Source organism: uncultured Corynebacterium sp., assembly GCF_946998835.1.
GTDB lineage: Bacteria > Actinomycetota > Actinomycetes > Mycobacteriales > Mycobacteriaceae > Corynebacterium.
In genome coordinates this window covers 1-57,346 of the sequence record NZ_CAMQAZ010000014.1, presented here as the reverse complement: position 1 = coordinate 57,346, position 57,346 = coordinate 1, and the positions used below count along the sequence as shown (strand labels likewise).

Here is a 57,346-nt window from a genome sequence, read left to right as displayed (position 1 = left end):
GCTGCCCATGTGTCGGGGCTTAAGCTGCTTGCCGCGAGCGGCTGCGGTGGTGGTTTTCGTGGTGGCGCGAGTTGCTGCACCAGTCATAACAGAACTACTTTCCCACGTACCCGTTTTTAGGTACGAGTAGTAACCCCCAACGAATCAGGGCTTTTACTACAAAGCACCGCCTTTAGGTGCTAGGGACAGTAGAAACTCTGTCATCTGCCGTCTTAACCCCGCCTATGGCGGTAAACCACCTAGCTAAATGGTTACTTCACTACAGTGTCACGGCTCAAACAAATGTGAAGAATCAACCACACTCTAGCACGCCCCCATATGCTCACGCATGGACCTCTGGAGCTTCTACATTCCCAGCGCCTGCCGTATTGCCAAATACTGAATTTCACGCACACCAGCCATCTGCAACTTATTAACCACCGGCGCTAATTTCTCTTCACGAATACGAAAATCAGGGAACACTACATAGCGAACCCGCCTCACTAACTGCGCACCGCTCTCTACCTGCTCATTTCGCTCCTCTATCCAAATTTGCTTCGTTCGGTCATTTGGCCCCACTGCCCAACCCGGAAGGTAATCCTCTCCCCATCGGTTTGTTACGTAAACCCCATCTATTTCCATACCGCTATCGAGCCTCACGTATGCCGACAAATCCCCCATGATGTATTTCCCGTCACGCACGCGAACAATTAGACCAGCAGGACGGTCACGTTCAGACTTTTTCATTTAACGCATTCCCAACAGTTTCTGAAGGTCCCGATACTCAATAGTTTCTTTACCGTTACGCCATAGCTCCAACATCACGCGGCCCAACTTCTCACGAGACACAGAAAAATCAGGGAACTGATAATAGGACTGAACACAGCGTAGAACTTCACCAAGAGTAAGAGGGTGCCGCTCTGTACCGAACTCTGGCGGCCAATAACGCCCCTTGAAAAACGCCTCCGGGTCGTGAATTACAACTTTGCTGTAAATCGACCTTGCAGGAAGAGTGTCCCCATCTTCTAGGTATTGGACCCCCGACTTCCTGGGGTCCACGTAAATATCCCCAGCATCCGGGAATACGACAATCTCTCCCAGAACTTTGCCCCGGTCGATAACACGGACTACGCCCCACCTCTCAGGCTCCGGCGTTTTCCACCGCTCACTTTTCTTTTTGACCATGCCGCCTACTCCTGCCCCTGCTCTTTCGGCTGCGCCGCCGCAACCGACGCGTCCACAATGCCTATAAGCTCCGTAGTCCTCGACGTGCGAACCAACATGTAAACGCCCATAATCACACTCAAATCATCATCACCGAGAATCCGGCCAATCTCTTTTACATGCGCACCCTCTTCCGCAAGCCGGGTCACCAACCAGCGCCTACCCGAATGCGGTTTAATCCGCTCAGACACACCCGCCCGCTTCACAGCCCGCTCCAGCACCGCCCTATAAGACGTGTCAAAAACAATTTCACCCTTGCTTGTGGTGGTCAGCAATCGGGCCGGGCGTGTGCCGCCTCCGAGGTCTGCAGCCTGATTGAGTTCCACCGGTTCCGGGGCTACATGCTTAGCCAGGTGCTCCCACAACAACGGCACCATTGACGGCATAAAAGGGACCTCCCTGGTACCCGCCCGGCTCTTAGGCCGTTGTGCCAGCATGAATGTGCTACCGCCGTCCGGTGTAATCCGCTGCGCGTTCTGCCTAACCCGAATCGAGTACCGAGGGGCATACGGCACCGGCACATCGGCACTGATTACGTCCTGTACTTCCACCGCGATTGCTTCACCGATACGCAAACCATGAAACAAACACAGGACAGTCAGCAGCTTGTACGACGGCCGCATTCCATCGACGACGGCGTGTAACTCCTCCGTGGTGGGCAGATACGGTAATTCTCGTGTGCTGCGCCGCTTAGCCGCCGCAATCTCCACCGGATTACGGTCTATCAGCTCACGTCGAACCGCTTCGTCGCACGCTGCCTTAAGCCGCACATAGGCTTTTTGGTTTGTTTCCGGGGTGTCATAAGCACGGGTGATAGCGTCCCACCACGCGTAAACATCGGATTTAGTCAGTTCCACAAGGGGAATACCAGCAAGCCGGGTAATGTCCGGGTCCTTGTCACCAGGGGGCCGTGGGTCAGTAATGCGGTTGCGGACGGTACGCCGATAAGTCTGCAGCGTAGACGCGCGGACCGTAAGGCCGTCGTGATACTGCTCTAGCCATGCTTCCACGGTAAGGGCGTGGCGCTGCTGCGCTAGCTGCTCTTCCGCCGCCCGCTGCTCCGGGTGAGTCCACTCATTGAAACTAATCAGTTTCTCTTCTTCGTTCAGCCAGCCTTGCGCAAGGCTGCGGGTTTTGAAGGTATCCGGGGCTTTACAGTCTTGCCCCCGGTAGGTGTAGCGCGCCTGGAATCTTCCAGACTTGAGTTTTCGAATGCTACCGAATGCCATTGTTTCCGCCTGTGGTGGTCATGCTGCGCGTGCCAGATTTGTGCCAGATATGCCAGATTTGTGCCAGATTCCAGTCTATCCGAGTCCACCACAGGACATTAATCATGTAGACTAAAAACAGTCACTACCAGGCCGGATACAACAAACCCCCCGGTCATCAACAACCGGGGGGAATGCTGTTCGTGGAGCTGCCGAGAATTGAACTCGGGTCCACCGCCAACTCGCCAGGGCTTCTCCGTGCGCAGTTCGCACGATTGCCTCTACTTGACCCTTCGGCTCAGGCAAACATGTCCGAATGACGGGCCCAGCCGCAAGTAAGAAGATCCCCAATGAGCCTTACGGCACACCCATCGGGCGAGCCCTTTTAAGTCGATGCCAGGGTCCGGACCAAAGGGCAAGCCCGGTCTGACAGACACGCTAGTCGCTTAATTAGGCAGCGAGAGCGTAGTCGCGCTGAGTGTTCTCGGCGCTTAATCAGTTGCTACGACGCTTAAACGGTGGTCTCTAGCCTGCACCGGCACGCTTCCCCTGGCTCACTGTACGGTGTCGAAACCATATCAGCCCCATACAATGCCTTCGAACGCGGGAATGTGCGTAGCGCTCGAAGGATGTTCAAGAATAACGCTTTACGACGAGAAAAGTCAACAAACTTCGTCGCGGACCTACAGCCCCCGTCCGAACGTCAACCCCGGGTTGACAACTATGTCAACCAATGGTTGACTGCAGTCATGGATCCATTGACGACAATCCGTCACCGACTGCAAGCAAAGAACATTGCCGAACAAGAACTTGAGGATGCTGTGGCGCAGGCTCGCGCAGCGGGCCACTCATGGGCAGAGATTGGAAATGCACTCAATATCTCCCGGCAGGCGGCATTCAAGCGGTTCGGAAGTGTCCCAGACCCCGTTTCAGGAGAATTAATGACTGCGACAAAAACTACTCATATCGCCGAGCTCGGCGAAAAATTCCTTCGCCACATCATCAACGGTGAAGAAACAGAAACCGTCAACATGATCTCGCCAAAGCTCCGAAAGGACCTCCCCTGGTCCACCATCTACTCTGCATGGTCAGACGTTCTCACCGAGACTGGCGCGTTCGAATCTTTCGACGACACCCAAGTCACCAGCCTCGGGGGAACCAGGACTAAGGCACCGACCTCGCAAAAACTACTGTCGAAGATTCTCGGCACAAGCCTCGTCATAACCACCCTCAAGCATGAAGCCGGCGAGTGGATGGCTCGAGTTGCCTTTGACCGTCACGAAAATGTCATTGGCCTGCTCATCCTCCCAGTCGATGCGACTGAGTTCCCCTTCTAATAGAGGCCTTTTCTAATGAAGACCTCTTCTACCCCTGAATCCCCTTCACACGACGGCCCAGCGCACGAGTAGCTTCGCGCTCCTCCGTGCGGCGCTTGATGTCCTGGCGCTTGTCATAATCCTGCTTACCGCGGGCGAGTGCGAGCTCGACCTTCAAGCGACCGTTGGTGAAGTACAGCTTCAGGGGTACAAGCGTGTTGTTGCCATCGCGGACCTTGCCCCACAGGGTGTCAATCTCCTTGCGGTGCAACAACAGCTTGCGCGAGCGACGCGGTGAGTGATTAGTCCACGAACCGTAGGAGTACTCCGGGATATGCAGCCCGCGCAGCCACACTTCTCCGTCGTCGATGGTCGCAAAGGCGTCGTTAAGCGATGCTTTGCCCTCGCGCAGCGCCTTGACCTCAGTGCCCACGAGAACGACACCGCATTCGTAGGTGTCCAGAATGTTGTAGTCATGGCGGGCACGACGATTGGTGGCCACCACCGCGTTGTTGGCGCTGACCTTTTCTTTCTTCGACTTCTTCTTGCCCATAACCTGCTTAACTCTAGCCGAAGAGTGAGCGCTACAGCTATTCCCTTAACTTTCCCTTATGTGCCTGCATGCAGTTCGCATACGCATCCCTCTGGCCTTTTACGTTGTGACGCAACTTACTTTCCCCTAACCTTTTACCAACGTCTAACACAGAGGGATTTATATATGGGACAGTCAAAAACGTTGGAACCGGATAAAGCGCCACCGAAGCCAAAGGGGTTCCTAGCAACACTTGAACGCATCGGCAACGCACTGCCGAATCCATTTTGGTTATTCGTAATCCTCGCTGGTGTGGTCATCGTCTCGTCGTGGATTGGCGCGGCGGCAGGTATGCAGGCCAAGGACCCAGCGTCGGGCGACATCATCGAGGTGGAAAGCCTCGCTACCGCGGAGTACCTGCAGAAGATGGTCTCGGAAGCGGTAACGAACTTCACGGACTTCGCACCAGTTGGCCTGATTCTGGTGTGCATGCTCGGTGTCGCAATTGCGGAGTACTCCGGTTACATCGGCTCGGCAATCCGCGCGGCAATTTCCAAGGTGCACTCCCCTGTCCTGCTGACATTCATTGTTGCACTGGCCGGTGTGACTGGTTCGATTGCCTCCGACGCTGTCTACGTCATCCTCATTCCGCTGGGTGCCGCCTCATTCGCCGCGGTTGGTCGCAACCCGATTGTCGGTGCCATGGTCGCCTTTGCCGCCTCATCGGCCGGATTCAATTCCTCCCTGGTGCTGAACATCACCGATGTTCTGCTGGCGGGTATCTCCACGAACGCAGCACAGTTCGTGGATTCGGAGTACGTGGTTTCGCCGCTGGCCAACTACTTCTTCACCATGGCCTCGTCGATTGTGCTGGCGCTGATTATTACAGCTGTTACTGAGCTGTTCATCACCAAGCACGTAAAGAAGACCATCCACGAAGACCACATTGACCACGAAGCTGCTGAGTTCACCAAGCCGGGTGCCTCGGAGGAGGCCGCTGAAGAGAATGCTGCAAACAAAGCCCCGGACAGCTCCTCCGACAACTCCAGCAGCGGTCGCGACAAGCTCGTTCTGGACGACGCCGAGCGCCGTGGCCTGCGCTACGGCAACATCGCCGCCGTTATCTTCCTGGCTCTCTGGTTCGCCGCGCTGTTCATCCCGGGCTCGCCCCTGCGCGGCGAGGGCGACGGCATCTTGAATTCCGTGCTGCTTACCGACGTCGTGGTGTCCATTGCCCTCTTCTTCGCCGTTGTCGGTATTGCGTACGGCATCGGAGCCAAGACCATCACTTCCTCTGCGGATGTGCCAGCATTCATGGAACGCGGTCTGGGCACGCTGACCACAATGATGGTGCTCTTCTTCGCGGTCTCGCAGTTTACGGCCTACTTCAAGTGGTCCAATATCGGCCAGTGGACTGCTATTAAGGGCTCCGAGTTCCTGACTAAGGCAGATCTGCCACCGCTTTTGCTCTTTGCAGCCTTCGTCCTGATGGTGGGTGTCCTCAACCTGCTGATTACCTCGGGCTCCGCACAGTGGGCACTGATGGCACCCGTTGTGGTGCCGATGCTGATGTACGTCAACGTGTCTCCAGAAGTTTCGCAGCAGCTGTTCCGAATCGGTGACTCCCCGACGAACATCATTACGCCGATGTCGCCGTACTTCGCGCTGGCACTGACCTTCCTGCAGAAGTACTACAAGCCGGCCGGTGTTGGCACCCTAATGTCGCTGGCTATCCCGTACTCGCTGTGCATGCTGGTGGGCTGGTTCCTCTTCTTCGTCCTTTGGTACCTGGCGGGCATTCCGCTGGGGCCAGGCGTTCCGGTGCGTTAACTCACAGCTGGCAGGCAAGTGAGGGATTGGTCGAATTTTTCGGCCAATCCCTCACTTACTTGCGACGCTCGGGTTTACCATGGCGTACGGTCGCCACCACAACGGCCGTCGTAAAGCGAAAACGTACACACTGAGCACATACTGAGGCGCGGATATAACCTATGCCAACTAAGCACCTGAAATTTACGGGATCGACCGGCGAGACGCTGGCAGCATCGATTGACCTGCCTGACGGCACGCCACGCGCGTGGGCGCTGTTTGGCCATTGCTTCACATGTAATCGGATGGTGCCCGGCGCGTCGCGGACCTGTAAGGCGCTGGCAAAGAAGGGTATTGCGGCGTTCCGGTTCGATTTCACTGGGCTGGGGCAATCCACGGGTGATTTCGGCGAGACGACGTTCCAGACCAATATCGATGACCTCAAGGCTGCCTACGATTTCATGGAGGCTGAGTTCGAGGCGCCATCACTGCTGATTGGCCACTCGCTGGGTGGCGCAGCGGCACTGAATGCCGGCCACGATATGCCGAAGGTCAAGGCAGTGGCGACAATCGGAGCGCCTTTCGACCCGGCTCACTCCATTGTGCGCATCGCCGGTGATATTTCGACTGTCGATGAACACGGCACGCAGGTTCTGCAGATCGAGGGCCGAGGTATTCCCATCTCCCGCGAGTTCTTGGAAGTGCTGGCGGACTACAACCCAGAGGTCTATCTCGGTCAACTGCGCAAACCACTGCTGATTCTTCACTCCCCGACTGACCAGACTGTCGGCATCGACAGCGCGCAGAAGATTTTCCAGGTTTCCCGCTATCCAAAATCCCTGATGAGCCTGGATCGCGCGGACCACTTGCTCACCCGCGCAAAGTCCGCTGCGCGTGCCGCTGATCTGATTTATGCGTGGGCTGACAGCTATCTTCCGGAGCCTGCATAACCCCGCTATCATTAGGAGTTATGGACGCAACTGAACATTCTGGCCACTCACATTCGAAGGAGCATGCGCACGGTCACAGCCATGACCACGCTCATTTTGACCCCGCGAACACTCCTGCCCGTCGCCTGCTCGCAGCCGCGGGGCTAACCCTCGTTGTATTTCTAGCCGAGCTCATCGGTGGCCTAGTCTCCGGTTCGCTGGCACTCTTGGCAGATGCTGGCCACATGGTGACGGACTCTGCGGGTCTGCTCATGGCAGTTGCTGGTTTGGCGATTGCCCAGCGAGGCGCCAATCATCGCGCGACATACGGATATCGCCGCGTTGAGGTTCTGACCGCTCTCGTCAACGGCCTGACAGTCTTCATCATCGCCGCAGTGATCCTCTGGGGCGCGATTCGCCGCTTCGGCTCTGCGGAGCAGTCGGAAATTCAAACCACGTCGATGCTCATCATCGCAGTCATCGGCCTGCTCACCAATGTGATTGCAGCGTTTCTGCTCGCCGGTGCTGCCAAGGAAAGCGTCAACGTCCGCGGTGCGTATCTGCATGTGCTTGTCGACGCCGCCGGTTCGGTCGCCGTCATTATCTCCGCCATCGCTATCGCCTACACCGGCTGGACTGCCATTGACTCGGTGGTCTCCATCGTGATTGCGCTCTTCATCGTCCCACGAGCCGCCGTTCTGGTACGCGATTGTCTCCACGTGCTGCTGGAGTACACCCCGAAGGGCGTCGACACTGAGAAAATCACCGCTGACCTGTCCGAACTGGACGGAGTAGTCGATGTCCACGACCTCCATGTCTGGTCCCTCAACGGCAGCGACCTGCTGGCATCTGTCCACCTCGTACGCTGCGATACGCTCCCCAACGGCGATGAGCACGCACTGCTCGACCGCACCCAGGCGCTGCTTCACGACGTCCACGGGATTGAACACGCCACGGTGCAAATTGAAAGAACCGGGCACGCAGACCACGAATACCCGGCACATACCTAAGGTGTTCGGCTAGCACCTACCTTTAGTGCTAGCCCTCCGCCTGCTCCCCCAGCTCTAGCCATTCCATTTCCAACTCGTCGCGGGCATCGCGCAGTTCCGCTGCCTCGCGGTCGAGTTCGGCCAGACGCTCGGTGTCGAGGTTGTCGACATCCGCGCTGATTTTTGCCATTTCCTCGTTAATGGCCGCTTCTTTTTCAGCAAGCTTGCCCATTTTGCGCTCGAGTGCGTTCATCTGCTTGCGCAAGGCGTGCAGCTCGGCTGCCGAGAGGCTCGATTCTGTGTCGGGGTCGCTGGCAGAACTGCCAGCATTATTCGGCGCACCAGAGCCCGTACTCACCTCAGCCGCCAGCTGCGCGCGGCGCTCCAGGTACTGACCAATCCCCCCGGGCAGGTTCGTCAACTCCCCATCGCCAAAGAGAGCCCAGGTTGAATCGGCAATACGCTCAATCAGATAGCGATCGTGGGAGATGACCACCAACGTGCCCGGCCAGTTGTCCAGCAGGTCTTCCAGCTCCTGCAGCGTATCAATGTCCAGGTCATTCGTCGGCTCATCGAGCAGTAGAAAGTTCGGCTCACTCATCAACACACGTGTGAGCTGCAGGCGACGCCGCTCACCACCGGAGAGGTCAGCGATTGGAGTGCGCTGCCGCTTCGGGGAAAAGCCCAACCGCTCGGCCAACTGCGAGGCACTAATCTGCTTCTTGCCGAGGTCAATGTAGGTTGCCACATCCTCCACTGCATCGAGCACGCGCATGTCCAGCGGAAGATCATCAAGTTCCTGGCGCAGCCACCCCAGGCGCACAGTCTTGCCCTCGATTCGCTTGCCAGCGCTCAAGGGGTAGTCTCCCGCCAGAGCGCGCAACAAAGTTGTCTTACCCGAGCCGTTGACACCGACCAGACCAATGCGCTCGCCGGGGGCCAGGCGCCACGTGACGTCGTTAAGCAATTCCCTGCCATCGGGCGTTTCCAGGCAGGCGTGCTCCAGCTCCACGACCACCTTGCCCTGTCGGCGCTGGGAAAATGCCATCAGCTCCACGGAATCACGCGGTGCCGGGACATCGGCGATGAGCGCCTCGGCAGCTTCGATGCGGTAGCGCGGCTTCGACGTGCGGGCTGGCGCACCACGACGCAGCCATGCGAGTTCCTTACGAGCGAGATTCTGTCGACGCTGCTCGGCGGCATCGGCCTGACGCGCACGCTCGGCACGAGCAAAAGTCCAGTCATTATAACCACCGTCGTAGAAATCGACAGTGCCGTCGTGGACTTCCCACGTCTTCGTTGCAACGGTATCCAGGAACCAACGATCGTGCGTGACGACGACCAGGGCTGCCCGGCGAGACAGGACGTGATCGGCCAGCCACTGCACACCCTCAATATCCAGGTGGTTAGTCGGCTCATCGAGAATGAGTAGATCCAAGTCGCGGACAAGTGCTGCCGCCAGATTAACGCGGCGGCGCTCACCACCGGAAAGATTAGCGACCTTGGTGTCCATACCGAGATCGTTGATGCCGATGCCATCGAGGACTTCGCGGATGGAAGCGTTGCCCGCCCACTCGTGTTCGGCGAGGCCAAGCGGTTCGATGACGCACTCAAACACAGTGGAGTTCGGGTCAAGTTCCGCCCCCTGGGTGACATGCGCCATGGCCATGTCGTTGGCTCGCGAAATACGTCCGGAGTCCGCCGGTTCCACACCCGCCAGAATCTTCAGCAGCGTGGACTTTCCGCCACCGTTCAAACCGACGACACCGATGCGGTCGCCTTCCTGAACGCCGAGGCTAACGCCATCGAGCAGCGTCTTGAGCCCGAAGGACTTAGAAATATTCTCGCAATTAATTAGATTCGCCATGATGAGTATTTATTGTGCCCCATTCGACGTTGCCAAGCACACGCCGGACATACCAAACCACCGGCAGCTCATCGAACTGCTCCCGAGTCACCCAGGTAAAGTCCGGATGCTCCGCGCTGAGTTGGACAGCTTGAGTGTCATCAGCCTCACGCACCAGAAAGGTTACCGTGTGAAAGCGGAAGTTCTCCCCACCCAGGTCCGGATTGGAATAGTGCGCAAACTCGCTGACTTCAGCTGCACGTAGGCCGGCTTCTTCGTGCAGTTCGCGCACAGCGGCCTCTGATGGTTCTTCCCCGGTATCGAGCTTGCCACCCGGCAAGTCCCATTGTCCGCCGAGAAAGCCGTCGTGTTCACGCTGCAGAAGCAGCAGGCGATCACCGCGGAAAACTATGCAGTTGCACACCCAGCCGTCGTCGTCAGGCCAGAACTTAGTCCACGCCAAGCCGTGCGGTTCACGCCGACTGCGTGCGGTACTGCTGGAATCGTCATCACAGTGCATGGAAAAATCGCCTGTCCTTTATTACACGCGATGGTCTCGTGAGACCTCGGTGAGGCGGACAAAATCGGCGATGTCGAGCTTCTCGCCCCGTTGCTTGGGGTCGATCCCTGCGGCTACAAGAGCCTCCTCGGCGGTGGCACCGGACCCATAAATTCCCGACAGCGCCGCCCGCAATGTCTTGCGGCGTTGCGCAAACGCGGCATCGATAAGCGGAAATAGGCGTGCCCGGAACTGCGGCGAAATTTCCCACGGAGCCTCCGGTGCACCTGAGGTCTCAGGGGCATCGGAGCGGGCATAGCAGTCAATGCGCACGAGCCCAGAATCGACCTTTGGAACGGGCCAGAAGACGTGTGGACCGATAGCACCAGCGCGACGCACTGTGCCGTAGTAGGCGGCCTTCACACTGGGGACGCCGTAAACCTTGGAGCCAGGCTGGGCTGCCAAACGGTCGGCCACCTCGGACTGCACCATCACGAGCACGCGGCGAATGGTGGGCAGCTCTGCAAGCATGTGCAACAGCACCGGTACAGAAACGTTGTATGGCAGATTGGCCACCAGCGCATCCGGGGAGGTCTGAAAGTCCTCTCGGCGGACCTTCAACGCGTCTTTCTCAATGAGCTCCAGCTCGCAGCCTGCGGCGCGTTCCGCAACGGTTTGGGGCAGGCGCTCCGCCAACCGAGGATCGATTTCGACAGCCGCGGCGCGACCGCAGTGTTCGAGCAGCCCGAGGGTCAGCGAGCCCAAGCCGGGGCCGACCTCAACCGGGTAGGAGTCCTCCGGCAAGTCGGCCGCAGCGACAATTCGACGCACAGTATTGGCATCGTGGACGAAGTTTTGTCCCAATTTCTTTGTCGGGACAATATCCAACTGCGCCGCCAGGTCGCGGACTTCGACCGGCCCCAAAAAAGAAACTTCTGCTTTAGTCACAGTTAGATACTACGGGTTCGAACCCGAAAAGCAGTTTTAGCGGAGCCCCATGGAGGCGGTGCAGGCGGGCCATGCGCCCCAACCCTGACCGGCCTGGACCCGCTCAGCAACAGCAATCTGCTGTTCGCGGGAAGCCTGCGATGCACGCGGTGCGTACTGGGTACCACCGTAGGCAGCCCAGGTGGAGTCGGTAAACTGAAGCCCACCGGAGAAACCGTTACCGTTGTCGATAGCCCAGTTACCACCGGACTCGCACTGCGCCAGCTGGTCCCACACACCATAGCCGGCAGCCGGGGCGGCCGGAGCGACCACGCGGGACTTGGTGCCCTGGCGAACCGTGGAAGTACCCGGAGCCTTCAGCTCCTTCTCGTCGAGGACCTCGCGACCGAGCACAACACCGTCGCGGGAGGAAACCTTAACCTTGCGCTCAAGCTGACCCGGAGTGCCTTCCTGCTCAACGACGCGCTCATCCTCGTACATTGAGTCATCGGAGATGATGTTCTCGACTGCCGGAATTTCCTCGGTCTCGGTAACAGTCTTCTCAATCAGACGGGACACAGCGATGTGCATTCCCTCAGTCACCGGGGTATCCAGACCCGGATTCACCGCATCCTTTTCACCCAGCTTGATGCCGCGTTCATCCAGCACATCAGCGACGGTCATAGCTGGAACCGTCAGGTCGACATCCTTGGCGTCGTCGTAAAGCACGACCTTCTTGGCGGTGACGACGTTGACCTTGGTGCCCTTAGCGGAAAGCTTGCCCTTGGCGACCTCGACCTTGTCCTTATCGGAGATCAGACCTTGCTTCTTCAGCCCCTCAACCAGCTCGTCGGTGGTGATGGCGTTGGTCTTGAGCTCCTGCGACTCACCGTCGACAACCAGCGTGACCGGCTTAGCAGAGCGGTAGACCAGCTTGCCGCCGTCGGTAAGATCACCCTGGCGCTTAACCAAGTCGCCGCCCGCGGCCTCAATACCGGCCTTCTGCAAAATGGTCTTGTCGTCCTTGGACCAGGTTGCAACCTGTTCGATCTGGCCGTCAATTTCGACGGTGATGGTGTCGTAGTTGGCAGCTGCGACAGTGCCACCGAGTGCAATAGCAGCGGCAAGACCACCAGCGGCGATCTTGGACGAAGTGGAAACTCCGTCGTTAGCACGGTTCAGATGACGCTTCTTCGCAGCACTCACGGATTCCGTCACAGCCTTTCAAAAGTGGACAATCAAGCAGGTCGTAAAAAATACAATATGTAACAGTACGATAAAGATTCGGTGTTGTCTAAAATATGTCCATAAAAGTGACGGGGAATACAGCAAACCGCCCGACTGCATATCTACAGCTCAGGGGCGGTTATGCGTCAGTACGTGGTTAAATGCCGTATACCCGACGGGCATTATCCGTCAGAATCTGCGCCATCTCCTCTGCCCCGATTTCTCGGGCCGCAGCCATCACACGCACCTGATGGCCAATAAAAGTGGATTCGTTTCGTGCCCCGCGGAACGGCTCCGCAGTCATGTACGGCGCATCGGTTTCCACCAGCAGTTGCTCCGCCGGAGCCTCCGCGACGGCCTGCCGCAGAAAGTCATTGCGCTTGAAGGTGACATTGCCGGTAAAGCTCAGCAGATAACCGCGCGCAATGGCTTCGCGGGCTACCTCAATCGGCGAGGAAAAGCAGTGCAAGATGACGGTGTTCTCATAGCCCTCCAACGCTGCCATCAGGTCTTCATCGGCATCGCGGTTATGAATCATCAGCGGCTTGCCGACGGTCGCAGCGAGCTCCATATGCCACTGCAACGCAGCCAGCTGCTCGCTCTTAGACGCGCAGCCGTCGAGAGAATCCAGCCAGTACCAATCCAGTCCCGTCTCGCCCACGGCCACGACTCTGGGGTCGGCGGCCATTTCGGTTAAGCGGGCCTTGGCGTCGTCGTCAAGCTCACGGGCGCGCGTCGGATGGATAGCGGCGGCGGCCCAGACGTTGGGGTGCGCGTGCGCGGCGGCGAAGGCCAGCTCCGTTTCCGGCATACCGTCGCCCACGGTGCAGACCCCGACAACTCCGGCTGCGGCAGCGCGGTCCATGAGCGCCGCTATCTCCTCCGGAGTTTGCGCCCCGCAGGATGCTAGATGCGTGTGGGCATCAAACATCGGGGTGAGATACTCCGCGGCTTCAGCAATCTTACGTTTGCGCTTTCCCATGCCTGTCCTACTGCGCTCCTACTTCACCTGCGCCCACTCGGGGCCATGCTCTGCCAGCTCGGCATCGAGCTTGGTGAAAATCGGCTTTGGCTTGGCAAGCGGCGTGCCCGGCTCGATTTCGAAGCGGTGCCAGGCGGCCTTCTGATTGACGTAGTCACCCATAATGATCGGGTACGCGCGCCCCTCTGCCGGCACGTCAGCACCTACCGGTTCGACCGGCATGTCGTCCTGAACTTCCTTGATTTCCGGCATTGCGGCCCAAATGCCCTCGCCACCGAGGGTCTCGAAAACCTTTTGTGCGCTTTCCGGCAAGTACGGGGTCAGCAGCACATTGGCATCGCTGACCACCTGCAGAGCAGTCCACAACACGGTGGCCAGACGCTCGCGCTGCGACTCATCCTTGGCCAGCTTCCACGGCTCCTGCGCAGCGATGTAGGCATTAGCCTCACCGACCAGGTGCATTGCGGCTGTGATACCGGCACGGAAGCGGGACAGCGCAATTGCGTCGCCAACCTCGGCAAAAGAACGTTCAGCCAAGTCGAGCAGCTCGCGGTCAGCATCGGTGAACTCGCCCGGAGTCGGCACCTCACCGAAGTTCTTGAAAGCCATGGACACAGTGCGGTTGACCAGGTTGCCCCAGGAATTGGCCAGCTCGTTGTTCACGCGGCGGACGAACTCATCCCAGGTGAAGTCGGTGTCCTGGTTCTCCGGGCCGGCCATTGCGATGAAGTAGCGCAGCGAATCTGCACCGAACTCCGCCAGGAAGTCCTTGACATAGATGACAACGCCCTTGGAGGAGGAGAACTTCGATCCCGACATGGTCAGGTACTCCGAGGAGACGACCTCCGTCGGCAGGTTCAGCTCACCGAGCTCACCGACCTCGCCCCCGCGGGAACCTTCACCACGGTAGCCCAGTAGCTCAGCTGGCCAAATCTGGGAGTGGAAGGTGATGTTGTCCTTGCCCATGAAGTAGTAAGACAGCGCTTCCGGATCATTCCACCACGTGCGCCACGCCTCCGGATTACCGATACGCCAGGCCCATTCGATGGAGGCAGACAGGTAACCGACGACCGCGTCGAACCAGACGTAGAGCTTCTTGGTCCCGTTTTCCGACCAGCCCTCCAGTGGAATCGGCACACCCCAATCAATGTCGCGGCTCATTGCCCGCGGGCGGATGTCCTTCAGGATGTTCAGGGAGAACTTCAGCACATTCGGACGCCAGTCCTTGCGCTCTTGGAGCCACTCGGTCAGCGCCTCGGCTAGCGCCGGCAGGTCGAGGAGGAAGTGCTCGGTTTCAACGAACTTCGGGGTCTCGCCATTTATTTTCGACACCGGATCGATCAGATCGGCCGGGTCGAGCTGGTTACCGCAGTTGTCACACTGGTCACCGCGGGCACCGGATGCACCACAGATTGGGCAGGTACCTTCGATGTATCGGTCCGGCAGCGTACGACCGGTCGACGGGGAAATCGCACCCATCGTGGTCTGCTTGACCATGTAACCGTTTTCGTAGAGTCCGCGGAAGAGCTCCTGGACAACCGCATAGTGGTTGCGCGTGGTGGTGCGCGTAAAAAGGTCGTAGGAAAGTCCCAGACCCGCGAGGTCCTGCACAATCTGGCGGTTGTAACGGTCGGCCAATTCCTGGACCGGCACGCCTTCCTTCTCCGCCTGCACCAGCAGTGGCGTGCCGTGCTCGTCAGTACCGGAGACCATCAGCACATCATTGCCAATCATTCGCTGGTAGCGAGCGAAAACGTCCGAGGGGACTCCGAAACCTGCAACGTGGCCAATATGGCGCGGACCGTTAGCGTACGGCCAGGCAACTGCTGTGAAAATCCGAGACATATTTAACAGGGTAATAGATGACCTGCCATCGCGATGAACTGTGTCCTCCTGAACTGTCCCCTACTGCCATCTCATGCACCCACGGCCACTACGCTTATGTCCTATGTCCTCTTGGCCTACCTCCGTACTGACGCGTCTCATCGCCAACGGTCATCGTCCCGTCGCGCTCATCGGCTCCTGGTTCGGCTATCGCGCAGTTCTCGCCGCCAATGTCGAGCTCACCACCTGCGATCCAGCCAAACTTTTCACCAGCCCTGACCCGGATTCGTGGACCTTTGGGTTCCGCCCCTACTCCGGCACCAGCGCACACGGAGTCGCTGCCTGTGTCGCATTGCTTGCCGACGACGGCTCGTGGCACTTCGACGGCCCCGGCGCCAGTGACCCCTTAAATCCAGATCTTCAGGCCCTTCAGGATGCCATCAACCATTCGAATGAGAATGTGCGTGACGACGCGCTCCCCGCGGCCTCACCGCTGGAGTGGGATCGGGGCGACCGCGACCGTCACCAGCTCGCTGTGGAAAGCTGCAAAGAGGCAATTGCCGCTGGCGAGGTGTATCAAACCTGCATTTCCACACGCTTTCACGCGGAACTGAATGCGGAGCCGGAAGGGGACATTGACGCGTTTGAACCCGCACTATCCCACGCCGGCGCATGGTTTTCCTCCCGCGTGACGCGATATCAACCGGCGCGGGCAGCGTTCTTGCCCGGCAACCTCGATGCTGGAATTCCCATTCTGGCCTCGTTGAGTCCCGAGGAGTTCCTCATCCGCGCGGGCGCGACCGTGACGGAAACACCTATCAAAGGCACGATTCCCGCTGACCACTCCCCTGCTGAGTTATTGCGCAGCGACAAGGACATCGCCGAGAACATCATGATTGTCGACCTGGTGCGCCACGACCTCGGCCAGGTGGCTAAGACCGGCACCGTGAAAGTCACCGATTTGCTCAGCGTGCGCCCGGCACCGGGAGTGTGGCACCTCTTTTCCACAGTCTCCGCGGAACTTCCCGATCAGCTCAGCCACGCCGAGCTGATCGAAGCCTGCTTCCCACCGGCCTCTGTCACCGGCACACCGAAGCTGCGCGCAATTGAGCTGTTGCGTGAGTGGGAGCCCGAACCCCGTGGCGCCCACTGCGGTGCGATTGGTGCGTCCCACGGCGATGCGCTGGAGCTCAATGTCGCAATTCGGACCGCTGAGTACGCAAAAGACCCGAACTCGGGGAGAGTTCGGGTCGAAGCTGGCATCGGCGGTGGCATCACCATCGGGTCCACATCCGAGGGCGAATGGGCCGAGATTGAGGCCAAGGCCGCACCGCTGTTGTTGGAGAGCTAGTTGCGTAATTTACGAGCACGACGGCGCTCGCGCTGCTCGGCTGCTTCCGCCAAACGGCGCTCGCGAGCCATGCGCAGAGCAAACTGACGCTGTTCCTTGTCATCGAGGTACATCGGGTCGTCGGAAAGCCCCTTAACCAGCGCCACCATCAGCGCCAAGATAACAATGACGAACGGGCTCGCCGCCAAAATGGTGATGTTCTGCAGATTCGACAGCGCATCGCTGCCACCGGTGACCAGTAGAACGATGGCAATCAGAGCGGTGAAGATACCCCACATTGCGGTGACACCACGGGAAGCAGTGAGACGACCGAACTGGCTCATCGTACCCATCACGGTGGAGGCGGAATCCGCCGAAGTGATGAAGAAGGTGGCCAGCAGAATCATTGCAATAGCCGAGGTAATTGCGCCACCCGGCAGGGATTCCAACAGATTGAACAGCTGGCTCTCAGCCGAGCCGTCACCATAGATGGAGGCACCCTGCTGCTCGTGAGTGATGGCAGTACCGCCGAAGATGGAGAACCACACTGCAGAGACAATCGACGGAACTGCGACAACTGTGAAAACGAACTCACGGATGGTGCGACCGCGCGAAATGCGGGCGATAAACATACCGACGAACGGCGACCAGGAAATCCACCAAGCCCAGTAGAAGATTGTCCAGGCCGACAGCCATTCACCGGCGGTGCCGTCGGCAGAGGCGCTGGAGCGAGAGGCCATCTCGAAGAAGGAATCCAGGTAGCTGCCAATAGAGGTCGGAATCAGGTTCAGAATCACCACGGTAGGGCCGAGGACCAACACCAGCAGAGCCAGCAGACCTGCGGCAACCATGTTGAAGTTCGAGATGTACTGGATGCCCTTGCCCACGCCCGACAGTGCAGAGACCAAGAAGGCACAGCCCAGAACGAGAATAAGACCAATCCACAAAGGTGCGCCCGTGATGGCGTTGAACCCGTTGATTTCCAAACCGGCGGAAATCTGAAGTACGCCAACACCGAGAGAAGCTGCCGTACCGAAGACGGTGGCGAAAATCGCAAGCGCGTCGATAAGCTTGCCCAACCATCCCTCAGCGCGACGTGCGCCGATGAGCGGGATGAACGCCGCCGAAATCAGCTGCTTTCGGCCGAGGCGGTAGGTCGAGTACGCGATAGCGAGACCGACGATGGCGTAGAGAGACCACGGGTGCAGAGTCCAGTGGAACATCGTCGAAGCCATGGCGGTGCCGACTTCCTTCGGCTGGTGGCCCGGCACGCCATCGCGATAGAAGGTCAGCGGCTCAGCGACGCCGTAGAACATCAGACCGATACCCATACCGGCGGCGAACATCATCGCAATCCAGCTAGGTGTGGAAAACTCTGGTTTCTCGTTGTCCTTGCCCAGGCGGATGTGACCGAACTTGGAGATCGCGATGGACACAATGAAGAAGACAAAGACAGTACTGGCCAAGATAAACAGCCAGCCGATGTTCTCCACGACCCAGTTCAGAGAACTGGATGCAAACGCAGAGAAACTATCCGGCCGCGCCAGGCCCCAGACGATGATTGCCAGAATTGCGACAACGGCGGGGATGGTAACCCCGAGGTTGACGGGAGCGTGAGAATCGTCGGCCAAGCTCTTCTCTTTAACTTTTTCGGATGCCTGAGAATCTCGAATGTCGTCGCTGTTGGCTTCGCCGACGACGGACTCCCCTACTTCTTGTTGTATTTCATGTTCTGGTGGATTCGTCATTCCTCCACCATGTCCACCATTGACCTGGGATTTCAACTTAAGATTCAAGTTTTCTCAGGATTTCCTCATTTTTGCCCGGCGTCCAAAACGGCCAATAACAGCGTTTGCCCTGTTCACCGCCGTGCGCTGTAATATCTTCTGACAAGAAGTAACAATCAGCTAACGATTTTCCTCACGAGCTGCTAAAACCGCCTGGTAAAGATCACGGTGCTTCGTCATTCCCGCCTCTGCCGCAACCTGCTTCGCGGCATCCTTCAGCCGGATGCCATCGGCTACGAGCTCCTCTACACGCTCAACCAGATCCTCCGTGGACACCTCCGTTGCCTGCTGGGCGGCACCCTCAATTACCACCGTAATCTCGCCGCGAACTCCTTCCTCAGCCCACGCCGCCAACTCTCCCAGCGTCGCACGGCGGGTCTCTTCAAAGCGCTTAGTCAACTCACGGCTTACCGACGCACGCCGCTCCTGCCCCAAAATCTCCGCCGCATCCGCCAGCGTCACAGCCAGTCGATGCGGGGACTCAAAGAAACAGCAGGCCCGCTTCTCTGTCTTCAGCGATTCCAACCACGCCCGGCGCGCACCCTGCTTTCGCGGCGCAAAGCCGTCGAAGCAGAAGTGTCCAACACCCAACCCGCTGAGCGCCAACGCGGTGGTTACGGCACTTGGCCCCGGCACACAGGACACGGGCACGCCCGCATCATGTGCGGCCGCCACCACAGCCAGACCTGGGTCAGAGACCACCGGCATACCCGCGTCGGTCACCACGATGACCTTCTGCCCCGCCTTCGCTGCCTGAATCAGCGACGCAGTGCGGCCTTCTTCGTTGTGGTCGAAGTTCGAGATGAACTTCCCCTTGGGGGAAATGCCCAGCGCAGTGGCGAGGTTACGGGCCCGCCTGGTGTCTTCCGCTGCGATGATATCGGCGTCGATAAGCGCACCGCGCAGGCGGTCGGAGGCATCGGCGATGTTGCCCAGCGGCGTTGCCACCAAAGTGATGCCGGGAGCCAGCGTCGCCGCCTCACTGAGGGAGTCGTTGTCGTGCGGTTGGGAGTTCGATACCGAATGCGTCATGATTCCATAGCTTAAACTGACACTCGTGACCGATGCCGTTCTAACCCCACCACCGGAATCCGAGCGCCGCGCGAGAAAGCGTTTCCTGCGCCCGATTCTCCCGGTTCCCCCGCTGCCACCACTGCGCCGATGGGATAAATGGGATACCGCCACTTTTGTAGTTCTCGGAATCGCCGCAGTTCTAACACGTTTTATCGGACTTGCTTCCAGGACCGATAACGGCACCCCGCTCTTCGATGAAAAGCACTATGTGCCGCAGGCATGGCAGATTCTAGAGTCCACGCGCGATCCCATCTCATCCGGCATCGAGGACAATCCCGGCTACGGTCTCATCGTGCATCCGCCAGTGGCCAAACAGGTCATCGCCTTTGGCGAGTGGATCTTCGGGTACTCACCAATGGGCTGGCGGTTCATGTCGGCGGTGTGCGGCCCCCTGGTCATTCTGCTGCTGATGGATACCGTCCGGCGCATCTCCCGCGGCTCACGGTTGGCTGTGGGCATTGTTGGTCTCTACGCGCTTGCCGACGGAGTGCTATTTGTCTCCTCCCGGGTCGGCATGCTGGACATGATTCAGACCTTCTTCATCGTTGCGGCCGCGTGGGCACTTCTCATTGACCAGGCCGATGCCCGCAAGCGCCTGGAATCCGCTACGGAGCTTGGCAGTTTCGGGCCCTACCTCAGCTATCGCTGGTGGCGACTGCTCGCCGGCATCATGCTGGGTCTGGCCACCGGTGTGAAGTGGTCCGGCCTGTATTACATTGCGGCATTCGGTCTGTGGTCGGTCATCACGGATTTGGTGTCACGCATGAATGCCGGTGCGCGCAAACCCGTGCTCGGCGCGCTTGTCCGCGATACTATCCCGGCACTACGCGATCTCGTGGTGGTCCCGCTGGGCGTTTATTTCTTGAGCTGGCGCTCTTGGTTTGCCGAAGAAACGTCGGTCTACCGTCATATCTCTCCCGAGGAACGCGATACCGGTCTCCCCGGCACCGATTGGCTTCCCGAGGCCATCCAGAACTACCTGCACTATCAAAACAGCGTGCTGAAGTTCCACGCCGAGCTGACCACCTCCAACGGTCACGAACACCCCTGGGAATCCAAGCCCTGGGAGTGGCTGGTCAGCTGGCGCCCCATGCTCTACTACTCCACCGAAACCACCTGCAGCGGAGGGCAAGACTGCAAGGGGTGGATGATGCTCTTTGGCACCCCACCCATCTGGTGGTTGTTGGTACCCGTAGTCCTGTGGGCCACATGGCGCTGGCTCGGTCGCCACGACGGCCGCTACGCGCTACCAGTCATCGGCTTCCTCGCCTCATGGCTGCCGTGGGTCATCGGCTACGACCGTCAGATGTACTTCTTCTATGCCACCGCACTGATTCCGTTCGTGCTCATCGGCTTCGCACTGCTTGCCGACGACCTCTCGCTCTGGCGGCCTCGTAATAAACCGGTGGGGTTGGTAATCGTTGGCACTCACGCCGCAATAGTGATTGCCGCATTTGTGTTCTGGCTGCCGATTATGACCGGCTACCCACTACCTCTGGAACGCTTCAACTGGCGGTTCTGGTTGCCGTCCTGGAGCTAATCACGCTGCGGCGGCACGCCAGTGACCGGTAGGCCTGATGCCGCGCGCCAAGCCTGCGCAATCGCCGTCGGCGTGTATCCGCCGAGCCACACGACAGCCAATGCCAGAGCGGAGACAAACATCAGCGACAGGCCTGCAATCTCCGGTAACCCCTGAGCGCCGATGAGAATGTCGCGGATGCCAAAGCCAATGCTGAACGTGGCAGTGGCCCCGTAGACCGGGGCCATGCCCATGGCAGCGTGTGGCCGCCAAGCCGCCCAGAACAAGCCGACCGCCAAGGCAAGCCGAATGGCCGCAAGTTGGATGGCAAGGCGTGCTCCGAGCTCCATCGGGTCGACGGTCGCGGTGGAACCGTCGATAGGCGCTCCCGTGCCTGTCGCCGTGCCTGTCCCCACCGTCCCCCCACTAGGCGGTTGCGTCGAGGAGAGGCCGAGCGTAATCATGTCGGACACGTCGACTAGCGTTGCAATTCCCCAGACAGCCCAGCACAATCCCAGCGCAATGAGAACTCCTCGCGCAGTCCCTGCCATGAGCAGCCACGCGCGCTCGCGGCGACGTCGCTCCGGTTCGATGGAGACCAAAATGCGCTCCGAGAGATCGTCCGTGGAAATGTCCGGCATGCCATCGGCGGGGCCCACTTTTAGCGCACGGTTCAACCGCACCGCCTGCTCGTACCAAGTGCGGCAGTCTTCGCAGGCACCGAGATGGGCATCGATGACTTCATCGGCAATGCTTGCCGGCTCGCCATCGAGGCGAGCTGACAATGCTGCGCGAATTTCCTCGCACTCCACGGGGAATCTCCACCGCCTTTTACTTTTAGGGGGTTGTACCTACTGAGTACCAGTCTGATGAGGACTTATCTGATGAACTGTCTGTCCAAACTAAAACGGCCAGCTCCGAATACGAAAATCATCACCAACCCACCGATGAGTGACATCACAAGCTCCGCGCCATTGTCACGGATGAACAGACCGTTGCCCAGGTGCATCGACCACCAGGCACCAATCATCTCAATGATGAACACCATCGCCACCGTCGGTGCCAAAAGCCCCAGAATCAGCAGTGCACCACCGACCAACTCGACCAGAGCGACAACCCAGACCGTCAGGTGTGCCTGCGGAATATTCGCAGCGACAAAGTAGCCGGTTGTCTTATCGATACCGGTGATAAAGATTTTGTCCCAGCCGTGACAGATGAAGATTATTCCGAGCATCAGGCGGAGAATCACGAGTGCGCCATCGCGCATTACCGGTCGATCCATGAGGGACATGCTACCCGACAGCAGTGATAAAACACGGTAGGGAGACAGCACTACGGCGACAATACTGCGGCGGTAACCCACATGGGGTCTTCACATGCAAAAAGGCTTCTCCCAACCCCTCGGGAGAAGCCTTCCGCCAAACACACCCGGTGTGTCATGTCTTAGGTAGTGACATCGTAACAGGCCGAGTTTCTAACAAAAAATCGCGCTGACGTGCTCAGACAACTTTAAGGTTGTTTTACTGCTCAGCTCACGAACCTAGCTCACGCGAGCCTGAGGCATTTCATCGTAATCGTCGTCGTCGAAGCTGTAATCGGTGTAGGACAGATCGGCGAAATCCGGGTCCTCATCATCAAGTTCGACAACTACTGCGCCCGGCCGACGCAGACGCTGCGGGATACCCAACTCGTCATCCTCGCGGTTACGTACACCGAGACGGGCCATCTTCATACGACGAATTCGGCGGGCACGCAGCTCCTGCTCTGCGCGCACGGTGCGGCGCAGGTTAACCAAGTAGAGAGTCATCAAGCCGACACCGACCAGTGGAATCCACCAGGTCCAGCCGCCGGCGAAAGCGGCGATGATAACCGTCACTGCGATGAACGCAGCCAACCCGGCCACCGAGCGGCGACGACGCGCATAGCGGGTCTCAGCGTAGCGAGCATCCGAAATCGGATCGAATCCACCGCGACCGCGACGCTTTTCGGCGAATGCGTAATCATCTTCGGTCAGGGTGTCATCGACAGCGGACTCACTGCTGCCCTCGGCGAGCTCGTCCAGTTCCTCCTGCTCGTCCTCGGCGTTGTCAGCAGCATCGGCGTTGTCAGCAGTATCAGCCACCTCAGCAGATTCTGCAGCGTCAGCAAACATCAGATCATCGGCGTCGACGAATTGACGGCGAACGTCAACGCTCACATCGGAGGCGGAATCATCAGCGCGAACCTCATCGCTTTCGACGGAAGCAGCGACGGAGTCCGAGTCAGATTCAGCATCCTCGTCATCCGAATCTTCCACATCGCCGCTCGCCTCAACCACCTGTGGAGCCTCATCTTCCGCATCCGCCGCTTCTAGCTCGTAAACGATATCGCCTTCGACGACGGCCGGATCGGCTGCCTCGTCCACGGTGTCGTCGATAAGCACGTCGCTGACATCGAAGTCATCGTCGACCTGCGCATCGACCGTCTCGAGCGAGTCATCAATCTCTTCGGTCACACGCACGTCCGACTCCTTGAAGGAGGGACGGCGTCGCGTCGTGGCCAGCTCCTCGCCGCCGCGATGCAGCACGCGGGTCTTACCCAGCGCATCGGAGGTACGACGAATCGGCTTGCGCGTATTGACCACCAGCGGGGCCAGCACAAACAGCCACAGTACAACGATGAGTATCAACAACAGTGAAGTTGACATATTTTACGTCTCCTTGCGAGTTCGCCCGGGGGATTCGCCGTCTCTCCCCGGCCCACATACGCTGCCCACATGCCCTTCCACAGAGGCATTTACGAAGGCAGCCAGCGTATCTAGAGCGAACACGCCCAATAGTAGAGTTGCCATCACCCTATCGGCGCGCGTGACCCAGACTACTCAGGCGCGCCGTTGCGGTGGATATTTCTCCGCCTCTTCATACTGTGCACGGCCGCTCGCCACGATGAGGTCCACCGCACTGTCCTCCCCTACGCGCGCATAGGTCAGATGATCGCGCCACGCACCGTCCATATGGAAGGCCTCCCGCGCAACGCCCTCGTACTGGAACCCACAGTTTTCCAGCACGCGTATCGACGGGACATTGCTTTCCAACACAGTTGCTTCCAATCGGTGGACACCAATCTTCTTGGCATAATCCGATGCCAGCGCCACTGCGGCAGTGGCGACTCCCCCGCCCGTGAAGTCACTGCCCACCCAGTATCCAACCCAGGCGTGAGCGACGGGAAAAGGTGTAATTCCGCCGAGCGTGAGCATTCCCGCAAACTGGCCATCTACTTCGATAGTGGAGACAACCATGTCGCCGGCAGCCTCGGACCGGCGCCAACTGCGCAGGTTACGGCGGAATACGGAGGCTCTGTGAGCGCTATCCCAGTCGTCCTCGAGGGTGGGCTCAACGGGCCGCAAGACGGGCTCATCGCGCAAACGCATAGTCCTCCATACAGGGGCATCAGAGCGATCTGGCACACGCAGCCGAACTCGGCCACCGTTGGTGACTAGTCGAGAAGTACGCACGGCAACAAAAACTCGCGGTAAGTGGTGCAGGATTAGGCCTGACGCGCCATAAATAGCACGTCGACAACATCTCCCGGGCGCACTTGCAGCACGTCTTCGGGAACCACGATGAGACTGTTGGCCTCCGACATACCAGCCAAAAGGTGCGCCTGCGCACCACCGGAACCGCCCAGCGGTTGCACCATGTACTCGCCGGTCTCGCGGTCACGCATGAGCTGGCCACGGATGTATCCGCGACGCTTCTCCGCCGACTCAATCGGACCAATAGCACGAGCGGTCACAGCGCGGCGGCGCGGATTGCGCTTCCCCAGCGCCAAACGAATAAGCGGACGAACCATGACCTCAAAGACCACCAAGGCACCGACGGGATTGGACGGCAGGAGGAACGTTGGAATCTTGTCATCTCCCAGCACACCGAAGCCCTGTACAGAACCCGGATGCATAGCGATGCGCGAAACATCGACCTCCCCCAGTTCCGCCAGCACCCGACGAATCTGCTCACCCGCAGCACCGCCGACGGCACCTGTGATCACCAGGAGTTCACTGCGAATGAGCTGGCCTTCGATGATTTCCCGGATACGACGGGGCTCACCGGTAGCAATACCGACTCGGTGCACCTCAGCTCCCGCATCGCGGCCGGCTGCCGCCAGCGCATACGAGTTGACATCGTAGACCTGTCCGAGGCCCGGTGTACGGTCCACATCGACCAACTCATTACCGATGGAGATTACGGACATGCGCGGCTTGGGATGCACCAAGACCTTCGAGCGCCCCACCGCTGCCAACAGGCCAACCTGAGATGGCGAAATCACTGAATCCAGCGATACTGCCACATCCCCAGGCTGCACATCAGCACCGACTTTGCGTACGAAGTCACCCGAGTAGACCGGATGGAGGACATTGACTCGGCGGCCACCGCGGTCGGTCCAGTTTAGGGGCACGACGGCGTCGGCAAGCGATGGCAGGGGCGCGCCAGTTTGAACGCGCACGGCCTGCTTCGGCTGTAGACGCATCGGGTGATGCGAACCGGCTGTTACCTCGCCGACGACGGGCAGCTCTACCTCGCGGAAATCCACATCACTCTGACGCGTATCCGGATGCAAGGACCCAGACTCGCCTGTGATGTCGACGGCGCGCACCGCGTAACCGTCAATGGCCGACTGAACGAATCCCGGTAGCGGCTGCTCAGCAATGACATTTTCGGCACACAGCATGCCGAGGGATTCCGAAATAGCAACGCGCACAGGGTCAGGCATCACAGCGTGCGCGGTGATTGCCGCCAACTGTTCTTCCACAGAACGCATGATCTACCTTCCTCGGCACCAATCCGCGGTGCGCTTTATTGCTACTCAGCTTTATCAGGACTCGACTTTTCAATACAGGGCCGTGAAGTAAAGAGCCAAGCTGTGGCCATCAGGATGCTGCCATGCAATACCAGCCTTCAAAGAGGGCGTTAAGCCTGCTCGTCCTGTGCCAGGCGCTGCTGCATATACTCGCGCAGCCCCTCACTGTAGTCCGGGTGCCTAAGTCCAAAGTCTACGCAAGCACGAATAAAGCCACCAGGATTTCCCAGGTCATGGCGGAAACCCTTGTGGACGACCACATGAACGGGGTGCCCCTCCTGAATCAGCAGCTCAATCGCATCGGTGAGCTGGTACTCCCCACCTTTGCCTCGCGGAATGCGGCGGAGCGCATCGAAGATGGCCCGGTCCAACAGGTAACGGCCAACTGCCACGAAGTTGGAGGGAGCGTCTGCGGGGTCCGGTTTTTCCACCATGCCCTTGACACGCTTCACATCATCCCAGTCGCCAGCATCGGTGGCGTCCTCACCAAGCTCACCGGACTCAGCCGGGGTGGCTTCCTCGATGTCGAAGACACCGTAGTTGTAGACCTCTTCGTGAGGGATTTCCAGTGCACACAGCACCGAGCCACCAAATCGCTCGCGAACTTCCGTCATACGGTCCATCACGCCCACCGGGAGCACGAGATCGTCGGGAAGCATGACAGCCACACTGTCCTCATCGTCTGCCAGAAGTGGCTCAGCGACTAATACGGCGTGGCCCAGTCCCAGCGGACGGTCCTGAACCACGGACTCCACGCGAATAACCTCGGCGGCGCGGCGCACCTTCGCGGCAATCTTGTCCTTGCCACGCTCGGCGAGAGTCTGTTCCAAATCCGGTCGCGGGTCAAAGTGCCCGAGCACGCCATCCTTACTGGGGGCGGTGACAATGGCCAGGCGTTCCGCCCCAGCGGCCGCGGCCTCTTCAGCAATCATCTCGATGCCCGGCGTATCCACCACCGGCAGCAACTCTTTCGGAACTGTCTTGGTAGCAGGCAAAAATCGCGTGCCCATACCCGCGGCAGGAACGATGACAGTTCGAACCGGCGTAGTCATGTCCGAACCAGACTCTGAAGACGATAAGACCATAAAGGCAACGATACCTATATAACTTCCATTTGCTCGGAGGCTGACCCCACTTTTCCACCGCATTAGTTAGAAATCTTTTTTACGCTCCGCCGACCACGTCCCTTCCCCCAAAATCGGACAGAGTAGGTTTGCAGGTATGGCTACGCTTTCCGAAACCGCGTCCGCTCTCAAATCCCGCACCCGCCACGAGGTACTCGACGCGCGTGCCGCCAAGGGGCAACGAGAGCGCATGCTTGACGACGAAGCCCTGGTACAGCGGTTGCAAACGTGGTTGTCCACCACCGTCGGCGACCTGACGAGCCCTGTTATTGCCGCCTATGTCCCCGCTGGCGATGAGCCCGGCGCGAGTGTTGCCAGCCCGTCTGGAGGCAAGCCCGGCCAGGGTTTTGTGGAGGCTCTCGCCAACGCAGTTCCCAAAGCGCGAATCCTGCTCCCCGTCTGCCCGCCCAGCGCACCACAGCCTCTGCACTGGGGCTACTACGACGGCAGCCTCCACAAGGGGCGATTTGGACTCTTGGAACCTGTAGCCAAAGACTGCGCCCTCAGCCCTGAGTCCCTGAGAGCCGCTGATGCGATTATTCTGCCTGCCGTTGCCGCCGACCCCACAACCGGAATGCGACTGGGGCGCGGCGCTGGCTATTACGACCGCAGTTTAGGTTTTGCTCGACGCAGTGCCGAAACGGTTGGAGGAAGAGCTGCCGCAATCGCTGTTGCGGTTTTCGACACCGAGCTGCGCCACGGCCTTGCCTACGATGAGCACGACGTTCCCGCCGATTATGTGATTACCCCGAAGAGGATTACGCAAATCTAATGGAACCGAAACCGGGATTTTCGCGCCTAACTAAATATGAGCCCCAAAAAATTGCCCTGGTTTTCGCGTTCATTTCATAAGCCCCGACCCGCCACTATTCGCCGCACAATTGCCCTTATTGTCTTTCTGTGTGCGGTCGGACTCGCTGTCATGGACTCCATGCTGCCCCGCAGTGGCCATGCCCGAGCAGTGGTCAGCGCTAGGTCCATTTCCGCTGGCGCATCGGTTACGGAGCAGGATTTGGCCATAATGGACATTCCCCGAGACCTTGTTCCTGCCGGAGCCGTGACAGATATCGATGCCGCTCTGGGGCGCACCCTGGCCACTGGAATGTCGCAGGGAGAGATCCTTACGGAGCAACGAATGGTTGGCCCATCTCTAGCCAGGTCGCTGACGGGGACGTCGGAAAGCAAGATCATTGCCATTACGTTGGCCGATGCGGGCATTGTGTCCGCACTTCGCACCGGTGACAGCGTGGATATTGTGTCGACAGCGGATGAGCGCGGCGTGGCGGCGCCACTCGCACATGGCGCGCGGGTGGTCAACATCGTCGACAATGAGGTGGTCTTGGTTGCGCTGCCTACAGGTGCCGCGGAGGTGGTGGCGGCGACATCGTTGGCGTCTCCGCTCACACTGTTACTTGCGGGATAGTGACGAAAATCTCAGCGTTTATCGCATTTTATGGGCCTGAACAGCAAAATTTATAAGAAGTTGACTTGTTGGACCCTGCCGTACGGGGCTAGAATGCTTAAGCAATTCAAAACTACGATTTGAACTATGACCCGGGGGCCTTTGCCGTTTATCGGACTGTCCCCATTTCCCAAATCGTATGGGCCTGCATTGAGCTACACGATGCCTCACAGGTCTCGTTTGGTTTGTTTCGTTTCTACAGAAGGAAATCTCCTATGCTTAAGGGCTTTAAAGAGTTCATCATGCGCGGCAACGTCATCGACCTGGCGGTCGGTGTTGTCATCGGTGCTGCGTTCACCGCAATCGTCACCGCATTCACCGACAGCCTGCTCGAGCCGCTGCTGAACACTATCGGCGGCGCAGAGGTCACTGGCCTTGGCTTCGAAATCATCGAGGGTAACCCGTCGACCTACCTTGACTTCGCAGCTGTCATCACCGCAGTAATCAACTTCCTGCTGGTCGCAGCCGTTGTCTACTTCGTCATCGTTGCTCCGATGAACAAGTTCAACGAGATGCGCGAGGCTCGTCTGGAGACCTCCGCTGAGCCGGAGGTCACCGAGGCTGACCTGCTGACTGAGATCCGTGACCTGCTGGCAGAGCAGAACGGCAAGCCGACCCAGGAACTGAGCTAGCGGAACTGAACTAGCCGCTAGCTGCTAGTTACACGCTTACGGCGAGAAGCTAACTAACGCCTTTAAACAGCGCTCATCCCCAATGGGGTGGGCGCTGTTTTGTCCAGTAATCCGCATCAAAATCGCGAGCGTCCTCGGGGGATTCATCGTGATAGCGCACCGTACGCGCGGTTTTCGCACTGCGCGGCTGGGCGAAGTTCTTCGCTGGCGCACCAGCACGCCGACGCTGCCGGCGCCGACTGCTATGCCCAGTCGGTTCCTCCGGTTGATCGGGCTGCTTAGCGTCGCCCATTCCTAGACACTCCAACGTCCGAGGTCCTCAAGCACATGAGAGACCAGCGGAAGAATCGTAGCCATGCCATCGCGCACCGCCCCGCGCGACTCCGCGAGGTTGATAATCACAGTCTGCCCAGAAACCCCAGCTAAACCGCGGGAAAGTCCCGCATCCAAGCTCCCAGCCCCCATGCCGGAGTTACGAATAGCCTGCTCGATGCCCTGCAAGCGGACATCGAGGACCTTGCGGGTGGCATCCGGGGTCTTCGCCCGAGGGCCAACACCGACTCCGCCAAGTGTGACGACCAAATCTGCGCCACCGACGACTGCGGTATCCAGAGCCTTGCGAATCTCACGCTTAACCGCATTCGTGCTGACAACGGCGTCAACGGAGTAGCCGGCTTCTTCCAACAGCTCAACCATAAGCGAAGCCGCAGCATCTGGATTTTCGAAATGATCGCCCACTAGCACGACAAAGGCGTTTCGGACCTGGCCATCGTCATTGATGAGACGCTCCATCTCAGCGAGGTTAACGTCGCTGGGCTCAGTGCTCACGGTTTCACTCATCTGCTCTTTCTCGCTTTCTCCCACAGTTCTTTACCCGCAGCTTCACTAAAAAATCACCTACAGATGGTGAAGAAACACCCACCATGCTGTTTATCAATCCTGGGCTTCGACCAAGGTGACATCGACCGTTCGCTCGTTGCCGCCCCGCTCATCTGTAACTGTAAGTGTGACAGAATCCCCGATTCGATGCGACCGAATAGCCGCAATTAGCGCCACGCCGTTATCAAGTGTGCGATCATCAACCTTGGTAATAAGGTCACCGTCCTTCAGCCCAGCTTTATCCGCAGGGCCACCAGGAGTTACCTCTCGCACCAGCGCACCACGTGCGACCGGCCGTGAGTCAATCTGGGCACCAATGACAGGCATCCGTGCCTTACCGGAATCAATCAGGTCTTCCGCAATCCGACGAGCCTGATTAACCGGAATTGCGAAACCAAGACCGATACTGCCGGCCTGCTCCGAACCTTCGGTGTTGGAGGCAATCACGCTGGGCACACCGATGAGGTTGCCCTCCATATCCACTAGTGCACCACCAGAATTACCCGGATTAATTGCCGCATCGGTCTGGATTGCGTCAATCACCGAAGACTGGCCGTCCTCACCAGCGGCGGTGACCGGACGGTTTTTAGCGGAAACAATGCCCTGCGTAACAGTGGAAGTCAGCCCCAGCGGCGAGCCGACGGCCACCACTTCCTGGCCGACTTGAACCTGCGAGGAATTGCCCAACGAGATGGGGCGCAGCCCGTTTACACCTTCAATTCGAATTACAGCAATATCGGTAGCGGCATCCCCTGCAACCAAGGTGGCCGGGTGCGTCGTACCGTCGGAAAGCAAAACTTCCATGTGTGCGTCTGGGCCTGCGCCTGCGACGACGTGATTATTCGTCAACACCAAACCATCGGAAGACAGAATGGAGCCCGAACCCGATGCCACGCCACGCTCTGAAGCCGTAGTGATAGACACGACACTCGGCAGTACCTTCTGAGCAACCTTCTCGACAGACCCCTCAGCCGCCGCCACCTGGCGAGTTTCCGCGGGCTTATCCAGTGCATTGTCAGCAGGGGCCGATGCCTGAGAGTTATGAACCACCCATGCTCCGACACCGCCACCAATACCAGCCGAGCACAGCATCAGCGCAGCGACTGCCAGTGCCCCCATGCCCTTTGCCCCGGGGGAACCCTTGGTCTTCTGGCTTCCGGCTGCTACTTCCCACTCTGGACCGCCTGCATATGCACCATTCGGCTGGGTCGGAACATTGTTGTAGTGGGAATCCTCCCAACCGCGGCCATTCATAGAAAACTGACCCGCCTGACCAGCATCCCTGAAAGCACGGTTCCCGCTGAAGTTGTGAGATTTGGAGGGATATTGCCCCAGCCCATCTCCCCGCGAGGAATCGTTGAAAGAGTTACTCATACGTCATACCTTGCACTGTCTGTCTAACAATTGGCTGAGAACAGTCTTCGGTCTCGCCGATAATTCGCCCAATGAAACACCGAATCCCCGCCTCACACTGGCTTAGAAAGTTGTGCAGGACGGGGATGATTATCAGCCTTGACCTGGTGGATTCTTCCTCACTGGGTATTCGGTTCCGGCGAATCCGAGTCGGTGTCCTTTCCGCTGTGAGGGCTGCCTGGCAACGTCACCCGCATCAGGGCACCACCATCGTCTGACTCATCGGCGGTAATCGTGCCACCGTGGCGGACAATGACTGACTTCACTATGGCCAGCCCCAGACCGGATCCCGGCATCGACCGCGACTGGATGGAGCGGTAGAAACGCTCAAAGACCTTATCGCGATCTTCCTTTGGGATACCCGGCCCCGAGTCCGCCACCGTGAACTCAGCGACGACTTCGCTGAGCGGCCGCAGACGGACCCTCACGGTGCCGTTTTCCGGCGACCACTTTGCAGCGTTATCCATCAGGTTCAAAATCGCGCGACCAAGTCCCGCCGGGTCACCGTAGATGTACCACGGTGCTGTCTGCACATCGAAAATCACATCCGGACGACGACGCTCAACGCGCGCCAGCGAAGTGGAAATAATCTCATCGAGATCGACATGCTCAATCACCTGCTGCGGACCATCTTCGCGCGCCAGATCAACGAGGTCACCGACCAAAGTCGACAGCTCCTCCAACTGCGCGATGACGTCGGCTTCCAAGTCCGCGCGATCCTCGTCGGAAATCGCCGCTCCCGAACGGGAGGCCATCATCAGCAACTCAATATTCGTGCGTAACGACGTCAGCGGTGTTTTCAACTCGTGCCCGGCATCGGCAACCAACTCAGCTTGCTTAATACGCGATGCCTGAAGCGCAGCCAGCATCTCGTTGAAGCTGCGGGTAAAGCGAGCTAACTCGTCGTCGCCCTCCACAGGGATTGGGCGCAGCTCATCTGTCTCCGTCACCCGCTCCGCAGCAATACGCAGACGTGTGACCGGGCGCAGACCCGTAGTCGCCACCGTGATACCGGAGCCGATTGCGAAGAGGATACCGATCGCCGAGATACTCAGTAGCACCGCGCCGAGCGCCTTCAAAACCGACTGGGTCGAACTCAAATCCTGTGAGAGAATCAGCGTCGCGCCGTCTTCGGAGCGAACCGCATAGACACGACGGCCGTTGTACTCATCGGTGCGAATCGATTCCTGTCGATTGCCCCGCAACACCGCCAGCTCCGGGCCGCCAATGGAAATCGTGCCGCCGCCCTTGCCCGCCACGCTGCCGTGGGCAAAGTACACCGCATCCAAATCCGGATTCAGAATCCTATTTGAGTCCGCTTCGAAGGACGGACCGATAGCGAACTCCGAGGCATACGGCGACATAAGCAGCTTTTCCGCCTGATTGCGCAGGTTATTGTCCACCTCGCGGTACAGCGTTGCCTGCACTGTGAAAAACGCCGCCAACGTCATGAGACCAACTGACATCGCCACGATGAGCGCTGTCAGAATGGTCAGCCGCCAACGCAGCGACGGGATACGCGAACTCCGCGGCAGATCGGCGAGTGTCTCCCCCACCATCGCCTCAGCATTCGCGGGTTTCTCTTGCTTTCCGACGGTGCCTTGCCCCGGAGCAGCCTCCGAGGCCGAACGCTGATGTGATTGCACGCCACCGCCGGTCGAACGACGACGGCGCAACATCACGGGGCGGTCTCCCGCATCACATAACCGACACCACGGACCGTGTGAATCAGACGAGGTTCTCCCTCTGCCTCCGTCTTACGACGCAGGTAGCCGATGTAGACCTCTAGCGCGTTGCCGGACGTCGGGAAATCATAGCCCCAGACATCCTCCAAAATGGCAGTGCGGGACAGCACGCGACGCGGGTTGCTCATTAACAATTCCAGCAGTGCGAACTCTGTCCGAGTGAGACTAATCCGACGCTCGCCGCGGAACACCTCACGGGTTTCCGGATCCAAGGAGAGATCTTCAAACTGCAGAGTTGCGGCATCCTCCGCTGCCGGCACTTCCAACGCGGAGCGACGTAGCAGCGAGCGCACACGAGCAAGCAGCTCTTCCAATGCGAAAGGCTTGGGAAGGTAGTCATCCGCACCGGCATCAAGCCCGGCAACGCGTTCAGAGACCGAATCGCGAGCAGTCAACATCATGACCGGCAGATCATCGCCTTCACTGCGCAGCCGACGGCAAACATCCAGGCCGTCGAGCTTCGGCATCATGACATCCAGAATGGCCAAGTCAGGGCGGTCCTTAGCAATCTTTTCCAAGGCCTCTGCGCCATCTTCGGCCAGCTCTACCGTGTAGCCATTAAATGTCAACGAACGCCGCAACGCCTCGCGCACAGCCTGATCGTCATCAACTACCAAAATCTTCATACTGACTATTGTGCCTTGAAAATATAAGGCGAGTGTAAATGTGGCACAGATTCTTCGTGAGAGAGCTCGTATTAAATCTGGACATAGGACTCAAAAACCTCACCCCATCGCCGTCACTTGGCGATGGGGTGAGGTTTTTGAAAGCTCTTTATCAATCGTTCCTTACATACTAAACACGCTGTGCGCGAGGAACGTTGTCAGCATCGGTAAAGATGCGCGTTAGAACTTCTCGACATCAACCAGACCGAGCTGGACGGCCTTGGCGATGCGACGAGGAACGTTGTAGACGCGGCCGTTGACCTTGACTTCCTGGAGAGCGACGTTGTTGCTCTTCCACTGGGAACGGCGAGCGCGGGTGTTAGCACGCGACATGCGACGCTTTGGTACTGCCATTTTCTTATTCCCCTCCTATTCTTAGTTCTTCTTCGCGCGGCGAATGCGGTTACCGTAACGACGCTGGAACTTCTCGACGCGACCAGCGGTGTCCATGACACGCTGAGCACCGGTCCAGAACGGGTGCGACTCGCTGGTGACGTCGACGACGATCAGCGGGTACTCGTTACCGTCTTCCCACTCGACAGTGCGGTCGGAGGTGGCGGTGGAACGGGTAAGGAAAGAGTGACCCGTGCTTGCGTCCTTGAATACCACCGGGTGGTAATCAGGATGGATGTCCTTCTTCATTAATTCTCGTTTCCCTCAGGATTGAACTTCAGGTCGCTTTCACCCAGCTAACAGCGGATGAATCGTGCCTGAGTTGGGTACGAATACGACTTACAATGACACGCACCTGGTCAATATCTCTACAAACCGGCATGTGACACTCGATGGAATATTACAGGCTCATGCCCGAAAATTAAAAAACACTGCGGGCGCGCCACACCGGACAGATCAGCAGCCACCGCAGAGAAAAGCTAAACCTTAGAGCCCGGCGCTGAGAAAACGACTCCTAAAGCCCCGCCTAGAAACCCGCCTCAAAACCGCAGTGGAGCAGCGATTAGGTTATCGCACAAGTCGTGTGTAAACTGTTCTCTCGCTGTTGTCTAGTTATTCGTTTACGCGCTCAGCGTCGAATGTCAATGGGCAGCGCCCCGGAAAAGGCCAGGTGAAATTCTCGGCACTTCAATGATTTCGGCGTGGCGCACCAATGATGTCGGCATTGGGCGGCAAGGAAGCAAAGGAATCCCTATGTCGGCGATTTGCCAGGTTACGGGACGCAAGCCGTCTTTCGGCAAGACCGTGTCCCACTCCCACCGGCGCACGTCGCGCCGTTGGAACCCCAACGTGCAGCGTAAGAAGTTCTACCTCGCCTCTGAGGGGCGTCACATCACTCTGAATGTGTCCCCGAAGGGTCTGAAGACCATCGACAAGTACGGTATCGAAGCTGTTGTTGCTCAGATTCGTGCACGTGGGGAGAAGATCTAAAAAATGGCACGTAATGACATTCGTCCAATCATCAAGCTGAAGTCCACTGCGGGCACCGGTTACACCTACGTGACCCGTAAGAACAAGCGCAATACCCCGGACCGTATCACCATTAAGAAGTACGATCCGGTAGTCCGCAAGCACGTCGAATTCCGCGAGGAGCGCTAATTCATGGCTAAGAAGTCCAAGATTGCCAAGAACGAGCAGCGCAAGGAAATCGTCGCTCGTTATGCAGAACGTCGCGCTGAGCTGAAGCGCATCATCAAGTCCCCGAACTCCACTGACGAAGAGCGCATGGACGCACAGTACGAGCTGAACCGTCAGCCGCGTGACGCGTCCCCGATTCGCGTTCGCAACCGTGACGCTGCAGATGGTCGCCCGCGTGGCTACCTCCGCAAGTTCGGTCTGTCCCGTGTCCGCGTTCGTGAGATGGCCCACCGTGGCGAACTCCCGGGCGTCCGTAAGTCCAGCTGGTAAGTCGAGGAGCACCAATGAAGCGCAATCACTCTAACAAGAAGGCGCGGATGGAGCAGTCCCGCCGCCCGAAGAAGAACCCGCTCAAGGCCGCAGGCGTTGAGAAGGTTGATTACAAGGACATTAACCTGCTCCGCCAGTTCATCTCTGACCGTGGCAAGATTCGTTCCCGCCGCGTCACCGGTCTGACTCCGCAGCAGCAGCGCCAGGTCGCTACCGCTGTGAAGAACGCCCGCGAGATGGCACTCCTGCCGTTCACCAGCCGCTAAAGATGGCTGGTCGGCGGGAGCCGATCATTCGAATACCCGCCGAAAGGCCTAATTTACGCGCTGGCCGCATGACGATACATGCGATAACAGCGTAAAACGGACCCAGTCCTTCCCCACCGAGGGGATTGGATTGGGTCCGTTTTTTATTGTCTAGAATATGCACTTATGCCCGCTCTCACCGAAATATTCACCGGCTTTGGTTCCGTCGCAGTACTGATCATTGTTGGTTGGCTGTTTGGGCGCAGTGAGATCGTCGATAAGCGGGCATCTTTTACCCTGAACATGGTCGTGTTCTGGATTGCGATGCCGTGCATGCTCGCGCACACGCTCGCGACGGCAGACTCGGCGAACATCTTCGGTTCGGCGTTTGGCGTCGCGGCGCTGTCTGCACTGACCACGGCGGCAATCTACCGGATTTTCGTGGCGCCCGTGTTCAAGCAACGCGGTGCCGATGCGGTAGTCGGCGCGATGTCGTCGAGTTACAACAACGTCGCTAATCTCGGCGTTCCCATCGCTGTCGCCGTGCTTCACGACGCTACCGCCGTCGTCCCGGCCCTCATCTTTCAAATTGCCTTCTATGCACCTGCCTCTATGGCCGTGCTGGAAATCCTCACTAATCGGGGTCGCTTTCGGCCGCGCAATGTTATCATGGCGCCGCTGAAGAACCCTATCTTTCTGGCTGCGATGGTGGGGCTTGCGATTAACGCCTTCGCAATTGAAGTACCACAATTCGTCGCGCATCCAGTTGGCCTGCTGGGACAGGCAGCGGTACCGATGGCGCTTCTGGCTTTCGGTATCAGCCTGCATGGCATGCCGTTCATGGAAGCGGGCCGCTCCCCTCGTCGCGCTGTCGCGGTGGCCTCTGTGCTGAAGCTCTTCCTCCACCCCGCGCTCGCGCTGTTGTTCGGCCATTTCGTCTTCGGTCTCAGTGGACATGCACTGCTGGCCGCGGTGATTATCGCCGGCCTGCCGACCGCTCAGAATGTCTACACCTTCGCTTCCCGCTTCGGCCGGAACCTTGAACAGGCGCGCGACTGTGGCGTGATTACAACGATCGCCTGCTTGCCGACGATCCTGTTGTTCACCCTCCTACTGAGCTAAGTGGCTGGCCCTTCGCACCGACGGCATTGCGCAATTCTCGTTACCCTTGGAGACGTGGAGATTCTGAAGACACTTCTCGAGGCCGACCCATCCGTGCCTCGTTTGACCTGTTATGACGAAACTACTGGCGGTCGTACCGACCTGTCGGCACAAACCCTGGATAACTGGGCCTGCAAGATTGCCAACATGTTGCACGATGAGTTCGATCTCGTCGCCGGGGATCAAGCGTGGATTGACCTGCCGCTGATTTGGCAGTCCGCCTGCATCATTCTCGGCTGCGAGCGCGCTGGCGTCACCGTTAGCGACGAAGAGCCACTCGTCGTATTCACCACCGTCGCTAACGTCAGCACGTGGGAGGAGAAGTTCCCAGATGCCTACATCGCCGTGCTTACAGACGATCCCTTTGGCCGCGGTGTCGTGGAATGTGGCGATGACATTCCCCCCGGTGTAATCGACTTCGGTCCGGAAGTCCGTTTCCACCCGGATGCATATTTGGGTGCAGGACCGGACTCTGACGAAGCCCCCGTAATTGGGGAGAAGTCCGCTGCTGAACTGCTTTCATCAGCTAGCGACTACGCCGAGGAGATGCAGCTCACACCCGGTTCCCGCATTGTCTCAGACGGCTGGCTGGATTCCGATTCTTCGCAGGTCAGTCCAGACAAATGGTCACGTAATGTGCTGTCGGCTTGGGTTCGTGGAGGTGCCGCCGTCGTCATGCGCGGGGGCGATAGCGAGCGTGCCACTGCTATTTCCGCTGCCGAGAAAGCCCGTGTGATTTAATCGCATTCTCTCCGGGGAGAAGTGGTCTCGGTCGGCGCGATAATCTGGAAACCGTGATTACCCGACCATATATTCTTGCGATTCTCGCCCTTATCAATGTCTTGGGCGCACTGGCTGTGTGGGATTTGAGCCCGTGGTGGTGGATCCTGATGGCCTTCATCCTCTTCCTGGATGTTGTGGCTATCTACGACATGCTTCAAAAGAAGCACTCCATCCTGCGGAACTTCCCGGTCATCGGCCACCTGCGCTACATGGGTGAGACCATTCGCCCTGAGATGCAGCAGTACTTCATCGAGCGCAACTTCGACGGTGCCCCGTTCGACCGCGATACCCGTACCGTGGTCTACGAGCGCGCTAAGGGGTTGTCCTCTAAGAAGTCCTTCGGTACTGAGCGCAAGATTAATGCCCCCGGCTACGAGTACGTGCGCCACTCGATGGCTCCGAATCCGCATATCATCGAAGATCCGCGCATCGATATCGGCGGTCCGGACTGCACCCAGCCATACTCAGCGTCGATCTTCAACATCTCGGCCATGAGTTTCGGTTCGCTGTCCCCAAACGCCGTGATGGCAATGAATAAGGGCGCAAAGCTGGGCAACTTTGTCCAGGACACCGGCGAGGGCGCTATCAGCCCATACCACTTGAAGTACGGCGCTGATATTTACTGGCAGCTGGGTTCCGGCTACTTCGGAGCGCGTACCGAAGATGGCGATTTCGATCCGGAGCTCTTCCGCGAAAAGGCTAAGATTCCGCAGGTCAAGGCAACGTATCTGAAGGTTAGCCAGGGCGCAAAGCCGGGTCTTGGCGGCATGCTGCCGGGCCACAAGGTCAATGAGGAGATTGCGGCCACCCGCCACGTGCCAGTTGGCAAGGGCGTGATGAGCCCGCCGTACCACCACGTCTACTCCACCCCGCGTGAGCTCGTCCGCTTCATGGGCACCATGCGTGAGTTAAACGGTGGCAAGCCAGTCGGTTTCAAGCTGTGCGTCGGCTCCCAGCTCGAGTTCCTTGCCGTGTGCAAGGCCATGCTGGAGGAAAACATCACCCCGGACTTCATCATCGTCGACGGCGCTGAAGGCGGCACCGGTGCCGCGCCGCTGGAATACTCCGACCGCGTCGGCCTGCCGCTAACCGACGGTCTGATTTTGGTCCACAATGCGCTCGTCGGTGCCGGTCTGCGTGACCGAATTAAGCTCGGCGCGTCCGGCAAGGTCATTACTGGCTTCGACATTGTTAAACGCATGTGTATCGGCGCTGACTTTGTGAACTCGGCCCGCGGCATGATGATGGCCGCCGGTTGTATTCAGTCTCAGCTGTGCCACACCAACACCTGCCCGGTGGGTGTGGCTACCCAGGATCCGAGCCTGTGGAAGGCCCTCGACGTCGACGATAAGGGCCAGCGTGTGGCCAACTACCACAATGCGACGGTCAAGGAGGCAGCGAGCCTGTTGGCCTCGATGGGTCTGAATAGCTTCTCCGAGCTGGGTCCGTCCCACCTGCTGCGCCGCACAAGCGAGCAGGTTGGTGAGTCCTACGCGGAGCTTTACAACTGGCTGCAGCCGGGCGAGCTTCTCACCGGCACTCGCTTCCACAACTGGGCTGAGGCCTGGGAGACCGCCGACCCGGACACGTTCCACTACCCGGCTGTTCATATGCGCGGATAGTTCGGGGTGATCCGGGGGCTCGGGGTGACTCGGGGTGGTTGCCAAAAGTGTGTCTGCCCAGCGTGTCGCCGGGTGGGAACATTTTTCTACTTACCGCTCAATGCGGGGCACTGACCGCGTTTATGTCTGCTGGTGGTGGGGCAATGCAAGTTAGTGACCTCGCTTATGTCAAAAATGGCCCGAAAAATGGCCTGAAAGTGTCATAAACTCACACAGTTTCACATCTGCAGCTCTGTATCCACATGTGCAGCTCGTGATTTACGGAGTCTGACCAGTCACTATCTTGAGAATCAGACACACTTTTCACTTCCTCCCCCCCGGATAAGGATTCGTACCTTATCCGAGCCCAGTTTTCGTTCAATTTCTTCCCCTCCCCCCCATGTCCTGTGCTGGCACCGGCATGCATACGTACGCATCACCGATGGGAGGGGGCGAATGTCTTACTCCCCCATCAGCTTCTTACGCAGACGCTCGTCCTTTGCCAGGACTTCATCCCGCATATTGGCCTGGTAGTTCTCCATCGCCACAATGAGCTCCGGGTAACCAGCCGAGAGAATACGCACAGCCAGCAGGCCAGCGTTCTTAGCGCCGCCCACACCGACGGTTGCCACCGGAACGCCGCCCGGCATCTGAACAATTGACAGCAGCGAGTCGACCCCCTCCAGGTTCTCGAGTGCACGTGGCACGCCGATAACCGGCAGCGGAGTGGCAGACGCAACCATGCCCGGCAGGTGTGCCGCGCCACCGGCACCAGCGATAATGCAGCGCAGCCCCTTGTCAGCGGCAGACTTTGCGTAATCAATCATGCGTTCCGGAGTGCGGTGCGCAGAGACCACGCCTACCTCAAACGGAATTCCGAACTCAGCCAGGACTTCAGCTGCCGGCTCCATGGTCGGCCAATCCGAGTCCGACCCCATGATCAGACCGACCAGCGGACCGGTTGCGTTTGCCAGCTTCGGGCTTGCCACCTGGTTTGCTTCAGCCAATGTTGTCTCCTTGAGATAGCAATCTAATTTTTATACAGCGCAAGTTCTTTGACAGCGCGAGCCCCTATGCGGTGTAACCGTCTGCCCACGCGCCATCGACGATATAGCCAGCAGCCAGGTTGGCAATCCGGCGAGTCTCCGCGATACCTTCCTCGCTTGCGTCATAACCGCACAGGTTGACGTGGCCAAGCTTACGTCCCGGACGCCAATCCTTGCCGTACCAGTGAATCTTGACCGAAGGGAAGCGGCGCCATACCTCCGCAAAACGCTGCGAGATTGGCACATCGGAGGCCTCTTCGCCACCGAGCGTATTGACCATCACCGTCACCGGCGCAGTCGGTCGCGTGGAGCCCAACGGCATATCAGCCACAGCACGCATATGTTGCTCAAACTGGCTGGTCTCGCAACCGTCCTGCGACCAGTGACCAGTATTGTGTGGCCGCATAGCTAACTCGTTGACGTAGATCTCCGGGTTGCCATCGGCATCGGTGGTCTCGAACAGCTCGACTGCCAGGGCACCAGTCACGCCCAGCTCGGAAGCGATGGTCACACTAAGCTTTTCGGCCGCGCTCGCAAGCTCGTCGGAAAGCCCCGGTGCCGGGCAGATTGCCTCAACACAGATGCCGTCACGCTGCACGGATTCCAGGACCGGCCAGGCCTTAACCTCGCCCGACGGCGTGCGCGCGCACATGGCCGACAGCTCGCGAACCAGCGCGACCTTCCGCTCGGCCATCAGTGGCACGTCCTTGGCCAACAGCTCGTCGACAAGCGTGCTCAGATCCTCGCGGCCCTTCGGGAACCACACTCCGTGCCCGTCGTAACCACCGCGGCGGGCCTTCAAGCAGACAGCGCCATCAACGCGGTCGAAGAATGCCTCGGCATCCTGGGCGGAATCGATAGCGGCGTAGGCCGGAACCGGAGCGCCCAGTTCCTCCAGGCGCTGGCGCATCAGCAGCTTGTCCTGCGCATACAGTAGCGCCGACGGCTGTGGCTGAACGGAGTAGCCCATCTCGGTCAGGCGGTTCAGGAATTCGGTGGGAACGTGCTCGTGGTCGAAAGTCACTGCCTGCGCCCCGGCGACGGCACGTTCAACGTCTTCCCAGACGTGGTAGTCGCCAATGACGACATCCGCGCACACCTGAGCTGCGGAGGCACCCGGCGAACCGGCGAGGAGACGAATGGACTGTCCCAGCTCAATGGCCTCAGTCTGCATCATGCGAGCCAGCTGACCGTCGCCAATCACCGACACAATCGGCACGCCATCAGCATGCGCGGGATGCTGCGCGGCAGTTCGCGCTGCAGCGGAATCAGAAGCGGAATTAGTGGAGTTTTCAGGGGTATCCGAAGCAATCACACCCCTGATTGTAGGTTATGACCCAAAAATCTAGGTCAACCGGGAGACCAACTTAGCCACCTTACGAGAGCTGGGAATATCTTCCACAGCCAGCGGCGGGCCAAAGCTGCGGGTCTGCAGATACAACACCCCGCCCTTGCGATTGACCGCACGCACCGAACGCAGATCAATCGAGACCACCTGCGGGCGCAGAATGCCACGGCGCAAAATAATACGCCTATCCGTCAGTACAAACCGCTCTCCCAACCAGCTCAGTACCGGGCGAACAACGCGCCAGAGGATAAGCCCCAGCCACACGAAGAGCAGTAGCTGGCGCACACCTTGCAGATCGCCCGGGGCAATCGCAGGACCGTCGATAAAACCAATCAGCAGCCAGCAGACGCCAGTGATAACCATGAGCTCCAACAGCGGCCACACCAGTCGCCCGAAAGTCGGATTGGTGTCCAGCAAAATTACCTCGCGCGAGTCCAACTCATCATCGGGAAAAGCCATGCAGCACTACCCTTGCTCCGCGTCAGCCTGCGGGGACGCATAACCGCCGTCAGTGGCGCGAACATGGAATACGTCACCAGCCGCAACGAAGTGGCTTGTGCCAGCTTCGTCGGTGACGATCAATTCGCCGTCGGCACGCACGCCAACCGCCTTGCCTACCAGCACGCGCTCCCCCGGCAACTCCACGCGCACGTTCGAGCCAATCGTCGCACACGCCGCTTCGTAATCCCGCAGCAGCCCAGCATCCCCCTTTCGCCACTGCGCTTGACGACGGCCTAGCGCCCGCAGCACACCAGCGGAGATTTCATCACGATCAAGATTGTCCGCCCCCGCCCGGTACAGCGAAATTGCGTGCGGCACAGGCAGCTCATCTTCCTGCAAAGAGACATTGATGCCGATCCCCGGAATGAGGATTGGTGGCACCAGCGACGCGGCCTCAACCAGGATTCCACAGAGCTTTCGGTCGTCGACTAGGACATCGTTCGGCCACTTCAGCGCAACGCGCTCAGGTACAAGCCCTGCAACCTCCACGACGGCGTCCACGACTGCGAGGCCTGCAACTAACGGCAACAGCCCCAGCTGTTCCGGCGCGAGCCCTTCCGGACGCAGCAGCGCGCTAAGAGCAATCGACGCTCCTTTCGGAGCCGTCCAACTACGACTCAGGCGACCACGCCCTGCGGTTTGCTCCGAGGCGATGAGCGCACTGAGATCCACTGCCTGCCCCGTTGCCGCCTGCTTCCGAAGGTCGGCATTGGTCGAACCAGTGGTCTCGACAACCTCAATGGAATTCCAGCCCGGCGCGGCTGCGCGCACACGGGTGACATCAAGGGGCTTGCGGGAAGCAATAATTCGCGGGTCGGTCATGCACAGCAGTCTAGCGCCATCACGGGATTGACTACTTCGACACTAACTTTTTCGTATTCAGCTACGTGAGAAGCGTCACATATCATCCTCTTTACTATTTTCCCTTCCAAACACTACATTCCATAACATGACATTTTCCTCACGTTTTGCGGTAGAGCCTCCAACGACCGCGTCACTCAATGACGACCTCTTGCGCCGACGCGCTTCAGCGCAGACCCCGCTTGGACCGCGCAGCTACGACAAACTCAAAATTGCCGAGCGCATGAATGCCCGCGAGCGTATTGACTACCTGCTCGATAAAGGGTCCTTTGTCGAATTTGACGCATTAGCCCGACATCGAACCAGTGCGTTCGGGCTGGAGGCCAAACGCCCAGTAACTGACGGGATCATTACCGGCTGGGGAACAATCGACGGCCGCGAAGTCTGCGTTTTCTCCCAAGACGGGACCATTTTTGGTGGTGCCCTCGGAGAGGTGTACGGCGAAAAAATGGTCAAACTCCAGCAGCTAGCTATCACCACCGGACGTCCGCTTATCGGGATGTACGAAGGTGCTGGCGCCCGCATTCAAGATGGCGCGGTCTCGCTTGACTTCATCGCTCAGACTTTTCACCACAATGTCCGAGCCAGTGGTGTCATCCCACAGATTTCAGTCATCTTCGGCGCATGCGCGGGCGGGAATGCTTATTCTCCAGCGCTGACCGACTTCGTTGTCATGGTTGAAGACAACTCCCGCATGTTCGTCACCGGCCCCGATGTTATTGAGACGGTCACCGGCGAAAAGATCGGCCAGCACGAACTCGGCGGCGCCGACACTCACATGGAAATCGCCGGCAATTCCCACTACACCGCCACGAGCGAGCAAGATGGCCTCGATTGGGTCTGCGATTTGCTCGACTACCTGCCTGACAACACGACTTCCCGCACGCCCAGCTGGGACTCCGATGGCAGCGATGACATCACCGACTCGGACCGCGCCCTCGACCACCTCGTCCCCGACGCGCCGTCGACTCCATACGACATCCATGACGTTATCTACGCGCTTTGCGACGATGCGGAGTTCCTGGAAATTCAGGAAAACAGGGCAACCAATATCGTAATTGGACTAGGCCGGATTAATGGCCAATCAGTGGGCTTTGTAGCCAATCAACCTATGGAGTTTGCCGGCTGCCTGGATATTGACGCAGCCGAGAAAGCCGCCCGCTTCGTCCGCACTTGCGACTGCTTCAATATTCCGCTTGTCTTTCTTGTCGATGTGCCCGGATTCCTCCCTGGAGCACACCAAGAACATCAGGGAATTCTGCGCCGCGGCGCCAAACTGCTCTACGCATATGCAGAGGCCACCGTTCCCAAAATTACCGTCACGATACGCAAGGCCTACGGCGGCGCGTACTGCGTCATGGGATCAAAGGGGCTTGGGGCAGATGTAAACCTCGCATGGCCGACGGCCCAAATTGCCGTTATGGGAGCCTCCGGTGCGGTGCGTTTCCTTCACCGTGCTGAGATTCAAACTGCCACAGAAGCAGCCATCGCAATGGACCCAGCAGCGGATAAGTACGGCATTCCCGAAAGCGTAAAGAAACTCATTGCAGAATTGGAGGCGGAGTACGAACACCACATGCTCACGCCCTACCGTGCCGCCGAACGGGGGCTAATCGATGAAGTCATCCTCCCCTCCGAGACACGAACTCGGGTGATGAAAAATCTGCGCCTTCTAACTACCAAGAAAGTCCCTTGGCCTGCACGCAAGCACGGCAACATTCCACTGTAAGAGCAGGCTTTTTACCGCGAAACAACCGAGTGGCTACCCCTACTTTTGTTAACAGCGATTGCCCCCAACTACCTCCCCCCGTTTTCGAAACGTAAACTAGATGGCATGACGACTGCCGCAAATACATCAACCGGTGAAACCCCGGATTTGACCACTACTGCTGGAAAACTGGCCGATCTGCGTGCCCGCCTCGCAGAAACCCAGGCCCCAATGGGCCAGGCCAGTATTGACCGCGTCCACGACAAGGGCAAGATGACCGCTCGTGAGCGCATCGAGTTCCTCTTGGACGAGGGCTCGTTCGTGGAGGTTGACGCTCTCGCACGTCACCGCTCCAAGAACTTTGGCCTCGACGCCAAGCGCCCTGTCACTGATGGTGTCGTGACTGGTTACGGCACCATCGATGGCCGCCAAGTCTGTGTCTTCTCGCAGGACGGCGCCATCTTCGGTGGCGCACTCGGTGAGGTCTACGGTGAAAAGATTGTCAAGATCATGGATCTGGCAATCAAGACCGGTGTCCCAATTATCGGCATCAACGAGGGTGCGGGTGCCCGCATCCAGGAGGGCGTTGTTTCCCTCGGCCTGTACTCCCAGATCTTCTTCCGCAACACTCAGGCATCGGGCGTTATCCCACAGATTTCGCTGATCATGGGTGCTTGCGCTGGTGGCCACGTCTACTCCCCGGCACTGACCGACTTCATTGTCATGGTCGATGGCACTTCCAAGATGTTCATCACCGGCCCGGACGTTATCAAGACTGTCACCGGCGAAGAGGTCACTCAGGAAGAGCTGGGTGGCGCTGGTACTCACATGAGCACCTCCGGTACTTCGCACTACACCGCCGCTGATGATGAAGACGCCCTGACCTTCGTTCAGGAACTGGTCAGCTACCTGCCGTCCAACAACCGCGCTGAGGCTCCTCGCATGGAGGCTGAGCCGTTCGAGGGCTCGATTGCTGACAACATCACTGAGACCGACCTCGAGCTCGACACGCTGATCCCGGATTCCCCGAACCAGCCGTACGACATCAAGGATGTCATCACCCGCCTGGTCGACGACGAGGACTTCCTGGAAATTCAGGAGGACTACGCACAGAACGTAGTCATCGGCTTCGGCCGCGTGGAGGGCCGCTCGGTCGGTTTCGTTGCCAACCAGCCGATTCAGTTCGCTGGCTGCCTCGACATCAAGGCATCCGAGAAGGCTGCCCGCTTCGTCCGCACCTGTGACGCCTTCAACATCCCAATCATCATGCTGGTTGACGTTCCAGGATTCCTGCCGGGCACCAACCAGGAGTTCGACGGCATCATCCGCCGTGGCGCCAAGCTGCTGTACGCATACGCTGAGGCCACCGTCCCGAAGATCACCGTCATTACCCGTAAGGCATACGGCGGAGCTTACTGCGTGATGGGTTCCAAGGACATGGGCGCTGACATCAACCTGGCATGGCCGACCGCTCAAATTGCGGTCATGGGCGCTTCCGGCGCTGTCGGCTTCATCTACCGCAAGGAGCTCAAGGCAGCTGCAGCCGAGGGCAAGGATGTCGTCGCACTGCAGAAGGAGTACGAGGCAGAGTACGAGGCCACCCTGGTCAACCCGTACATGGCTGCTGAGCGCGGCTTCATCGACGCGGTTATCCCGCCGAGCGAGACCCGCGGCCAGATCATCGAAGGTCTGCGTCTGCTGGATCGCAAGGTTGTTAACGTACCCGCCAAGAAGCATGGGAACATTCCGCTGTGACCGATTCCACGAACACCCCAGCACCCGAAGACAAGGACGCCGCTGCAGCCCCGGCTGCACCGTTCATGTCCGTCCTCAAGGGCAACCCGTCTGACGCTGAAACCGCCACGCTCGCGCTTCTGTTCGCGGGCATGGCAGCAGCCGGCGGTGCCTCAGAGGATCACGGCCCCCGCAACGACTGGGGTCGGCTGGAAGAGGGCTTCAACCAGCCGCACCAGTATGTGCCGGGCACATTCCGCAACGTCCATTTCTACTAGTACAGCTACCGCTTACTGCGTAGTCGTTACCACACGCTAGCTGCGTCAATCTGCTAATGCGAAGCGCCATCATCGGTTTTTCGGTGATGGCGCTTTTATCTTGGGTTAAGTAGCAAAAAGCGTGTCCGCTCGGTGTGCCGCCGGGTGAGCACCTTTTGCGACTTAGCCTTACTTGGCCCTACTTGGCCCTCAATGCGAGTTAGTGACCGCGTTTATGTCAAAAATTGCCCGAAAAATAGCTTGAAAGAGTTATAAAGTTGCACAGTTTCACATTTGCAGCCCGTTGAGCTGGGCGTGGACCCCGCCTTCCACGCTGTTGGTTGTTGTTGATTTCCCATCGCTTCTGTTCCAGCACACCAATATGCAGCCAACACATGCGGCTACAACATGCGGCCAGTACATGCGGCTACCACATGCGGGTGCCGCTCCAGTGGATTGACCAAAAAACGGGCTTGAAAAAGGCCAAGGCCCAAATAAGGTCCAGGCCCCCTGTTCAAGCGCAATTTACATAACGTGGCCGGCGGGATTGTCTTGAATCAGACACACTTTTGCTACTTAACCCTTTATCTTTGACATTTAAGATTGAAAGCTATGAAAACTAAGTCACTTTCCGCTGGATTATGCGCACTAATGCTGTTCCTCGTCGGGTGCGCTTCCACCGACGATGCCGCCGATACCCCCTCGGATAAATCGGCTGTAGGTTCGGGAAGCGTCGCTAAGCGAATCGTCTCTCTGTCCCCCACTGCTACCGAGACGCTCTATGAGATTGGCGCGGGCGACCAAGTTGTTGCTGTCGACTCGCTTTCCGACTTCCCGGAGAACGCTCCACGCCGTGACTTCAGTGGCTTTACCCCCAACCCAGAAGCCGTGATTGCAGAAGATCCGGATTTGGTGATTGCCAGCGTCGATGCCAACGGCTTGGGCGCGGCACTGGATGCTGTCGACATTGAATTGCTGCTCCTTCCCGCTGCCACAACTTTTGAGCAGGCATACGACCAGATTGAGCAGGTTGGTGAGAGTACCGGCCATACGGATAATGCGCAGAAACTGGTTGGCCGAATGAAGAAAGAGATTGAGGCCACTGTCGACAGTGTTGACCCGGAGATTCGGAATGCGCAGTTGTCTTACTACCACGAAGCGGATCCGACGCTCTACAGCGCTGGCGACACCACTTTTATTGGTCAGGCGTACTCGATGTTCGGCCTGAAATCCGTCGCTGGGCCGGGTGATGATTACCCGCAGCTGACAAATGAGGCAATTATTCAGGCAAACCCGGATTTCATTTTCCTAGCCGACCATGGTGATGCCGGCGGCGTGACCGAGGAAGACGTTGCATCCCGACCTGGTTGGAACGAGATTGCTGCGGTAAAGAACAAGCAAATCATTCCACTAGATCCAAATCTAGCCAGCCGTTGGGGTCCGCGGCTTCCACAGCTTATTCAGGACATTGCCGAGACATTGAAGGCGTACCAGCAGGTGCCGGTACCGGCTCAGTAGCGAGACTCTAGCGACACGTTATCGACACAGTAACGAGACAGTAGCGAGGAATTGTTGTCATTCATTTCCAAAGGCACCGTGCCTATTGCCCTTACCGCAATTGCCTTAGCGGCAACACTTGTGCTGGGCGTGTTCATCGGTGCCGCGCCCCTGCCGATAGCGGGTGTCTTTCACGCGCTCTCTGGTGGCCTCATCGGCGGGGATGAGGCTGCGCTGACTGCTCGAGAGTCGGCAATCCTCTTTAATGTGAGACTTCCCCGCGTAGTGATGGCTGCACTAGTCGGCGCGGCGCTGGCCACAGCCGGTGCGGCTTACCAAGCGGTGTTCCGCAATCCGCTGGCGGACCCATACCTTCTCGGCATCTCTTCCGGAGCCTCCCTGGCCGTGACGGTCGCAATCCTCTTCGGCGTGGCTGCCGCAGCAATCCCACTGGTCGGCTTCCTCGGAGGCGTTCTCGCAGTAGCGGTCACTTACATTGCGGGCACGTCGTTGGGTGACCGTTCCTCCCCAGTTACTGTCATCTTGGCAGGTGTGGCGGTAGCTGCCTTTGCCAACGCAATGCAGCAGTTTCTACTGCAGCGCAACGAAGATTCCCTCCGACAGGTATACGGCTGGATGCTCGGTCAACTCGGTACCGCGACGTGGAAATCCGTACTTACAGTGGCGCTACCGATTGCACTGGGCGTGTGTGTCATCGTCGCGTCGTCACGCAGCCTTGATGTGCTGAGTGTCGGGGATTCCGAAGCAGCGTCACTCGGGCTGAATGTGGAGCTTGTGCGCGTGGTGATGGTCTGCGCTGCCACTCTGATCACCGCCGCTGCAGTGAGCGTGTCCGGACTGATTGGGTTTGTGGGAATCATCGTGCCACACACTTTGCGGCTTCTCGTCGGCCCCGGGCACCGATTATTGCTGCCCCTGGTCGTTCTTGTCGGCGCGATGTTCCTACAGCTAGCGGACATCGTCGGCCGAACTGTACTGGCACCCGCTGAGGTTCCGGTAGGCGTCGTTACGGCTGCAATTGGTGGACCATTTTTCCTCTTTCTACTGCGTCGGTATGGCAAGTCGAGGGGACGCTCATGACTCTTTTTCTGAACTGTCAGCACGTCGAATTCCGCTACCCCGGCGCCGACGACCCATCGCTGCGAGACATTTCGCTATCGGCCCACAAGGGCGAGTGGCTAAGCCTTATCGGCCCGAACGGTTGCGGCAAATCCACCCTGCTGCACTGCATCGCCGGACTCAACCGTTGCCACGGCGATATCGAAATCGCGGGTATTCGCCCACGAAATACTCCACGCCGCAAGCTCGCTCAGAAAATCGCACTCATGCCACAACGCCCAATCGTCCCGGAGGGGCTACGAATCCGCGACTACATCGCTCTCGGTCGCACTCCGTATCGCGGTCGCGACGGCGGAATCGTCGATGCCGTGATGTCTCGTCTGGATTTGGTCGCTTATGCACAGCGCACGCTTAACGACGTCTCGGGCGGCGAACTCCAACGAGTAGTGCTAGCACGCGCCCTGGCACAGGAACCTGATGTCCTGCTTCTCGATGAACCCACTTCCGCCCTGGATATCGGCATGGCGCAACAGGTGATGGAACTGATCGATGATATCCGCCACGAATCTGGGTTAACCGTTATTGCAGCCGTACACGACCTGACTTTGGCGGGCCAGTACAGCGACCGTATTGCACTGCTGTCCGCCGGCCGATTGGTGTGCACTGGCACCCCTAACGAGGTCCTGACAGAAGCCACAATCGCGGAAGTATACGGGGCATCCGTGCAGGTAGAAGAATTGGGCGCTCCGGCTGTGATTCCACAGCGCCCATCGTGGCAGCGGCATTTATTGAAAGACCGCGACTGAGCGAGAAGGATGCCGTCAGTTGGTGACAGCTGATTTGTCCGATTACTGACCTGAACTAGCCCTGGTCAGCTTTAGTTCTCGTCGGCATTAGTTCTTGTCTTCCAGAGAGTCAACGCCTACCACAGCGCCAGCAATGGATTCCCACGATTCCGATGAAGTCCCGACCCCACACATGTTTGCCACAAAAATTAGGCTTTCCCATTCCGACCTCACTAAAATTACAAACTATGAGCAGCCCCCGAATCGTCCTGGCTTCCACGTCTCCTTCGCGACTGCACATTCTGCGCTCAGCAGGCATCGAGCCCGTCACGGTCGCACCCAACGTCAACGAAGATGCCGTCATCGCCGCACTGCCGGACGCATCGTCGGTACGCATCGTCGAGGAACTCGCACAGGCCAAGGCCCACGCTGTCGCCCCGGGCTACCCCAACGACATCGTTATCGGCGGGGATTCTATGCTGCTTCTCGACGGGCAATTGCAGGGCAAGCCCCACACGGAAGAAAAGACCATCGAGCGGTGGCACCAACAGAGCGGCCGGACGGCTGAGCTGATTACTGGTCACTGTGTCGTGACCCCAAAGGGCGAGCACCTTGAGGTGGCGATTACTTCCCTCGATTTCGCTGAAGTCCCAGAAGAGGACATCCGTGCCTATGCAGCGACGGGCGAGCCACTGAAGTGCGCTGGCGCGTTTACCTTGGAGGCTCTAGGCGGCTGGTTTGTCGATGGCATCAATGGCGACTCATCCAGTGTGATCGGACTGTCGCTACCTGTCGTGCGCCGAGCTCTGTATCGCTACGGCTATTCGGTCTCCCAGTTCTGGAATCGGTAGGCATCGCAAGGACGTCGTAAAGCAAAAACCGCACCAAATTGGTGCGGTTTTCTTAGCTGTACAGACTACTTGTTAGCAGCCTCGACGCGCTTGATGGCCTCCTGAGCAACGAGCTCCTGGATACCCATGTCCAGCTCCGAGGTGAAGCCGACGCAGGAGCAGTTGATCTCGCCGAGGACGTAGGTGTCCTCGCCGTTCTCGCCGTCTGCCAGCATGAAGTCAGCGGTCCAAATCAGCGGAATGTTGTCGCCACCGAGGTTCTCGGCGATGACCGGGCGAGCCTCAGCAAACATGTCGACGAGGTCCTGCCACTCTTCCGGCTTGTTGTAGGTGTACTTCGCACCGGAGAACAGAGTTGCCGAGAAGGCGTCACCACCCTCTGCCGGCTTCTTGTGAACCACGAAGACTGGGTGCGGGCCGACCAGCAGAATTCGAATCTCACCCTCGACAATGCGCGGCATGAAGCGCATGTCCACGAGCATGCCGTTATCGCCGATGATGTACTGATCACAGAAGTCCATGAACTCGCCGAGCTCGCGGGTTTCGGTGTGGTTGTCCACAGCCTCAGTGCACTTCAGCTTGGTGTCCAGCGGCAGCGGAGTGCCCGGCTCAACGTTCTTAGCAACCTCTTCGTCAGCGATGCGCACACGCCAGATGCCGGAACCGGTGGAGCCGCGGTTCTGCTTGAGGACGCGCTCACCGTAGGACAGAGAGGTCGGGAAGGTGCTGTGGAATGCCTCGACGTCGTAGTAAGCAGCGGTGTCGGAAGGAACCAGGTCAGTGTCCTTGAGCTTGACCAGTGCGTCCTTTGCACCGTAGGCCATCATCTCGCCCGGGGTGGACATACCGACCAGGCCAGCGACCGAAAGACTAGTCAGAAGCTCAAAGTAGCCCTTCTCACCACCCGGGATGTTGCCCGGATTAACGCGGGAGATGTAGCCGTCGAAGTTCTCGGAGACGTACTTGTACAGGTCGTCCTTCCACTCCGGTCGGTAGTAAACAACCTCAGCGGACCAACCGGCTTCGCGGATGGCGTTGACGATTGGCATGGTGTCCTTGCGGTGTCCGTCGAAGTACTTGTCCGAGCCGCCCTCGATCTCGAATACAACGATGTTCTTGTGCACAGGCACTCCTTTTAAGAAAATACATGGGCAATCCGGCACTCAATCGTCTCAGAAACACAACGAATACCCAGGCAGGTCGCCTGCTCCAGCCCATTTCCAGTAATACGAATCAGCACAGTTTTTGCGCTAACTCTCAGCTAAATTTTAGGACATTGGCGAGCCTTTAGGCGCGCTAGAAAAGCTCCTTTTACCCCCAACTGTGAGGCGTATCCCAGTACTGGCCACGGTCGCAATTATTACCGTCGAAAAGCGCATATACCGGGGACTGTTCCACCGCTTACCGCGTGACCCGTAAACTATATATGCAATTGACGATAAAACGTCAGAAAGTCCCACCCGCCCCAACTTGCGCCAAGGGAGTATCCGATGGCTGTTCCGCACGATCCGCATCCCCAGTTCCAGCAGTACGCCCACCCCGAGCGCCTTGTCTCTAGCTCGTGGCTCGCTGCTCGTCTGGGCTCCCCCGGTCTGCGCGTGGTCGAGTCCGACGAGGACTCGCTGCTCTACGACATCGGACACATTCCGGGCGCGGTTCGCATCGATTGGCATAACGACCTCAACGACCCGGTTCTGCGTGATTACATCGATGCCGAAGGCTTCGCCGAGCTCATGCGTGCAAAGGGCATCTCACGCGATGACACTGTCGTGATTTACGGCGATAAATCCAACTGGTGGGCCGCCTACACTCTCTGGGTCTTTGAGCTTTTTGGGCATCCCGACGTGCGCCTGCTCAACGGCGGCCGAGACGCCTGGATGACCGAAGAACGCGACACCAGCTTCGAGGTTCCGGAGTACCCACGCACCGACTACCCCGTCGTCGAGCGCGACGACGAGACGCTGCGCGCATACTTCAGCGATACTCGTGAGCTCATTGGCAAGGCCCCGCTTATCGACGTACGTACCCCTGAGGAATATGCCGGTGCGCGAACTCATATGGTCGATTACCCGCAGGAGGGCGTTCTACGCGGTGGCCACATTCCGACCGCAGTGAACATTCCGTGGAATCAGTCCGTTCATCCAAACTCCCGCTTCCGCGATCGCGAGGAGCTGGAGCAGATTTACGCACCGGTCCATCTCGAAGATACGGCGATTGTCTACTGCCGCATCGGCGAGCGTTCCGCGCACACCTGGTTTGTTTTGCACCATCTGCTCGGCCACGGCAACGTCCGCAATTACGACGGATCTTGGGTTGAGTGGGGCAACATGATTGGCATGCCCATCGCCCGCGGCTCTGAGCCGGGAAGCATGTAGCCGACTGCTATTAACGGTGGCTATTAACGGTGGAGGATCCCTCCACCGTTACCCCACCGTCACCCCCAGCACGGGATTGCACCTCACCTTACGAATTTCGCTTCCCCCAGTCGCCCCCAGATAAGGGAACTACGATTGCACTCGTTAGCACCGATTTCAATCGAGAACCTAGATTTTTCGCTGAAAATGCCGAGTTCGGACACACCCACACCCGCTTGAACGCTGCTCAAGGCCACAATCCCTACCCCCTTATGTAGCGACCAAAAAGAGGTTGACCGCCCCACCTGTGCCACAATGGAGACATTGGGTCACACGCTGTTAGCTACCGCGTGGTAAACCGCAATGCGGTTCACCACTGCAGTTAACTGCAGTGCTGCTGGTGATTCCTACAAAAGATTGTCGCAACTTTGCCCCGAGGGACAATTCTCGGGGTGCCCACGAAAAATGGAGGATTTCGTGTCCGAGCAGACCACTGAAAAAATCACGAAGGTTCTCGTCGCCAACCGTGGCGAGATTGCCGTTCGCGTTATTCGCGCTGCGAAGGACGCTGGCATTCCTTCCGTCGCCGTTTACGCTGAGCCGGACGCCGACGCTCCTTTCGTGACCATGGCAGATGAGGCTTTCGCCCTCGGCGGCACCACTTCCGCCGAGTCCTACCTGGTCTTCGACAAGATTCTGGACGCCGCAAAGAAGTCCGGCGCTAACGCAATCCACCCGGGCTACGGCTTCCTGTCTGAGAACGGCGATTTCGCTGAGGCTGTTGAGAACGCTGGCCTGATTTGGATTGGCCCGTCGCCGGAATCCATTCGCGCCCTCGGTGACAAGGTCACCGCTCGCCACATCGCTCTGAAGGCCGACGCTCCGATGGCTCCGGGCACCAAGGAGCCGGTTAAGGACGCAGACGAGGTCGTCGCATTCGCCAAGGAGCATGGTCTGCCAATCGCCATTAAGGCCGCTTTCGGCGGCGGCGGCCGAGGCATGAAGGTCGCTCACAAGATGGAAGAGGTCGCTGACCTCTACGAGTCCGCTACTCGTGAGGCCGTTGCAGCTTTCGGTCGTGGCGAGTGCTTCGTGGAGCGTTACCTGGACAAGGCACGCCACGTGGAGTGCCAGGTCCTCGCTGATAAGCACGGCAACGTCGTGGTCGCTTCCACCCGTGACTGCTCCCTGCAGCGTCGTTTCCAGAAACTCGTCGAGGAAGCACCGGCTCCTTACCTGACCCCGGAGCAGGATGAGCGTCTGCGCCAGTCCGCTAAGGACATCTGCCGCGAGGCCGGCTACTACGGCGCTGGCACCGTTGAGTACCTGGTCGGTGCTGATGGCCTGATTAACTTCCTCGAAGTCAACACCCGTCTGCAGGTGGAGCACCCGGTCACGGAAGAGGTCACCGGCCTCGACCTGGTCCGCGAGCAGTTCCGCATTGCTGAGGGCAAGGAACTGTCCATCAAGGAAGATCCGGAGATGCACGGCCACGCTTTCGAGTTCCGCATCAACGGCGAGGACGCTGGCACCAACTTCATGCCGGCTCCGGGCACCATCACCAAGTACGTAGAGCCGTCCGGCCCGGGTGTCCGCATGGACACCGGCATTAAGGAAGGCGACGTCATCGGTGGTCAGTTCGACTCCATGCTGGCCAAGCTGATTGTCTGGGGCGAGACCCGCGAAGAGGCTCTGCGCCGTTCCGCTCGTGCTCTGTCCGAGTACCAGGTTGAGGGTCTGGCAACGGTCATTCCGTTCCACCGCCACATTGTTGAGAACCCGGCCTTCGTCGGCGACGGTGAGAAGTTCGATGTCTACACCAAGTGGATCGAGGAGGAGTGGGATAACCCAATCGCTCCGTACGACGGCGACTCCGACGCTGACACCGATAACGTCCCGGCCCAGAAGGTTGTTGTTGAGATTGACGGTCGCCGCGTCGAGGTAGCCCTGCCGGGCGACCTGGCTCTGGGTGGCGGCAACGGTGGTGCCAAGAAGAAGAGCAAGAAGAAGCGTGCTGGCGGTTCTAAGAAGGCTGCTTCCGGTGACGCCGTGGTTGCTCCGATGCAGGGCACCGTCATCAAGGTCAACGTCGAAGAGGGCCAGGAAGTCTCCGAGGGCGACACCGTGGTTGTTCTTGAGGCCATGAAGATGGAGAACCCGGTCAAGGCTCACAAGGACGGCGTTGTCACCGGTCTTGCTACCGAGGCTGGCTCGGGTGTCGGCAAGGGCGATGTCCTGATGGAACTGAAGTAGTCCTAAAGCTCAAGGCGGGGCTGGTTGCGAAGAGATTCGCAGCCGGCCCCGCTTTTGTACTTCCACCCCTCCCCCACAAACTTAAACACTGTTCAGGAGTGTCTAGAGTGGACGGTATGGAACCCATGGAAGTAAATGCTGGCCGCTTCTATTGTCGCCCCCTGCGCCACGACTCCCGCGTCGATGACGCCCCCGTCGCGACTCAGCTGCTCGAAAATCTCGCCCCAGACTCCGTCGCCGAGTTCCTCCGGGACTCCACCACCGATTGGGAAAACGACACCGCCTACCGCTTCGCGGTTGCCGAGCAGACGAACGTCGAAATGCTCGCACTAGCAACCGTCGAGGTTGTCGATGCCGACCACGTCAGCATCACCGTCCGCCCCGCCGGCGATCCCGCACGCGTACTGCCTAACGACGATCAGGTTCTCACCAAGGTAACCGTCGCCGACGGTGTCGAAGCCGCCGAAAAAGCCCTCCACCGATGGGCAGAGGGCTTCTTAGGCAAAAAGATCAGCTAGCTGGGGTGGCGACTGTAAACGGTCAACCCTACGCGTCGGAACGCAGCAAGTAGATATCCATAATCCAACCGTGCTCCGCGCGGAGCTTCTTCTTTAGCTCCGCAATCTCCTCGCCGACGTCACCGACGCGACCACGGCGTAGCGTCTCCAGCTCCGTTCCCAGGAATGCGCCCCAGAGAATCTCTTCCTCCGAATCAGCATGTTCTAGCCACGCTGCACCACCATCGAGCATCACCACCGCATCCGCGCCAGGAGCACGTTCTCCCAGACGCCGACCAGTGGTAATTAGTACCGGCTTCCCAATCTGATTCAGGCACTCTCCATGCGCTGCAGTCAACGCGGAAATCGCCGTCACACTGGGAATAACTCGCGAACGCACCTCCAAGCCGAGATCACGGACACGCTGCAAAATCCGCAACGTCGAGTCATACAAGGAGGGGTCTCCCCAGACCAGGAATGCACCACGGCGCCTTCCTTCTCGTCCGAGGTGGGCGACGAAGGCGTCGGCAAGCAGCTCTGCGCGGCGTTGGTGCCAGTCACGAACGACTGCACCGTAATTGTCGGGCGTGCGGTCACGCGGTGGGTCAGGAACGGCGACGAGTTCGACATGCGGCGCATGCTTATCGACGATTGCCTGTCGCGCGGCCAACAAGTCTGCTTTGGCATCGCCCTTGTCGAGAGCAAAAACTACGTCAACATCGGCAAGAGCGCCGATAGCCTCGAGCGTAATGTGACTCGGGCTACCGGCGCCGATTCCGATGACGTCTACATCGACATACCCGCTGTACACAGGGCTCTCTGCCTGAGCGCGGGCTGCGTCGTTGTGACTAGTGATTGGTCGGATCCCCCTCGTAACCGAACTGTTCAGCCATCTCATCCGGAGACAGACCAGCCATCGACCCCTCGAGATTGGCCGAAGCGGCCTGCTTCAGGTAAATCTCACAAGCATTGGCCATGTACTTGGAGTCATACACGTTCATCTCCAGAATCGGAGTCAACGTGCCATCATCTTCCATGCGCGAAACCAGAAGGTGCGGCTGGGCCGAGTCCGTGGTCATCGAGCACTTAATCTTGACACCGTTGACATCCGTGAAAGTTGGCTTAATCATATTGTCATCCTCCTCCAAAACAGCGACCGGAAAATAA

Annotated in this window: 57 protein-coding genes, 1 other RNA gene and 1 pseudogene (1 of these 59 cut by a window edge); 26 read left to right on the top strand and 33 right to left on the bottom strand. The window is 58.7% G+C overall.

All coding sequences use genetic code 11. The features are described 5' to 3' along the window. The 5 genes from Q0U90_RS06465 to ssrA form a co-directional block, all read right to left on the bottom strand. Positions 1–87, bottom strand: the 5' end (the start) of a protein-coding gene (locus tag Q0U90_RS06465; RefSeq protein ID WP_297452719.1) for a helix-turn-helix domain-containing protein. Its footprint begins 168 nt before the window's first position; 87 of the gene's 255 nt are visible here — the first part of the coding sequence; the start codon lies at positions 85–87; the stop codon falls past the left edge of the window. 258 nt (positions 88–345) lie between these two features. Next, positions 346–726: a hypothetical protein gene (locus Q0U90_RS06460; protein WP_297452717.1), complete on the bottom strand. Its 381-nt coding sequence runs from the start codon at positions 724–726 to the stop codon at positions 346–348. Further along, on the bottom strand, positions 727–1,164 hold the full coding sequence (locus Q0U90_RS06455) for a hypothetical protein (RefSeq protein ID WP_297452716.1): 438 nt from the start codon (positions 1,162–1,164) through the stop codon (positions 727–729). Between the two features lie 5 nt (positions 1,165–1,169). Beyond that, positions 1,170–2,432: a tyrosine-type recombinase/integrase gene (locus tag Q0U90_RS06450; protein WP_297452714.1), complete on the bottom strand. Its 1,263-nt coding sequence runs from the start codon at positions 2,430–2,432 to the stop codon at positions 1,170–1,172. A gap of 180 nt (positions 2,433–2,612) precedes the next feature. Continuing rightward, positions 2,613–2,997: a transfer-messenger RNA gene (gene ssrA, locus Q0U90_RS06445) on the bottom strand. A gap of 211 nt (positions 2,998–3,208) precedes the next feature. On the opposite strand from ssrA, the pseudogene Q0U90_RS11635 reads away from it, so the two are divergent. Further along, positions 3,209–3,322: pseudogene (locus Q0U90_RS11635) on the top strand (hypothetical protein); the annotation flags it as partial. A 454-nt stretch (positions 3,323–3,776) separates the two neighbouring features. Here Q0U90_RS11635 and smpB read toward each other — a convergent pair. Then, positions 3,777–4,280 (bottom strand): SsrA-binding protein SmpB, encoded by a 504-nt coding sequence (gene smpB / locus Q0U90_RS06435; protein WP_297452710.1) that lies wholly within the window; start codon positions 4,278–4,280, stop codon positions 3,777–3,779. 165 nt (positions 4,281–4,445) lie between these two features. Between smpB and Q0U90_RS06430 the strand changes: the two genes are divergently transcribed. The 3 genes from Q0U90_RS06430 to Q0U90_RS06420 all read left to right on the top strand — a co-directional run bounded on the left by Q0U90_RS06430 (position 4,446) and on the right by Q0U90_RS06420 (position 8,007). Beyond that, positions 4,446–6,089 carry an AbgT family transporter gene (locus Q0U90_RS06430; protein WP_297452708.1) on the top strand — a complete coding sequence of 548 codons (1,644 nt, stop codon included), beginning with the start codon at positions 4,446–4,448 and terminating at the stop codon, positions 6,087–6,089. Between the two features lie 161 nt (positions 6,090–6,250). Next, a complete protein-coding gene (locus Q0U90_RS06425; protein WP_297452706.1) occupies positions 6,251–7,018 on the top strand; it encodes an alpha/beta fold hydrolase in 768 nt (255 codons plus the stop codon). A 20-nt stretch (positions 7,019–7,038) separates the two neighbouring features. Further along, complete coding sequence (locus Q0U90_RS06420; protein ID WP_297452704.1) at positions 7,039–8,007, top strand: cation diffusion facilitator family transporter; 969 nt, start codon at positions 7,039–7,041, stop codon at positions 8,005–8,007. 28 nt (positions 8,008–8,035) lie between these two features. On the opposite strand, the gene Q0U90_RS06415 is transcribed toward Q0U90_RS06420, so the two are convergent. From Q0U90_RS06415 to metG, 6 genes are all read right to left on the bottom strand, one after another. Then, entirely contained in the window at positions 8,036–9,853 is a 1,818-nt protein-coding gene (locus tag Q0U90_RS06415) for an ABC-F family ATP-binding cassette domain-containing protein (RefSeq protein WP_297452702.1), read from the bottom strand. Next, a complete protein-coding gene (locus tag Q0U90_RS06410; protein ID WP_297452700.1) occupies positions 9,837–10,352 on the bottom strand; it encodes an NUDIX hydrolase in 516 nt (171 codons plus the stop codon). Before Q0U90_RS06410 ends, Q0U90_RS06415 begins: the two co-directional genes overlap by 17 nt. 21 nt (positions 10,353–10,373) lie before the next feature. Next, the gene (rsmA, locus tag Q0U90_RS06405; RefSeq protein ID WP_297452698.1) at positions 10,374–11,279 is read right to left on the bottom strand and encodes a 16S rRNA (adenine(1518)-N(6)/adenine(1519)-N(6))-dimethyltransferase RsmA; all 906 of its coding nucleotides are present in this window, start codon (positions 11,277–11,279) and stop codon (positions 10,374–10,376) included. A 36-nt stretch (positions 11,280–11,315) separates the two neighbouring features. Beyond that, on the bottom strand, positions 11,316–12,476 hold the full coding sequence (locus Q0U90_RS06400) for a resuscitation-promoting factor (RefSeq protein ID WP_297452696.1): 1,161 nt from the start codon (positions 12,474–12,476) through the stop codon (positions 11,316–11,318). A gap of 166 nt (positions 12,477–12,642) precedes the next feature. Then, positions 12,643–13,467 carry a TatD family hydrolase gene (locus Q0U90_RS06395; RefSeq protein ID WP_297452694.1) on the bottom strand — a complete coding sequence of 275 codons (825 nt, stop codon included), beginning with the start codon at positions 13,465–13,467 and terminating at the stop codon, positions 12,643–12,645. Between the two features lie 18 nt (positions 13,468–13,485). Next, entirely contained in the window at positions 13,486–15,312 is a 1,827-nt protein-coding gene (metG, locus tag Q0U90_RS06390) for a methionine--tRNA ligase (protein ID WP_297452692.1), read from the bottom strand. A gap of 103 nt (positions 15,313–15,415) precedes the next feature. Between metG and Q0U90_RS06385 the strand changes: the two genes are divergently transcribed. Next, positions 15,416–16,642 (top strand): aminodeoxychorismate synthase component I, encoded by a 1,227-nt coding sequence (locus tag Q0U90_RS06385; RefSeq protein WP_297452690.1) that lies wholly within the window; start codon positions 15,416–15,418, stop codon positions 16,640–16,642. On the opposite strand, the gene Q0U90_RS06380 is transcribed toward Q0U90_RS06385, so the two are convergent. Further along, positions 16,639–18,369, bottom strand: a complete 1,731-nt coding sequence (locus Q0U90_RS06380; protein WP_297452688.1) for a BCCT family transporter — start codon at positions 18,367–18,369, stop codon at positions 16,639–16,641. The two genes, Q0U90_RS06385 and Q0U90_RS06380, sit on opposite strands and share 4 nt — an antisense overlap. Before the next feature lie 159 nt (positions 18,370–18,528). Beyond that, the gene (gene rsmI / locus Q0U90_RS06375) at positions 18,529–19,440 is read right to left on the bottom strand and encodes a 16S rRNA (cytidine(1402)-2'-O)-methyltransferase (RefSeq protein WP_297452686.1); all 912 of its coding nucleotides are present in this window, start codon (positions 19,438–19,440) and stop codon (positions 18,529–18,531) included. 25 nt (positions 19,441–19,465) lie between these two features. Between rsmI and Q0U90_RS06370 the strand changes: the two genes are divergently transcribed. Continuing rightward, positions 19,466–21,022, top strand: a complete 1,557-nt coding sequence (locus tag Q0U90_RS06370; RefSeq protein ID WP_297452683.1) for a phospholipid carrier-dependent glycosyltransferase — start codon at positions 19,466–19,468, stop codon at positions 21,020–21,022. Here the strand turns inward: Q0U90_RS06370 and Q0U90_RS06365 are convergent. The 6 genes from Q0U90_RS06365 to Q0U90_RS06340 form a co-directional block, all read right to left on the bottom strand. Next, positions 21,019–21,813, bottom strand: a complete 795-nt coding sequence (locus tag Q0U90_RS06365) for a zf-HC2 domain-containing protein (protein WP_297452681.1) — start codon at positions 21,811–21,813, stop codon at positions 21,019–21,021. The genes Q0U90_RS06370 and Q0U90_RS06365 overlap by 4 nt on opposite strands. Before the next feature lie 65 nt (positions 21,814–21,878). Next, positions 21,879–22,268, bottom strand: coding sequence for a DoxX family protein (locus Q0U90_RS06360; RefSeq protein WP_297452744.1), 390 nt, complete (start codon positions 22,266–22,268; stop codon positions 21,879–21,881). Positions 22,269–22,541: 273 nt separating this feature from the next. Continuing rightward, positions 22,542–23,687 (bottom strand): gephyrin-like molybdotransferase receptor GlpR, encoded by a 1,146-nt coding sequence (gene glpR, locus Q0U90_RS06355; protein ID WP_297452678.1) that lies wholly within the window; start codon positions 23,685–23,687, stop codon positions 22,542–22,544. A gap of 174 nt (positions 23,688–23,861) precedes the next feature. After that, positions 23,862–24,494, bottom strand: coding sequence for a GNAT family protein (locus tag Q0U90_RS06350; protein WP_297452677.1), 633 nt, complete (start codon positions 24,492–24,494; stop codon positions 23,862–23,864). Between the two features lie 32 nt (positions 24,495–24,526). Beyond that, complete coding sequence (gene glp, locus Q0U90_RS06345) at positions 24,527–25,798, bottom strand: gephyrin-like molybdotransferase Glp (protein ID WP_297452675.1); 1,272 nt, start codon at positions 25,796–25,798, stop codon at positions 24,527–24,529. A 149-nt stretch (positions 25,799–25,947) separates the two neighbouring features. Further along, a complete protein-coding gene (locus Q0U90_RS06340; RefSeq protein ID WP_297452673.1) occupies positions 25,948–26,922 on the bottom strand; it encodes a UTP--glucose-1-phosphate uridylyltransferase in 975 nt (324 codons plus the stop codon). A 136-nt stretch (positions 26,923–27,058) separates the two neighbouring features. On the opposite strand from Q0U90_RS06340, the gene Q0U90_RS06335 reads away from it, so the two are divergent. From Q0U90_RS06335 to mscL, 3 genes are all read left to right on the top strand, one after another. Continuing rightward, complete coding sequence (locus Q0U90_RS06335) at positions 27,059–27,733, top strand: 5-formyltetrahydrofolate cyclo-ligase (protein WP_297452671.1); 675 nt, start codon at positions 27,059–27,061, stop codon at positions 27,731–27,733. A 150-nt stretch (positions 27,734–27,883) separates the two neighbouring features. Then, a complete protein-coding gene (locus Q0U90_RS06330) occupies positions 27,884–28,384 on the top strand; it encodes an SAF domain-containing protein (RefSeq protein ID WP_297452669.1) in 501 nt (166 codons plus the stop codon). A gap of 254 nt (positions 28,385–28,638) precedes the next feature. Then, positions 28,639–29,055: a large-conductance mechanosensitive channel protein MscL gene (gene mscL, locus Q0U90_RS06325; RefSeq protein ID WP_297452667.1), complete on the top strand. Its 417-nt coding sequence runs from the start codon at positions 28,639–28,641 to the stop codon at positions 29,053–29,055. Positions 29,056–29,349: 294 nt separating this feature from the next. On the opposite strand, the gene Q0U90_RS06320 is transcribed toward mscL, so the two are convergent. From Q0U90_RS06320 to Q0U90_RS06295, 6 genes are all read right to left on the bottom strand, one after another. Beyond that, positions 29,350–29,895, bottom strand: coding sequence for a molybdopterin-binding protein (locus Q0U90_RS06320; RefSeq protein WP_297452665.1), 546 nt, complete (start codon positions 29,893–29,895; stop codon positions 29,350–29,352). A 93-nt stretch (positions 29,896–29,988) separates the two neighbouring features. Next, positions 29,989–31,308 (bottom strand): trypsin-like peptidase domain-containing protein, encoded by a 1,320-nt coding sequence (locus tag Q0U90_RS06315; protein ID WP_297452663.1) that lies wholly within the window; start codon positions 31,306–31,308, stop codon positions 29,989–29,991. A 158-nt stretch (positions 31,309–31,466) separates the two neighbouring features. Then, positions 31,467–33,026 carry a HAMP domain-containing sensor histidine kinase gene (locus Q0U90_RS06310; protein ID WP_297452742.1) on the bottom strand — a complete coding sequence of 520 codons (1,560 nt, stop codon included), beginning with the start codon at positions 33,024–33,026 and terminating at the stop codon, positions 31,467–31,469. After that, complete coding sequence (locus tag Q0U90_RS06305) at positions 33,026–33,718, bottom strand: response regulator transcription factor (RefSeq protein ID WP_297452661.1); 693 nt, start codon at positions 33,716–33,718, stop codon at positions 33,026–33,028. Before Q0U90_RS06305 ends, Q0U90_RS06310 begins: the two co-directional genes overlap by 1 nt. 219 nt (positions 33,719–33,937) lie before the next feature. Then, complete coding sequence (rpmF, locus tag Q0U90_RS06300; protein WP_005511439.1) at positions 33,938–34,111, bottom strand: 50S ribosomal protein L32; 174 nt, start codon at positions 34,109–34,111, stop codon at positions 33,938–33,940. Positions 34,112–34,132: 21 nt separating this feature from the next. Next, entirely contained in the window at positions 34,133–34,399 is a 267-nt protein-coding gene (locus tag Q0U90_RS06295; protein WP_297452659.1) for a type B 50S ribosomal protein L31, read from the bottom strand. 504 nt (positions 34,400–34,903) lie between these two features. Here Q0U90_RS06295 and rpmB point away from each other — a divergent pair. From rpmB to Q0U90_RS06260, 7 genes are all read left to right on the top strand, one after another. Then, complete coding sequence (rpmB, locus tag Q0U90_RS06290) at positions 34,904–35,140, top strand: 50S ribosomal protein L28 (protein WP_016423274.1); 237 nt, start codon at positions 34,904–34,906, stop codon at positions 35,138–35,140. A 3-nt stretch (positions 35,141–35,143) separates the two neighbouring features. Continuing rightward, on the top strand, positions 35,144–35,308 hold the full coding sequence (gene rpmG, locus Q0U90_RS06285) for a 50S ribosomal protein L33 (RefSeq protein ID WP_005511413.1): 165 nt from the start codon (positions 35,144–35,146) through the stop codon (positions 35,306–35,308). A gap of 3 nt (positions 35,309–35,311) precedes the next feature. Beyond that, positions 35,312–35,617, top strand: coding sequence for a 30S ribosomal protein S14 (gene rpsN / locus Q0U90_RS06280; RefSeq protein WP_297452655.1), 306 nt, complete (start codon positions 35,312–35,314; stop codon positions 35,615–35,617). 14 nt (positions 35,618–35,631) lie between these two features. After that, positions 35,632–35,883 carry a 30S ribosomal protein S18 gene (rpsR, locus tag Q0U90_RS06275; protein ID WP_005511410.1) on the top strand — a complete coding sequence of 84 codons (252 nt, stop codon included), beginning with the start codon at positions 35,632–35,634 and terminating at the stop codon, positions 35,881–35,883. A 165-nt stretch (positions 35,884–36,048) separates the two neighbouring features. After that, positions 36,049–36,984 (top strand): AEC family transporter, encoded by a 936-nt coding sequence (locus Q0U90_RS06270; protein WP_297452651.1) that lies wholly within the window; start codon positions 36,049–36,051, stop codon positions 36,982–36,984. A 54-nt stretch (positions 36,985–37,038) separates the two neighbouring features. Continuing rightward, positions 37,039–37,764, top strand: a complete 726-nt coding sequence (locus Q0U90_RS06265) for a TIGR03089 family protein (protein WP_297452649.1) — start codon at positions 37,039–37,041, stop codon at positions 37,762–37,764. A 53-nt stretch (positions 37,765–37,817) separates the two neighbouring features. Next, complete coding sequence (locus tag Q0U90_RS06260) at positions 37,818–39,428, top strand: FMN-binding glutamate synthase family protein (protein WP_297452647.1); 1,611 nt, start codon at positions 37,818–37,820, stop codon at positions 39,426–39,428. A 440-nt stretch (positions 39,429–39,868) separates the two neighbouring features. On the opposite strand, the gene purE is transcribed toward Q0U90_RS06260, so the two are convergent. The 4 genes from purE to Q0U90_RS06240 form a co-directional block, all read right to left on the bottom strand. Further along, entirely contained in the window at positions 39,869–40,345 is a 477-nt protein-coding gene (gene purE / locus Q0U90_RS06255; RefSeq protein ID WP_042389458.1) for a 5-(carboxyamino)imidazole ribonucleotide mutase, read from the bottom strand. A 133-nt stretch (positions 40,346–40,478) separates the two neighbouring features. Further along, complete coding sequence (locus Q0U90_RS06250; RefSeq protein WP_297452645.1) at positions 40,479–41,768, bottom strand: 5-(carboxyamino)imidazole ribonucleotide synthase; 1,290 nt, start codon at positions 41,766–41,768, stop codon at positions 40,479–40,481. 30 nt (positions 41,769–41,798) lie between these two features. After that, complete coding sequence (locus Q0U90_RS06245; RefSeq protein WP_297452644.1) at positions 41,799–42,260, bottom strand: PH domain-containing protein; 462 nt, start codon at positions 42,258–42,260, stop codon at positions 41,799–41,801. 6 nt (positions 42,261–42,266) lie between these two features. After that, complete coding sequence (locus tag Q0U90_RS06240) at positions 42,267–43,124, bottom strand: biotin--[acetyl-CoA-carboxylase] ligase (protein ID WP_297452642.1); 858 nt, start codon at positions 43,122–43,124, stop codon at positions 42,267–42,269. A 127-nt stretch (positions 43,125–43,251) separates the two neighbouring features. Between Q0U90_RS06240 and Q0U90_RS06235 the strand changes: the two genes are divergently transcribed. From Q0U90_RS06235 to Q0U90_RS06205, 7 genes are all read left to right on the top strand, one after another. Continuing rightward, positions 43,252–44,892 (top strand): acyl-CoA carboxylase subunit beta, encoded by a 1,641-nt coding sequence (locus Q0U90_RS06235; protein WP_297452640.1) that lies wholly within the window; start codon positions 43,252–43,254, stop codon positions 44,890–44,892. Between the two features lie 105 nt (positions 44,893–44,997). Then, positions 44,998–46,626, top strand: coding sequence for an acyl-CoA carboxylase subunit beta (locus Q0U90_RS06230; protein WP_016423283.1), 1,629 nt, complete (start codon positions 44,998–45,000; stop codon positions 46,624–46,626). Next, positions 46,623–46,883, top strand: a complete 261-nt coding sequence (locus tag Q0U90_RS06225; RefSeq protein WP_297452635.1) for an acyl-CoA carboxylase epsilon subunit — start codon at positions 46,623–46,625, stop codon at positions 46,881–46,883. The genes Q0U90_RS06230 and Q0U90_RS06225 overlap by 4 nt, the downstream gene beginning before the upstream one ends. Positions 46,884–47,474: 591 nt before the next feature. Continuing rightward, positions 47,475–48,380: an ABC transporter substrate-binding protein gene (locus tag Q0U90_RS06220; protein ID WP_297452633.1), complete on the top strand. Its 906-nt coding sequence runs from the start codon at positions 47,475–47,477 to the stop codon at positions 48,378–48,380. 78 nt (positions 48,381–48,458) lie between these two features. Next, positions 48,459–49,460, top strand: coding sequence for an iron ABC transporter permease (locus Q0U90_RS06215; RefSeq protein ID WP_297452631.1), 1,002 nt, complete (start codon positions 48,459–48,461; stop codon positions 49,458–49,460). Beyond that, entirely contained in the window at positions 49,457–50,245 is a 789-nt protein-coding gene (locus Q0U90_RS06210; protein WP_297452630.1) for an ABC transporter ATP-binding protein, read from the top strand. The genes Q0U90_RS06215 and Q0U90_RS06210 overlap by 4 nt, the downstream gene beginning before the upstream one ends. Positions 50,246–50,472: 227 nt before the next feature. Beyond that, positions 50,473–51,075 carry a nucleoside triphosphate pyrophosphatase gene (locus Q0U90_RS06205; protein WP_297452627.1) on the top strand — a complete coding sequence of 201 codons (603 nt, stop codon included), beginning with the start codon at positions 50,473–50,475 and terminating at the stop codon, positions 51,073–51,075. A 65-nt stretch (positions 51,076–51,140) separates the two neighbouring features. Here the strand turns inward: Q0U90_RS06205 and Q0U90_RS06200 are convergent, their stop codons facing one another. Then, the gene (locus Q0U90_RS06200; RefSeq protein ID WP_297452625.1) at positions 51,141–52,199 is read right to left on the bottom strand and encodes a Cj0069 family protein; all 1,059 of its coding nucleotides are present in this window, start codon (positions 52,197–52,199) and stop codon (positions 51,141–51,143) included. A gap of 366 nt (positions 52,200–52,565) precedes the next feature. Between Q0U90_RS06200 and Q0U90_RS06195 the strand changes: the two genes are divergently transcribed. From Q0U90_RS06195 to Q0U90_RS06185, 3 genes are all read left to right on the top strand, one after another. Then, the gene (locus Q0U90_RS06195) at positions 52,566–53,450 is read left to right on the top strand and encodes a sulfurtransferase (RefSeq protein ID WP_297452623.1); all 885 of its coding nucleotides are present in this window, start codon (positions 52,566–52,568) and stop codon (positions 53,448–53,450) included. A gap of 444 nt (positions 53,451–53,894) precedes the next feature. Beyond that, positions 53,895–55,682 (top strand): acetyl/propionyl/methylcrotonyl-CoA carboxylase subunit alpha, encoded by a 1,788-nt coding sequence (locus Q0U90_RS06190; RefSeq protein ID WP_297452621.1) that lies wholly within the window; start codon positions 53,895–53,897, stop codon positions 55,680–55,682. A gap of 116 nt (positions 55,683–55,798) precedes the next feature. Further along, positions 55,799–56,200: a hypothetical protein gene (locus tag Q0U90_RS06185; RefSeq protein WP_297452619.1), complete on the top strand. Its 402-nt coding sequence runs from the start codon at positions 55,799–55,801 to the stop codon at positions 56,198–56,200. Positions 56,201–56,228: 28 nt separating this feature from the next. On the opposite strand, the gene cobF is transcribed toward Q0U90_RS06185, so the two are convergent. Both cobF and Q0U90_RS06175 read right to left on the bottom strand, forming a co-directional pair. Further along, on the bottom strand, positions 56,229–57,077 hold the full coding sequence (gene cobF / locus Q0U90_RS06180) for a precorrin-6A synthase (deacetylating) (RefSeq protein ID WP_297452617.1): 849 nt from the start codon (positions 57,075–57,077) through the stop codon (positions 56,229–56,231). Beyond that, a partial coding sequence (locus Q0U90_RS06175) for a hypothetical protein (protein WP_297452615.1) occupies positions 57,028–57,346 on the bottom strand: 319 nt, incomplete at its 5' end. The genes cobF and Q0U90_RS06175, both read right to left, overlap by 50 nt.

Bases quoted from the DNA above. Each gene is read 5' to 3' on its own strand.
- Q0U90_RS06340 (WP_297452673.1), bottom strand. From the start codon at position 26,922: ATGGTCTTATCGTCTTCAGAGTCTGGTTCGGACATGACTACGCCGGTT.
- Q0U90_RS06330 (WP_297452669.1), top strand. From the start codon at position 27,884: ATGGACTCCATGCTGCCCCGCAGTGGCCATGCCCGAGCAGTGGTCAGC.
- Q0U90_RS06245 (WP_297452644.1), bottom strand. From the start codon at position 42,260: ATGGCTTTTCCCGATGATGAGTTGGACTCGCGCGAGGTAATTTTGCTG.
- Q0U90_RS06310 (WP_297452742.1), bottom strand. From the start codon at position 33,026: ATGTTGCGCCGTCGTCGTTCGACCGGCGGTGGCGTGCAATCACATCAG.
- Q0U90_RS06190 (WP_297452621.1), top strand. From the start codon at position 53,895: ATGGAGGATTTCGTGTCCGAGCAGACCACTGAAAAAATCACGAAGGTT.
- rpsN (WP_297452655.1), top strand. From the start codon at position 35,312: ATGGCTAAGAAGTCCAAGATTGCCAAGAACGAGCAGCGCAAGGAAATC.
- Q0U90_RS06295 (WP_297452659.1), bottom strand. From the start codon at position 34,399: ATGAAGAAGGACATCCATCCTGATTACCACCCGGTGGTATTCAAGGAC.
- Q0U90_RS06455 (WP_297452716.1), bottom strand. From the start codon at position 1,164: ATGGTCAAAAAGAAAAGTGAGCGGTGGAAAACGCCGGAGCCTGAGAGG.
- Q0U90_RS06395 (WP_297452694.1), bottom strand. From the start codon at position 13,467: ATGGGAAAGCGCAAACGTAAGATTGCTGAAGCCGCGGAGTATCTCACC.
- Q0U90_RS06305 (WP_297452661.1), bottom strand. From the start codon at position 33,718: ATGAAGATTTTGGTAGTTGATGACGATCAGGCTGTGCGCGAGGCGTTG.
- Q0U90_RS06380 (WP_297452688.1), bottom strand. From the start codon at position 18,369: ATGACGAATCCACCAGAACATGAAATACAACAAGAAGTAGGGGAGTCC.
- Q0U90_RS06460 (WP_297452717.1), bottom strand. From the start codon at position 726: ATGAAAAAGTCTGAACGTGACCGTCCTGCTGGTCTAATTGTTCGCGTG.
- Q0U90_RS06360 (WP_297452744.1), bottom strand. From the start codon at position 22,268: ATGCGCGATGGCGCACTCGTGATTCTCCGCCTGATGCTCGGAATAATC.
- Q0U90_RS06420 (WP_297452704.1), top strand. From the start codon at position 7,039: ATGGACGCAACTGAACATTCTGGCCACTCACATTCGAAGGAGCATGCG.
- glpR (WP_297452678.1), bottom strand. From the start codon at position 23,687: ATGTCAACTTCACTGTTGTTGATACTCATCGTTGTACTGTGGCTGTTT.
- mscL (WP_297452667.1), top strand. From the start codon at position 28,639: ATGCTTAAGGGCTTTAAAGAGTTCATCATGCGCGGCAACGTCATCGAC.
- Q0U90_RS06410 (WP_297452700.1), bottom strand. From the start codon at position 10,352: ATGCACTGTGATGACGATTCCAGCAGTACCGCACGCAGTCGGCGTGAA.
- cobF (WP_297452617.1), bottom strand. From the start codon at position 57,077: ATGAGATGGCTGAACAGTTCGGTTACGAGGGGGATCCGACCAATCACT.
- Q0U90_RS06425 (WP_297452706.1), top strand. From the start codon at position 6,251: ATGCCAACTAAGCACCTGAAATTTACGGGATCGACCGGCGAGACGCTG.
- Q0U90_RS06210 (WP_297452630.1), top strand. From the start codon at position 49,457: ATGACTCTTTTTCTGAACTGTCAGCACGTCGAATTCCGCTACCCCGGC.
- smpB (WP_297452710.1), bottom strand. From the start codon at position 4,280: ATGGGCAAGAAGAAGTCGAAGAAAGAAAAGGTCAGCGCCAACAACGCG.
- Q0U90_RS06195 (WP_297452623.1), top strand. From the start codon at position 52,566: ATGGCTGTTCCGCACGATCCGCATCCCCAGTTCCAGCAGTACGCCCAC.
- Q0U90_RS06415 (WP_297452702.1), bottom strand. From the start codon at position 9,853: ATGGCGAATCTAATTAATTGCGAGAATATTTCTAAGTCCTTCGGGCTC.
- Q0U90_RS06430 (WP_297452708.1), top strand. From the start codon at position 4,446: ATGGGACAGTCAAAAACGTTGGAACCGGATAAAGCGCCACCGAAGCCA.
- purE (WP_042389458.1), bottom strand. From the start codon at position 40,345: ATGGGGTCGGACTCGGATTGGCCGACCATGGAGCCGGCAGCTGAAGTC.
- Q0U90_RS06185 (WP_297452619.1), top strand. From the start codon at position 55,799: ATGGAACCCATGGAAGTAAATGCTGGCCGCTTCTATTGTCGCCCCCTG.
- Q0U90_RS06315 (WP_297452663.1), bottom strand. From the start codon at position 31,308: ATGAGTAACTCTTTCAACGATTCCTCGCGGGGAGATGGGCTGGGGCAA.
- Q0U90_RS06450 (WP_297452714.1), bottom strand. From the start codon at position 2,432: ATGGCATTCGGTAGCATTCGAAAACTCAAGTCTGGAAGATTCCAGGCG.
- rpmF (WP_005511439.1), bottom strand. From the start codon at position 34,111: ATGGCAGTACCAAAGCGTCGCATGTCGCGTGCTAACACCCGCGCTCGC.
- glp (WP_297452675.1), bottom strand. From the start codon at position 25,798: ATGCGTTCTGTGGAAGAACAGTTGGCGGCAATCACCGCGCACGCTGTG.
- Q0U90_RS06230 (WP_016423283.1), top strand. From the start codon at position 44,998: ATGACGACTGCCGCAAATACATCAACCGGTGAAACCCCGGATTTGACC.
- Q0U90_RS06240 (WP_297452642.1), bottom strand. From the start codon at position 43,124: ATGACCGACCCGCGAATTATTGCTTCCCGCAAGCCCCTTGATGTCACC.
- rsmI (WP_297452686.1), bottom strand. From the start codon at position 19,440: ATGACGCATTCGGTATCGAACTCCCAACCGCACGACAACGACTCCCTC.
- Q0U90_RS06385 (WP_297452690.1), top strand. From the start codon at position 15,416: ATGTCCTCTTGGCCTACCTCCGTACTGACGCGTCTCATCGCCAACGGT.
- Q0U90_RS06335 (WP_297452671.1), top strand. From the start codon at position 27,059: ATGGCTACGCTTTCCGAAACCGCGTCCGCTCTCAAATCCCGCACCCGC.
- Q0U90_RS06235 (WP_297452640.1), top strand. From the start codon at position 43,252: ATGACATTTTCCTCACGTTTTGCGGTAGAGCCTCCAACGACCGCGTCA.
- Q0U90_RS06205 (WP_297452627.1), top strand. From the start codon at position 50,473: ATGAGCAGCCCCCGAATCGTCCTGGCTTCCACGTCTCCTTCGCGACTG.
- Q0U90_RS06320 (WP_297452665.1), bottom strand. From the start codon at position 29,895: ATGAGTGAAACCGTGAGCACTGAGCCCAGCGACGTTAACCTCGCTGAG.
- rpmG (WP_005511413.1), top strand. From the start codon at position 35,144: ATGGCACGTAATGACATTCGTCCAATCATCAAGCTGAAGTCCACTGCG.
- Q0U90_RS06270 (WP_297452651.1), top strand. From the start codon at position 36,049: ATGCCCGCTCTCACCGAAATATTCACCGGCTTTGGTTCCGTCGCAGTA.
- rpsR (WP_005511410.1), top strand. From the start codon at position 35,632: ATGAAGCGCAATCACTCTAACAAGAAGGCGCGGATGGAGCAGTCCCGC.
- metG (WP_297452692.1), bottom strand. From the start codon at position 15,312: ATGTCTCGGATTTTCACAGCAGTTGCCTGGCCGTACGCTAACGGTCCG.
- Q0U90_RS06220 (WP_297452633.1), top strand. From the start codon at position 47,475: ATGAAAACTAAGTCACTTTCCGCTGGATTATGCGCACTAATGCTGTTC.
- rpmB (WP_016423274.1), top strand. From the start codon at position 34,904: ATGTCGGCGATTTGCCAGGTTACGGGACGCAAGCCGTCTTTCGGCAAG.